Raw genomic sequence first — 53495 nt, 5'->3', positions numbered from 1 at the left:
CACAGAGATCGGCTTCCTCGGGGTCATGTCCGGCCCGCTGGTCCGTTCCTCCTACCGCGCCGGCCGGCTCTGGGCCACCGCCATGCGGAAGAAGGGCTGGGACATCCCCGCCGAACTCGCCCACATCGAGTCCTCCGGCACCACCCGCCAGGAAGCCAGCTCACTGCTCGCCGCCACGGCTTAATCGGCCCGGCGCAGAGCCAGAGCTGATGACCCAATACCTGATGAATAGACAGGACCAATGATGTTCCCCATCAGAATCGAAATCATCCCTGCGGAGGGAATCGTTGAGCAGGTCCAGGCCCTGGTGCCCACGACCACCACGCTCAGCGTGACCTGCCTGCCGCACCACGGCATCGAACGGACCATGCGCACCGCGGTGGAGCTGAGCGACCTCGGCTACACGGTGGTCCCGCACCTCGCCGCCAGGAGCATCCGCAGCCGCGCTGAGCTGACCGGGATTGTCCGGGGCTGCGATGCCGCCGGTATCCGCGAAGTCTTCGTTGTTGGGGGAGACCGGAAACAGCCCGCCGGCGTCTATGACTCGGCCCTTCCGGTCCTTGAGGACATCGCGCAGTACAGCGGCGGAATGATGCGGGCAGGCGTCGCCGGGTATCCGGAGGGCCACCCGCTCGTCAGCCCCGTGGACCTGCTCGACGGCCTCCTGGCCAAGCAGCACGTGGCCTCCCATGTGGTCACGCAGATGTGCTTCGCCGCCGGCAAAATCCATGACTTCGCCGCGCTGCTGCGCCGTGAAGGCGTGCACCTGCCCGTCTGGGCGGGCGTGGCGGGCTCGGTCCCGCGGACCAAGCTTGTGGCACTGTCCACGCAGATCGGCGTCGGAAGTTCCCTGAAATTCCTCAGCCGCAAGGGGCCGCTGGCCCGCAAGCTCCTGAGCGGGGACCGCTACTCGCCGGACAGCCTGATCGCCGGGCTGGAAAGCCAGCCGGGCAACATCGCCGGCATCCATCTTTACAGCTTTAACAGCCTTGAGTCCGTCCCCGCGGCGCCGGACCAGGCAACCGCTTCAGCACTCCAGGCAGCATTGATTCGAGGAGCAGCACGTGACAACTAAACCTGTAATTTCCCACCAGGAGCCGCACCTTGAGCGGCAGCTCACCAACAGGCACATCCAGCTGATCGCCATTGGCGGCGCCATCGGCACGGGCCTGTTCATGGGCTCGGGCAAAACGATCTCCGCGGCTGGACCGTCCGTCATTTTCGTCTACATGATCATCGGCTTCATGCTGTTCTTCGTGATGCGGGCCATGGGCGAACTGCTGCTGAGCAACCTGAACTACAAATCCTTCAGTGACTTCGCGGCCGACCTCCTGGGCCCCTGGGCGGGCTTTTTCACCGGCTGGACCTACTGGTTCTGCTGGGTGATTACCGGAATCGCCGACGTCATCGCGATCGCCGGCTACTCCAAAGAACTCTGGCCGGGACTGCCGCTGTGGATCCCGGGCCTGGCCACCGTGGCCATCCTGCTGTTCCTGAACCTCGTGACCGTCAAGGCGTTTGGCGAGACCGAGTTCTGGTTCGCGCTGATCAAGATTGTTGCCATCGCTGCGCTGATCATCGTGGGCATGTTCATGATCTTCACGGGCTTCCAGTCCGACGCCGGCCCTGCCACCTTCACGAACTTGTGGAGCCACGGCGGGTTCTTCCCCAACGAATTCATGGGTTTTGTGGCCGGCTTCCAGATTGCGGTGTTCGCGTTTGTGGGCATTGAGCTGGTGGGCACCACGGCTGCCGAGGCGAAGGATCCGGAAAAGAACCTGCCCAAGGCCATCAACTCCATCCCCATCCGCGTGCTCCTGTTCTACGTGGGCGCCCTGATCATCCTGATGTCCGTCACCCCGTGGACCCAGTTCCAGGCCGGCCACAGCCCGTTCATCGCCATGTTCTCCCTGGCCGGCCTCGGCGCCGCCGCCACTGTGGTGAACCTGGTGGTCCTCAGCTCGGCCATGTCCTCGGCCAACTCCGGCATCTACTCCACGTCCCGCATGGTGTACGGGCTGGCGCAGGAGGGGGACGCGCCGTCGGTCTTCAGCAACCTGTCCACCCGGAAGGTGCCGCAGAACGCGCTGTTCCTCTCCTGCGTCCTGCTGCTCTCCGGCGTGGTGCTGATGTACGCGGGCCAGGACATCGGCAAGGCCTTCGACATGGTGACCACAGTGTCCGCCGTCTGCTTCGTGTTCGTGTGGTCCATCATCCTGGCCAGCTACCTTGCCTTCCGGCGTCGGCGCCCGCACCTGCACGAGGCGTCCAAGTACCGGATGCCCGGCGGGATCCCGATGGTGTGGGCTGTGTTCGCGTTCTTCGCCTTCGTCCTGTGGGCCCTGACCACGCAGCCTGACACGCTGGTTGCTCTTCTGGTCACCCCTGTGTGGTTCATCCTGCTCGGCGCCGCGTGGTTGGTGCTGCGCCGCCGGCCTGCCCACGTGGCCCGCTACGAGACGTTCAAGTCGGAGCTGGCGCAGGACCTGGACACCGAGGCGTCCACCATCGGGCGTGACCTGGACGGTGCATTGAAAGACGGGGGGAAGAAATGAGCACGGTACTGGAGACGCCCGTCCCGGCCCCTCGGCCAGGTGACTCGACGGCGGAGCCCGCTGCCGCCGTCGAACATGTCCTGACCGTTGACTGTGCGGAGTCCCCGGGCATTGTCCACGCAGTCTCGGCGTTCCTGCTGAAGCACGGCTGCGACATCATCGACATCAAGCAGTACGGCGACAAGGCGCAGCGGCACTTCTTCATGCGGGTGCACTTCGCATCAGCGCAGGAGCTGCAGAGCACCGAAGACCTGCGCCGCGACTTCAGGCCTGTGGGGGAGAAATGGCAGATGAACTGGCAGCTGGAGCCGCACGGCCGGAAGCGCCGGGTGCTGGTGATGGTGTCCCAAATGGGGCACTGCCTCAACGACCTGCTGTTCCGGGCACGCACCGGCGATATCCCGGTGGAGATCGTCGCGGTGGTCTCCAACCATCGCGACCAGGAAGGCCTGGTCCAGTGGCACGGCATCCCGTTTTTCCATGTGCCGGTCACTGCGGCCACGAAGACTGAGGCCGAAGCGCGGCTGCTGGAACTCGTGGATGCGTTCGATGTGGAACTCGTGGTCCTGGCCCGGTACATGCAGGTGCTGAGCGACGAGCTCTCAACCAGGCTGGCGGGCCGGACCATCAACATCCACCACTCGTTCCTGCCCAGCTTCAAGGGCGCCAAGCCCTACCACCAGGCCTACGAACGCGGCGTGAAGACGGTGGGCGCCACGGCGCACTACGTCAACGCCGAACTCGACGAGGGCCCCATCATCTCCCAGCAGGTCATCGAGGTGGACCATACGTATACGGCCGATGACCTGGTGGCGGTGGGCCGGGACGCCGAGTGCGTTGCCCTCCGGAACGCTGTCCGGTGGCACTGCGAGGGGCGCATCCTGCTGCTGGGCAACCGCACGGTCATCCTGCGGTAGCGCGATGAAACCGAGCGAAACGCACAGCTGGCGGAGAGTGTCCTGGAACGCCTTGCCGCTGGGCCAGCCCGTGCGTCTTTCACAGGACGGGCAGGCTATCGGCTGCGGTGTGGTGGACGGCACCACGCCCGACGGCTCCATCATCTGGGTGGTCCTGGACGGCTGGCCTGAGCGCCGGATGTTCCACCGGGAGGATTTTGCGTTAAGCCGTTCCCGTCATTGACCGCCCGCCGCCGACCGGCAACCATGAAGTATGACTGACTCAGCTGATACCGGTGCCCCTTTTGACGACGACAGCGCGGAGGAGGTTGACGGCGTGGAAACTGCGGAAAGCATTGCAGAAGACGTCAAGGATGAAATCCGCCTGGGCCACGTGCAGGATGACGTAACCCATGTGCTGGAGGAACGCTTCGATGAGGCGGGCATCAGCCTGCGGCCCGAAGCCGTGGACGACCTTGCCGAGGAAATTGAGCGGGACGTTTCCACCTAGGGTGGCGTGCCGGGCCCGGCGGTGGCCTAAGCTTCGCCTATGGGACTAATCATCACACTGCTTATTATTTGGCTTGTTCTGTCCATCCTGGGCTTCGTGATCAAAGGCCTGCTGTGGCTGGCGTTCATCGGCCTGATCCTGTTTGTGGCCACCGCTGTTTGGGGCTGGCTGAAGCGGAGAACCAGCGTTTGACGCTCCCGGCCAGGAGACGGTACGGGCCGGAAACGGCAGGCAACAACCTGGATTAGTGCGCTGGCCGTGTTGGGCGCATGGCTTTTCGAAGTCATACCGGTGGTCCAGGTGGCCCGCACTTCTACCTGCACCCACCCCTACTTAAAGCAAGCGGACGACGGCGGGAGGTGCCCGCGGCCGTCCGCTTGCTTTGGCCTGCCTAACTCGAGGGGCGGGGGAGTCAGTGCCAGAGGCCCAGGGCGAATTCCGCGATCACCGTGGAGAGCAGGAAAGACGCCGTGATGGCCACCAGCCCCACGGGAATGATCTTCCAGCCGATGTTTTTCAGCAGCGGGATGTCCTTGCCCAGGGACAGGCCCGCCAGGGTCAGCATCACGGTGGCGATGGACAGGAAGTCCACGGTCTTGACCGCCGCGTTCAACGCTTCCGCCCCGAAGAACCAGGGGCTGGAGATGTAGGCGCCAATGGTGGTGACAAAAACAATCGCCGAGATCTTCCGGGTGGCCTTCGCCAGCGCGATGCTGACCAGGACCAGGGCCAGCATGGTCGCGTAGCCGGCCACGATGGTGAGGCTGAAGCCCTTCGCCGCCACGGATGCCGTGCCGATGCCCAGGACCGTGAGGACCGAAAGGGACAGCCAGAGCGGCAGTTTGATGGCTGCCGCGGACTCGGCAACCCGCTCGCGGAACCGCCGGTTTTCCTCCGCCTGGGCGGCCTCGCGGTCGATGTCCGCGGCGGTGCGTGCGGCCGGGGCACCGGCGGAAGCACCGGCGGGTGCACCGGCCGTCACGGCTGCTTCTTCGCGGGCTGTCTGCTTGCGGGTGAGGAATTTATAGAACCGGTCGGCCAGCGGCAGCGCAATGTAGATGCCCACGTAAACGCCCAGGATCGTGGTGATCAGGTTGGACACGGCGGCCATGCCCAGGATGGCTTCCTGCTCCGCCGGGTAGCCGGCAACGATGCTCGCCGCGGATGCCGCCATCATGGAGCCGGACCCCACACCGGCACCCATGGCTAGGGCCAGCGGATCAAAGATCTTCCAGTTGGCCACGAGCGAGGTGAGGAGTGTGATGTATACGGCGCCGAACAGCGTGCCGAACACGTACATGGCCAGCACGCCGCGGTACTGGTCCGAATCCGCGCCGTACTTCTCGGACACCATGGCGAAGGAGGGCTCACGGTCCAGCGAGAACGTGGCGCCCACCGTTGCCTTGCCCATCCTCAGCAGCACAGCCAGCGGGAGCGCCAGCGCGATGGTGCCGAGCAGGTGGCCCACTTCCTGGAGCAGCAGCGCGGGTCCTGCCTTGAGCAGGGTGGGCAGGCTCGGACCGATGTTGAAGGCCAGCCGGGCCACCAGCAGCAACACGGCCACGCCCACCAGGGCCGCCGCCACCCGCTGCAGGTCGATCCCCAGGGGCTTGAACTTCTGGACCGAGACCAGCAGGCCAACGATGAGGCCCCACACCATGGGGAAGATGATGATGGCGCCTATTCCCACATCGATCTTCAGCTGCCCGATGAACTGGACCGCCACGGCGATCACCAGGGCCAGGGCGGCAATCGGGATGGTCAGCTTGGTCCCGGCCTTATCAACCCGGGCTGTTCTGGTGGTGCTCATGATGTGCCTTCCTGCGTGAAAGTACGACGGCGGTACGCAGCTTTGATGAAGCGGTCCCGTTCGGAGGGGGTTGAGGCTGCGCCGGCGACGGTCCAGGCCAGCGCCACGGCTGCCTCGAACATCACGCCGTACGCCTCGGGGGAGTCTGCAAGCGCGGCAAACGCGTGCGAGTGGATGGGCACGTCCGCACCCGGGATGCTCAGCCAGGGGTGCAGGGACGGGATGACCTGGGAGATGTTGCCCATGTCGGTGGAACCGCCGCTGAGCCCCGATGACCGCGACGTGTCCTTGCCGAAGGCTTCCATCGCATCGGTCCAGTGCGCTGCGAGGGCGTCATCCTGGAGCAGCGGTTCGTACAGGGGTTCCGCTTCCTCGATGACCAGGGTTGTTCCGGTGGCCAGCGCGGCGCCTTCGAAACAGTTCCGGACCCGCTGGTGCAGCGCCTCGTATTCCGGCAGGGTGAAGGCCCGGCATTCGAACTGGACCACCGCCTTTTCCGGAATGATGTTGGTGACGTGTCCGGCCTCGGCCACGAAGCAGGCGATCCGGTGGTCGCTGGGGATCTGCTGGCGCAGCAGGCCGATGGCCACCTGGCTCAGCACCGCGGCGTCGGCCGCGTTCACGCCCTGGTGCGGGGCTGCCGCCGCATGCGCCGCCTTGCCGCTGAACGTTGCCTTGTACCGGCCCACCGCCTGCGCGCTGGTGCCGGCGGGGTTGTAGGTGAGCCCGTCCTGGACCGGGTGGACCATCAGGGCCAGCCCGACGCCGTCGAACGCACCCCGCTCCAGCATCAGCGCCTTGCCGCCGCCATGCTCCTCGGCGGGGGTGCCGATGGCCTTCAGCGTGATGCCGAGTTCGTCCACCAACGGGCGCAGGGCGAGGGTGGCTGCCACGGAGGCACCGGCGATCAGGTTGTGACCGCAGGCGTGGCCGATGTCCGGAAGCGCGTCGTACTCCACGCACAGCGCCACCGTCAGCTCGCCGCTTCCCGCGCTCGCTGAGAAGGCGGTGGGAAGGCCCGACGTGCCGCGCTCCACCTCGAAGCCGGCCTCCTCCAGCAGGGCGGCAATGGCCCCGGCGGAACGGACCTCCTCGAAGGAGATCTCCTTGAACGCGTGGATTTCCTGCGCCAATGCCTGGACGCGGGGTTTCCAGCGGTCGACGCCGTCTGCCAGTACGCCGCGAAGGGCTGCCGGGGCGGGGTTTGGGTTGGTCAGTTCCATGGGCATCTGCCTTCTCTGGGTGAAGCGTTAATAGGACAGGGACGGGAAGGGAGACGCGGCCGCGCGGGTGGGCACCCAAATGGCCTTCGTCTGCGTGTATTCGTCCAGCACGCCCGGCCCGGAGGAACGGCCGTGGCCGGAATCACCGAAGCCGCCGAAGGGAACGGCCACATGGATGGTCTTGTATGAGTTGATCCAGAACGTGCCGGCTTTCACCTCGCGGGCCACATGGTGGGCGCGGGACACATCGGAAGTCCAGACGGCACCGGCCAGGCCAAAGTTGGTGTTGTTGGCCCGCGCGATGGCTTCGGCTTCCGAGTCGAACGCGTCGGCGCCCACCACGGGACCAAAGACCTCGGTAGTCTCCAGCCGGTTGGCGGGTGTGACGCCGTCGAGCAGGGTGGGCATCACCCAGTGCCCGCCGGCCAGGGCGGACCCGGCCAGGGACTCCGGCAACGCGGCCCCGGTAACCCGGCGGCCGCCGTCGTTCATTCCTGCCTCGATGAGCGTGGTGACGGTGGCGAACTGCTGGGCCGTGATGATGGGGCCCACCTCCGTGTCCGCGCTGAGCGGGTCGCCCACCCGGAGGCGGGCGGCCTTGGCGGCCACCAGCTCCACGAACTGTGCGTGCACGCTGCGCTCCACCAGCAGGCGCGATCCGGCCACGCAGGACTGGCCCGCGCCGGAGAAGATGGCCGAGATGGCGCCGTCCGCGGCACGGTCCAGGTCCGCGTCCGCGAAGACGATGTTGGCACTCTTGCCGCCGAGCTCCAGAAGGGCGGGAATCCCGGCCTGGGCGGCGGCAACCGCAACACGGCGCCCGGTGGGGACGGAGCCGATGAAGCTGACCTTGCCCACGCGCCGGTCTGTGGTGAGGGCTGCGCCCACAGTCTGGCCCAGCCCGGCGGCCACGTTGAAGACGCCTGCCGGCAGGCCGGCTTCGTGCGCCAGTTGGGCGAGCCGGACCGATGACGCCGGCGTGAACTCGCTGGGCTTGATGATCACGGCGTTGCCGGCCGCGAGCGGGGCTGCGGAGTTCCAGCCGGCCGTAAACAGGGGAGCGTTCCACGGCGTGATGGCGACGACGACGCCCCACGGGACGCGTTCGGTGTAGGTGTGCCAGTTGCCGGGAACAGGGATGGTCTGGCCGGTCAGCTTGTCGGCCCAGCCGGCGTAGTAGCCGAACATTTCCGCCACCTTGGCGGCCTCGACGCGCGTGTCACGGATGGGCTTGCCCGTGGTGGCGGATTCGAGGATGGCGAGTTCCTCCCCGTGCTGTTCCACAGCCCGGCTGACGTTACGGAGGATGGCGGCCCGTTCGAAGCCGTTCATCGCACCCCAAACTTTGGCGCCCGCCGTCGAGCTTTCCAGGACGGCGTTGGCGCCCTCGGCGCCCGGGTCTGCGTAGGTGACGAAGGCTTCGCCGGTGGCAGCCGCGGTGAGGGTGATGGCCTCGCCGCTGCCGGTAACTACCGTGCCGTCGACGAAAGTGCCGAGGCCCGCCGGGAAAGCCGCTTCCAGGACGGTTTTAGCGGTTGCTGCCGAGGAGGAGGTTGGTGATGTCGTGACGCTCAATGTGGTGTTCCTTTGGGGCTGCGGGTGGGGTATCAGGCGACGGCGGTGGTGCCGGCCGCGCTGCCTGATGTGGTGCTTGGTGCCGCGCCTGGTGCACCGCCTGGTGCACCGGCGGGAGTGATGGCCGGGGCGACGGTCCGGGCGATTTCGGTGAAGTCCGCCTTCGGGCCGAGCGCGGCCAGGGCGTCCTGCCACTGGCTGGCCACGGCGGCCAGGAGTGCGGGCTTTTCGCCGATCCGGGTGGCGACATTCACGGCGAGGGCGGCATCGCGGGCCATCAGGCCCAGGGAGAAACCGGAATCGTGCGTGCCGCTCAGCACCCAGTTCGGGTACATGTTGGCGGAGACCTTGCTGCCCCCGGACGCGTTGCTGATACTGGCCGCCGCTGTGGCGGGATCGATGCCGTAGGCCTTGGCGACGCCGAGTGCTTCACCCACCGAGACGAGGTTGGCCGCCGCCAGCACGTTGTTGAGGAGTTTGACCACGTTGCCGCTGCCGGGGCCGCCGATGTGGCTGTACTTCCCGCCGGTCAGCGCCAGGAGAACGGGCTCGGCGGCGGCGAGGGACTCGTCCGTGGCACCGACGAAGGCGCTCAGCGAACCGGTTGCTGCGCCGTCGCGGCCACCGGAGACCGGTGCGTCCACGAATGCCGCTCCCTGTGCGTGGGCAAGATCGGCCATGTTTTTGCTGGTGCCCGGTTCGGAGGTGGTGGTGTCGATGATCGCCACGGTGCCCGGCTCTTTGAGGAGCTGGGGCACGGTGGTTTCCACGATGCTGGCGGCGGGGAGGGAGAGCACGGCGTAGGGGGTTCCTGCAACGGCTTCGAGGTCCGCTGCAGTTTTGATGCCGGCTTCTTCCGCGGCAGCCCTGGCGGCGTCAGAAGGGTCGAAGCCGGTGACGTCCCAGCCGGCTTTGTGAAGGGTGGCGGCCATTGCTCCGCCCATGGCGCCGAGTCCGATGACGGCAATCCGGCGGGTGTTTTGGTCATTCATGAAGTTGCTCCTGGGATGTTATTGCGGGTCAGTCGAGGTAGATGTCGAGGTCTTTCCACAGCTGCTGGGTCCGGCGGATGGCGGCGCGGCTGCGCTCGGGGTGGGCTGCCTCCATTCCAGCCAGCAACCCGTAGACCAGCGAGTTCGCGGCGGTGACCGACTGGAAGAAGGAGATGCCCTCCGAGGCCACCACCAACAGGTGGTCGGCCGCGGCTGCGAGGCGGCCGCGGCGCATATCGCTGATGGCGACGACCGTGGCACCGGCGGCTTTGGCGGCTTCGGCGGCCACGATGACCTGCCGGACGGAGCGCCACATGTTGATGACCACCAGCACGTCGCCGGCGCCAAGGGTGTTGGTGCTTGACGCCAGGTGGACGCCGCCGCGGTTTTCCAGTGAGATGGGGTATCCCATCGTGGAGCCGAGGTGGGCCATCACGCTCGCGGGTCCGGCGAAGGAGCCAATCCCGACGACGGTGATGGACTTTGCAGCGGCCATTGCCGCAATGGCGGCCTCGGCTTCGTCTGCCGTATTCGATTCGAGGGTCAGCCGGAGGTTTTCAATGTCGTGGTTCAGTGCGTCGTGCAGGGGACTGCGGTGTTCGCCGTGCTCGGTGAGGGTGTCCTCGGTGGAAATCATCACGAGGTAGCGCGAGCGGAGTTCTCGCTGGAAATCCGGCCAGCCGCGGTAGCCCAAATGCTGGGCTGCGCGGACCACGGTGGAATTGTTGACGTCTGCGCGCTGGGCAATCTCTGCGATGTCCGCGTAGGAGGAGAGCTGCGGATTGCGGGTGATGACCTCCACGACCCGGCTTTGCGATTTGGTAAGTGGAACATCCGGGATCGCGTCGCCGAGCCATGCCTGGGAGCTGTTCCCGGCACCGCTGCTGCCGTTGGCTCCAAGCTGGGAGGCCTGCACTTCTGCGGCATTCGTGTTCAAGGGGAACCTGTTCTGTAACGCAGATCACTCTGCAAGGGCGATTGCATCAAATGTACTCTGCAATTGCGCTTGCTTCCAGTGGTTTGCGTTATCTGCAGGTAAATCCTCATTGTGGCGGCACCTTTCCCGCGGGACCATAGTGGTATGGATGCTGAATCTCCCAAGGCCTGGGAGCTGAGCCTTCCCCAGGCATTCCTCCTTCTGGCAACAAACGACGCCGACGGCGGGGCCGAAATTTCCCAGCCCGTTCTTCAGGCCGGTGTAGCCGGGGCAATCTTGGCGGAGCTGGATCTGCTCGGTGCCATCGAACTGCAGGGCAAGCACGTCAGAGTCTCTGGCGCCCCTGTACCCGCCGCGGTTCAGCACCACCTGGAGCTCGTCCGGCATAAATCCAGGCCGCACTCTCCCCATCGCTGGGTTTCAATCCTGGAAAGCCGTGCCGAGGTGCATCGCATTTACGAGGAGCTGGCGGCGCAGGGCGTCGTGAAGCACGTAGGCGAAAAGCGCCTGGGCCTGTTCAGGATCACGCGGTATCCGGAGCAGGACCACGCCCCGAAGGCGGCACTCCTCAAGGAAGTTGAGGCCGGGCTGGGAGGGGGAACAGCCGATGCGCGGACCACTGCCTTGATCGGACTGCTGCACGTGACGGGGCTGCTGGAGAAGCTGTTTGCCGATGCTGATCGTCACCGGGCCAGGGAAATAGCCAACAGCCAATGGCCCTCCCACGCAGTTGCCGAGGAAATCCGCATGATCACGCTCGCGGAGGCGGAGGCCGCAACATAGCAGTCGGTGCGGCAGCGCTTCCTGGAGGTGGCCTTAAACGCAAGCGGGCGACGGCGGGAGGTCCCGCCGTCGCCCGCTTCCTTCCCCCGGGTTACTGGAGTTTCTGCCCAGGGGAGTCGAAGCGTTAGTCGTCGTACGTGTTGGCGATGTAGACGTCGCAGGGGGCGTTGTGCGCCACGCTGTTGGCGACGCTGCCCAGGAGCCGGCCGATGCCGCGCATCCTGCGGTTTCCTACCACGATGACCTTCGCGTCCAGGCGGATGGCTTCCTTGATCAGCGCATCAGCCGGTTTGCCGCGGGCGGCCGAGTGGGTGATCTCCACACGCTGTCCCGATTTGCCCAAATCGTTGGCAACGATTTCGGCGCTGTCCGCGTTGGAAATCCTCACCTTGTCCGACCCGACGCCGAAGGTCTCGGCGCTCTCGGTCTCGAAGGCGGTCACTACGTGCAGTGAAGCTCCCAGCGAGGCCGCCAGGTTCCGTGCAGCCTCCGCGGCTTTCCTTGCCGACTCACTGCCATCCACGCCTACAACAACTACTCCACTCATGCCTTGCTCCTTTACTGGTATCTGTCACTTGGCGTTCAGAAGCCAGTCTAGAGAACTTGGGCCTGTTGCCCCCACGTCATTTTTGCGGATGGCGTTAGCGCCGTGAACCAGCGGCCAGCGGGATGACCTCCAGCCGCGCACCCGGGCCAAGAACCACCAGGACGTGGACAGCAGTGACTTCCTCCAGCGCAACCGCCACCTGCTGGACTGCCTCCTCCGCCGCTGCGGAAGCAGTCCCGCCGGAACCGGTGCCCGGCGCCGGTAGGGCAGAGCCGCCGTCGTCAGCACGCAGCCAGATGGTGACCCTGGCACCGCCGGTGACTTCAGCGATGCGCTTGGCCAAGGCATCCGCGTCCTGTTGTTGCCCGGTGACGAGGGTTACCTGTTCCAGCGTTCTTTTCTTCACGTGCTCCACCGCGGCGAGGAGCGCACGGTCCCGCCGCCACAGGGCGAAGTGGTAGCCGGCAACAAGCGCCGCGGCCACCAGGAGGCCGAACGGTGCGCGGACGCGGTCAAGCAGGCTTCCGCCGGACACGTCCCCGAGCAGGAATTCGAAGAGCCGGTAGCCGATCACGAGGAGGGCGATCAGTGCCACCACCGCACTGACACCAAAGAATGCGACGAGGTAGACCCGGCGGCCGGGCGGAATATCATCGGCGGACTGCGGTTGCCTGGTGGGCTTCCAGGCCAGCCACCACACGGGGGCTCCAACCAGGAGCGAACTGATGCCGCCCAGGAGCAATGTGCGGGTGGCTCCGCCCGCCAGCGGTGATACAGCCGCTGCGAGTGTCGCGTTGATGATGACGCCGACACCGGATGCGGCCGCCGCCAAGGCGACAGCCGAGGTGACCAGGAGGCCGGCGCGCTTTGCGCCGGGGGAACGTCCGGCCGCAGCAGTGCGGTGATAGCGCCAGATGAGTGCGCCGATGAGGGCTGCTGCCAGCGCCGGAGCGAGAGGTTCGAGCAGTTCGCTGGCCGGGTCCGTCGGGTCAAACCCGAGCCTCAGGACCACGAACAGGATCACGCCGCCTCCGCCGAGTGCCGTGATGCCCGCGGCAAAGATGCCGAGGGCGATGATGGTAACGTCCACGAGGCCTGTCGTGAAGCGCCGGCCGCCCTCCCTGAACCAGTGCCACCACCAGACGGTGATTCCGCCTGTTGCCCACACCAGCGATCGGAGCACCGGGAACCACCAGGGCTCAACAGTCGCCGTCAGCGGGAGGCCGCGGATAGCGACGTCAAACAGGCCGCTGAGGGCCGTAATAGCGGCCCCGGCTCCCAGCACCAGTCCAAAAATGGATCCCACGATGGCCCGGACGTCCTCCAAATGCGCGGAGGGCCTGTCCGGGCGCTTCCACATCCACCGGTGCCACACGCAAACGGCAGCCCAGACAAGGGCATTTGCCAGCGGCGGCGCCCACTGGCTCCCCGTCCTGCCGATCAGGGACGACGCCAGGCCCAGGAGCGAAGTAGTAGAGATGATGAGCGAAACAGCATACATTCCGGTGAGGTAGAGGCCCCATTCTGCAGCCCTGCGTTCTGATTCATCCTCGAGCCTCTTCCAGATGAACCACCACAGAAGCAGGGCAATAGGCCCGCCAATAAGAGTAAAGGTGAGTGACCGGGCCAGGCCGGCCACATCGGCGGACGCCAGGACCGGCCCCGAAGTGAAAAGGCGCTCCAGCAATCCGCTGATACCGGAGGCAGCGATCACCACCAGGGCAAAGAGCAGGATGTACTGGATCAGCCGGCGCAGGGTGATAACCGTACTGCCCGCCGTGGACGCCGTCGTCGTTGCGGGGGACGTCATGGTTTCCCCGGAATTCCGCTGCAGGACATCAGCGGGTAGGGCGCCTGGTCCACCAGCCATTTCCCGTCGACCTTTACCAGGTGGAAGATATCCTCCATCTGGTAGTCGGACGGACCAAAGGGGCCGCCCTGGGCGGAATGCACAATCGACACCTTGACGGTTGCCGATTCTGCCCGTTCGGTGGTGGAGACCAGGACAACCCGCGCCGGCGGCGGTTCACCTTGGAACGAGCCGCGGCACTTCGCCCGGCCGTCCCCTGTGAGGTAGGAATCGGCGGTGGCGGTGTCGCCCTCGATCACGGCGTTGGTGTACCTCTGGACCACTCCTGCCGGACTGGCCTCGTCCAGCGGCTTGGGCTCGCCCCGGAAAAACACCACCGCCAGTGCCACCACCACCAGCAATCCGATGACACCGACCAACACGAGAAGGACCCGGTCCGGTTTTCGCGCTGCATCACCCATGGCGCAAGTATGGACCCTCCGGCGTGCCTCCGCCCGCGTCCTGTGGTCCGTATGTGGAAATGCCCATGTGAAAAGGCGTCCCCTACAGCACGCCTTGGTGCCCGGTACCTGCAGGGATGGGCGCAAGCCGGGTGACCTCCACGGGAACTTCGAGCAGCCCGTCCAGGGAAGCGTTGAGGCGCTTGACCGCGCCCCCCGCACCGTGCGCATCGAGCAGTTCGGCGCTTTCCCATTTTTCGATCATGACGATCTGGCCATTCGGTGCTTCGTGGATGGCGTAGAGCAGGCAGCCTTCCTCTTCGTGGACTTCGGCGATTGCCGGGGTGAGGGCCTTGACCACCTGGTCAAAGGCGCCTTCCTTGGGGGTGAATATGGCGGTGACAACAACGGGCATCTGCTTTTCTGCTTTCCTGTTCGGGGTTCGGGGTTCGGGGACTGCCGGTGTCAGCCTGGCGACGGCAGCACCTGGGCTACGGCACCTGCTGGTGCGCCGCGGGCAGCCGGGTAAAAGGAAGCGGACGACGGCGGGAGGCCCCGCCGTCGTCCGCTTCTGTTCCCGGATGGGTTCTATTTGGATGCGTCTACTACAACCGGGGCGGATCGGTCATCAGGTGATGCCGCTTCCGCGGCGGCCGGAGGCGCCGGCTTCTTTTGGAAGCGGCTGGTGATGCTGGTGCCGCCGCCTGTGCGGTTCTTGTTGAAGATGTCGAAGCCTACGGCGAGGAGCAGGACCAGTCCCTTGATGAGCTGCTGGTAATCGGTACCGAGGCCCAGGATGGACATTCCGTTGTTCAGGACGCCCATAATCAGGCCGCCGATCATGGCGCCTGCCACTGTTCCGATGCCGCCTTGGACCGCGGCGCCGCCGATGAACGCCGCGGCAATGGAGTCCAGCTCGAAGCCTGTACCACCGGCCGGCTGGGCCGAGTTGAGCCGTGCAGTGAAGACCAGGCCGGCGAGGGCTGCCAGGACACCCATGTTGACGAAGAGACGGAAGGTGACGGCTTTGGTCTTAACGCCGGACAGTTCGGCGGCGTGGAGGTTTCCACCGATGGCATATGTGTGGCGGCCAAAGACGCTGTTGTTCATCAGCGCCGTGTACGCGATCACCAGGACGGCCAGCACGATCAGGACGATCGGGGTACCGCGGTAGCTCGCAAGGAGGAACGTGATGACCAGCATGAGAAGCGCGATAAAGGTTGTCTTGGTGACGAACCAGGCCATTGGCTCGTTTTCAAGGTCGAACTTCCGCCGGATGCGGCGTTCCTTGAGCGCCTGGATGAGCAGTGCCACAGTGGCTCCGACGCCCAGGATGACGGTTAACCATTCCAGCACCGACGTGCCGCCGGAGATGTCAGGCAGGAATCCGCCGCCCAGGGCGCGGAGTTCGGCGGGGAAGGGGGTGATCTGCTGGTTCTTGAGCGTTATCAGGGTCAGGCCGCGGAAGATCAGCATGCCTGCCAGCGTGACGATGAACGCCGGAATGCCGACGTAGGCGATCCAGTAACCCTGCCAAGCCCCGACGAGCGCTCCGACCAGAAGGCAGGCCGGGATGGCGAGCCACCAGGCCCATCCCCAGTGGACGATCATCACGCCGGCAACGGCGCCGATAAATCCGGCGATCGAACCCACCGAGAGATCGATATGGCCGGCAATGATGACCATGACCATGCCGATGGCGAGGATGAGGATGTAGCTGTTCTGGACCACCAGATTGGTGACGTTCTGGGGTTGCAGGAGGATGCCGTTGGTCAAAACCTGGAACAGCAGGACAATCAGGATCAGGGCAACGAAGATGCCAACCTGCCGGAGGCGGCTTGTCAGGAAGCCGAGGGATTCTCGTAGGGCGGACATGGTCCTATTCCTTCTCTTTGGTCATGTAGTGCATGAGTGTTTCCTGGGTTGCTTCGGCAATGGGCACCTCGCCAGTGATGTGGCCGGCCGAGAGAGTGTAGATCCGGTCGCAGATGCCCAGGAGTTCAGGCAGTTCGGAAGAAATGACGATGACAGCTTTTCCCTCCGCGGCCAGCTTGGCGATGATGGTGTAGATCTCGAATTTGGCGCCGACGTCGATACCCCGGGTAGGTTCATCGAGGATCAGCACGTCCGGGTCCGAGAACATCCACTTGCTCAGCACCACTTTCTGCTGGTTCCCGCCGGAGAGTTTGCCGGTGATGGCGGCCACCGACGGTGCCTTGATGTTCATGCTTTCGCGGTAGCCGTTGGCCACCATGGTTTCCTGGTTCTTGTCCACCCAGCCGCCCTTGACCAGCTTCCGCAGCGCAGCCATGGAAATGTTCCGCTTGATGTCCTCAATGAGGTTCAGGCCGTACTGCTTACGGTCCTCCGTGGCATAGGCGATGCCGTTCCCGATCGCCTTGGAAACTGTGGACGTGTTGATTTCCTCACCGTACTTGTAGACCTTCCCGGACATCGCGGTGCCGTAGGTGCGCCCGAAAACGCTCATTGCCAGCTCTGTCCTGCCCGCACCCATCAGGCCGGCAAGCCCCACCACTTCGCCCTTGCGGACGAACAGGCTCGCGTTGTGCACCACCATGCGGGAATGGTCCTGGGGATGCCGGACAGACCAGTCCTCAATCCGAAGGACTTCCTCGCCGATAGTGGGGTTCCTGTCAGGGTAGAGGCTGTCCAGGTCCCGGCCCACCATGCCGCGAATAATCCGTTCCTGAGTGATCTGGCCTTCATCCAGGCGGAGGGTCTCGATGGTCTTGCCGTCACGGATGATGGTGACGGCGTCTGCTACCCTGCGGATCTCGTTGAGCTTGTGGCTAATGATGATGCTGGTGATTCCCTGGCCCTTCAAGTGAAGTATCAGGTCCAGGAGATGGCCCGAGTCTTCATCATTGAGCGCAGCTGTGGGCTCGTCCAGGATGAGGAGCTTAACTTCCTTGGACAGCGCCTTGGCGATCTCCACCAACTGCTGCTTGCCTACGCTGATGTGCTGGACCGGGGTGACAGGGTTTTCGTCCAGGCCCACCCGGGCCAGGAGTTTTGCAGCCTCGAGGTTGGTCTTCCGCCAATCCACCCAGCCGTTTTTGGCTTGTTCGTTCCCGAGGTAAATGTTTTCGGCGATCGACAGGTAGGGGCTGAGGGCGAGTTCCTGGTGAATGATGACAATGCCGCGCTTCTCGCTGTCGCTGATGCTGTAGAAGTTGCAGGGCTCATTTTCGAAAAGGATTTCCCCGTCGAAGGAGTTGTGCGGGTAGACGCCGGACAGGACTTTCATGAGGGTGGACTTTCCCGCCCCGTTCTCGCCGCAAATGGCGTGGACCTCGCCCCGGTTGACGTCCAAGGTGACGTCCTGGAGGGCCTTTACGCCCGGGAAGGTCTTAGTGATTCCTCGCATTTGAAGAATGGGTGTATTCATCGTCAATTCCCACTGACTGGTTGGAAAACTGGGCCGCCTGCGGCTGCAGGAGCCGACGGGAAAGGGTTGCGGCCAGGCCGTGAGGCCGGCCGCAACCCCGCACAATGGTTACTTGACGTCGGCGTCTTTGTAGTAGCCCGAGTCGATCAGTTCCTTCTTGTAGTTGTCCTTGGTGATGATCACGGACTTGAGCAGGTAGGCCGGAACAACCTTGACCTTGTTGTTGTAGGTCTTGGTGTCGTTGACCTCGGGCTCCTGGCCCTTCAGCAGGGCATCAACCATCTTGACTGCCTGGGAACCCAGCTGCCGGGTGTCCTTGAAGATGGTGGAGTACTGTTCTCCGGCGATGATGGACTTCACGGAGCCCTTTTCAGCGTCCTGGCCGGTGACGACGGGCAGGTCGCCCTTGGTGTAGCCACCGGTGCTGGTCAGCGCGGAGATGATGCCGATGGAGAGGCCGTCGTAGGGGGAGAGCACGCCGTCGAGCTTGGTGCCGGAGCTGTAGGCAGCGGTGAGGACGTCCTCCATGCGCTTCTGTGCAACAGGGGCCTGCCAGCGCAGGATGGCGGCCTGCTCGAACTTGGTCTGGCCGCTGGGCACCTTGAGGGTACCGGCGTCCATGTACGGCTTCAGGGTGTCCATGGCGCCGGTCCAGAAGAAGTTGGCGTTGTTGTCGTCCGGGCTGCCGGCGAAAAGCTCAATGTTGAACGGGCCCTTGCCGTCCACCTTCTTGCCGCTGGCATCGACCAGGCCAAGCCCGGTCAGCAGGGACGTTGCCTGCTGCACGCCTACGGTGTAGTTGTCGAACGTGGTGTAGTAGTCCACGTTGGGGGTGCCGTTAATGAGGCGGTCGTAGGCGATGACCTTGACGTTCTGTTCCTTCGCCTTGGCGAGGACATCGGTGAGCGTGGTGCCGTCGATGGCAGCGATGATGAGCGCCTTGGCACCCTTGGTGAGCATGTTCTCGATCTGCGATACCTGCGTGGGGATGTCATCGTTGGCGAACTGCAGGTCGGTTTTGTAGCCCAGGTCCTTCAGGGACTTTTCCACATTTCCGCCATCGGCGATCCAGCGTTCTGAAGTTTGCGTGGGCATCGAGATTCCAACGAGGGATTCGCTGGGGTTTGCCGAGGCGCCCGGTTCAGTGGTGCCGCCCCGGGAGCCGCAGCCTGTGGCACCCACTGTGACTGCGAGGGCCACTGCAACGGCGCCCAGGAGTTTCCTAATTCTCACGATCTTCTCCTTCTGCGGAAGTTGCTCCGCGAAGTGGTGCTGGGCCGGAAAGCATCTGCGCTTGCCGGCAGGTAAGGCGATCGGGGGTCCCGCTGTGCGGCCGGACCCAGGTGTTCTGCAGGGCGAAGAGGCCGGGCGGGCCAGCCACGATGCCGTGGCTGACACGCCCCTCTTCAATAGTTGTTAGCGCTAACAGCAAATGCTAGTTCCTGGTACCCTGTGAGTCAACTCACTCGCGCGTACTGTCACTGATTCTTAATCAGGCGGGACGGGGTGCCGCGTATCGGATGAAGCAGACGACGGCGGGAGGTCCCGCCGTCGTCGACTGTCAGTGACTCCGGTACCCTGTTGAAATGGTGCGAGGAATGGCCGAGTTCGGCGCAGAAGGCATCCTGCTTGCCGGAGCAGGACGCGCTCTCCTCCTGCAGCTTGCCGATCCGGCGGTTGGCCGGGGCGTTGACGAGCACAGCACGTTCGTGGGCCGCCCGGTCAACAGGCTCAAGGGCACCCTCACTTACGTCTACGCGATTGTGTATGGCACCGATGAGCAGGTGAATGAGGTCCGCCGCAGGGTGAACCGCGCCCACGTTCCGGTCCGCAGGGACGATAACGAAACTTCCCCGGGCTACAGTGCCTATGATCCCGAACTGCAGCTCTGGGTGGTGGCCACGCTTTACGACACAGCGATCACCATCATCGAAAAGATCTACGGCCCGCTCGACGACGAATCGGCCGATGCCATGTACCAGGACTACGCGAGGATCGGCACAGCCCTGCAGCTTCCGCCCGGGATGTGGCCGGAGGACCGGGCGGCATTCAGCCGCTACTGGAGCGGGCGCATCTCCACGCTCCGTGCAGAGGGCGGCGGGGTGCGCGTCGGCCGCGGGCTGCTGTACCCGAAACGCACAGCGCTCTGGTACCGCGCCATCATGCCCTCCGCCAGGTTCCTCACCGCCGGCCTCCTTCCCGACCAGCTGCGCAAGGACTTTGGCCTCCCTTGGAGCGACCGCCACGAGTGCCGCTTCGACCGCACTGTAAAGACCCTGGCCGTGATCTACCCGAAGCTGCCCCAAGGCCTCAGGCACTGGTTCAAGAACTACTGCCTGAGCAGCCTGGACGCCGACATCCGCGCAAACAGCCAGCCCGGCAAGCGTCGGGGAGTTCGTGCGTAGCTCCACCTCTGTAGAGCAGCGGATCGACGAACGGGCCCGCCGCTTCCTGGTCAAGGGGCCGGCCGGCGGTGCCAAGGCAAGGCTCACCGAGTTTGTCGTCTTCGGCCTGAAGCAGGGCTGGGCCTGCATCTTCGGCGGCGCCCTCCTGGCAGTGCTGATGGCGGCCCGTCTCTGGTACCCGGACAGCGCCGCGCTGGCCCGGAACGACTTTCTGACCCTGGCCGCCGTCGCCATCCAGATCCTTATGGTGGTGTTCAAGCTGGAGACCCTCCGGGAACTGCGGGTCATTATCCTGTTCCACCTGGTGGGCACGGTGATGGAACTGTTCAAGACCGACGTCGGCTCCTGGTCCTACGAGGCGGAGGGCATCCTGCGGATCGGGGCGGTCCCGCTCTTCAGCGGGTTTATGTACGCCGCCGTGGGCTCCTATATGGTCCGCGTCTACCGGCTTTTCGACCTTCGCTTCGCCAGCTACCCGCGCCGCTGGATTACGGCAATCATTGCAGTGGCCATCTACGTCAACTTCTTCAGCCACCACTACATCTGGGACATGCGCTGGGCGCTACTTGCCGCCGTCGTGATCATCTTTGGCCGGTGCGTGATGCACTTCCGCGTGTTCCGGAAGCACCACCGGATGCCGCTGGTCATCGCATTCCTGCTGGTGGCGCTGTTCATCTGGGTCGCCGAGAACATCGCTACCTGGTCCGGTGCCTGGCTCTACCCCAGCCAAGTGGACGGCTGGCACCCGGTTTCGTTGGACAAGCTGGTCTCCTGGTTCCTGCTGATGATCATCTCGGTGGTGCTGGTGGCCTGGGTTTACAAACCCCAGCTTCCGGACTTTGGGGAAGTGCGGGAGGAGTCCGCCGAGCGGCAAGGTAAGCTTGCTTACTAATTCCTGATCTGCAGGGAGGCCCGGACATGGTTGCAGGCAAGAATCCGGCCGCGACCGGCGTCACCGGTGAAGTCAATGGTTCCCGGCATCGGGTCCTCCTGTTCGTTCTGCTTGTTCTATGTGCTGTTTGGTGTGGCCCGGTTGAGGCCGTGAAAAAACTTAAGCACGGCGATCAAGGCCTTGGCCAGCACCTCGCAAAAGACGCGAAACGGAAGGAAACGGCGCTACCTCTGGCGCCATTTGAGGGACAAACCGGGCAATGCGGCGCCACGATCCGCAACGGTGGTTAATGTGACTGGCGATCGCAGAGGCAGCTGCGGGTGAGGCACAAAGCGGACGACGGCGGGAGGTCCCGCCGTCGTCCGTTTTCTGCCCGTTCGCTTTTTCGGCCGCGCTATGGAGCGCGCGGTTTAGGGAATCAGGCGGTCCGTACGGAACCGGTCGAACAGCCGCAGGAAACAGTCCTCAGTCCGGCGGTAGCCGGTGAAGCCCGCGAGGCGGCTCTTGCTCATATCCGCAACCACCTCGATATTCCGTCCCAGGTCACTATCGGTGTGCCACCAGGACGACACCCGGGAGAGATCAGCTTCGGCCAGGCCGCGGCGTCCGGCGATGTCCGACCATACCGGTTCCATGCCGCGCATCTGTTCTTCCAGCGGCCGGGGCGCGCCCTCAAATCCGACGGCCTCGACTCCGAAGTAGGCGGCCAGGCGCGGCCACATCCAGCGCCAGCGGAACACATCGCCATTGACGATGTTGTACGCCTCATCGCCGGCATTCCCTGCTGTGGCAGCCCAGATCATGTGTTCGGCCAGGAGGCCGCTGTCCGTCATGTCCGTGAGGCTGTTCCACTGCGTCTCCGAGCCGGGGAAAATGAAGGGCTGGTTCAGTTCCTTGCAGATTGAGGCCTGGACGGCGAGGGTGAGGCCCATGTTCATCGCGTTGCCCACCGCGTGCCCGATAACGGTATGGGCCCGGTGAACGGACCAGCGGAAGCCCTGGCGTTCCGCTGCCGCCCACAGTTCGTCTTCCTGGGCGTAGTAGAAATTGGGCACGGGCAGCCGGGGCTCGTCCTCGTGGAACGGAGTATCCGGCATTTCGCCGGCCGCATAGGCTTCAAACGGCCCGAGGTAATGCTTCAGGCCGGTCATCAGGGCCACGTGCTGCACCGGGCTTCCAGCGAGGGCATTGAGCAGGTTCCTCAGCAGGGCTGCATTGACCTCAATGTTCTCCCGCTCCGTGTCCTGCCGCGACCAGGCCGTGAAGAAAACGTGGGTGGGCCCTTCTCCGCCCAGTGCCCGTGCCAGGCTCTCCGGCGAGGTGAGGTCCGCGCTGATGTTGCGGGCAGCCGCCTGCCCAGTGCCGCTGCGGGTCAGAGCCAGCACATCCCACCCGTCGCCTGCAAGCTGTGTGACCAGTGCCGATCCTGCGATTCCGCTGGCTCCCACCACCAGCGCGGTGCGTCGGTCGTCCTGTCCCGTTCCTGGGCTGCCCTGCATGTGATCCTCCTGGTTCTCGGGGGGGCTGGTTCCTTCCATTCACCCTACGGGCTGAAGGCACGGGACGTTGGGCAGGAACCCCTCGAGAACTGGCAGAAAAACTCCTACACCCTTCCGGCGTGGGCCTGGGCGGTTTCCGCAATTTTCTCGGTTGCCGCCCACGAGGCGAGGAGCTTGAGGGCTTCCTCGGAAGGGCTTCCAGGTATGGCGGGGTAAACGGTCAGGGTGTGTCCGGGGTCCTCCTCGAGGTCCAGGACCTGGTAGTCCAGCTCCAGGAGTCCGACTACGGGGTGCTGGAAGAACTTTGTTCCCGAGTAGTGGCGGCGGACGTTGTGCGCCGCCCAGCGGGCGCGGAAATCGTCGCTGCGCATCGAAAGTTCGCCAACGAGCTCGGCGATGCCTTTGTCATGGGGGTTGCGTCCGGCCTCCCGGCGGAGGATGGCAACGTTGACGTTGGCTGCGCGGTCCCAGTGGGTGTAAAAGTTGTGGGCCCGGGGGTCCAGGAAAATGAACCGGGAGTGGTTCGCCGGCCGGGCGGGGCCGCGGTACATGTCCGAGTAGAGGGCGTAGCCCAGGGTGTTGGCTGCCACGATGTCCATCCGGTTGTTGCCGATGAACGCCGGGGCGCCCGTGATGGTGTCCAGAAGATGCTGGAGCACGGGGCGGACGCCTGCGGGCACCGCGCTCGCGGCACGCTTGCGCCCAGAGGTGTTGGCTGCACGCGCCAAGTCGTAAAGGTGGTCGTGTTCGGCCCGGTCCAGTTCCAGGGCCCGGGCGATCGCGTCGAGGACGCTGTCCGAGACGCCGGTGAGGTTGCCGCGTTCCAGCCGGGTGTAATAGTCAACGCTGACGCCGGCGAGGCGGGCTACCTCTTCCCGCCGGAGTCCGGGCACGCGGCGCCGCCCGCCATACGGTTCGATGCCTGCCTGCTCCGGGGTGATGCGTCCACGGCGGGTCGAGAGGAACTGCCGTACCTCGGCTCGGTTATCCATAGGGACACGTTACGACGAATGGCCAACCCGTAAGGAGGTTCTGCCGTAACCCGTTTCAGCAGGGCCCTCGCTGGCACTTCCGGGAGGCGCTTTGATGGAAACATCCCCTTTAGTCATCAACCAGATGGAGCACTTATCCATGCTGCCAACCGCAACGCGGGCGCCCGCGGCCGGCGCCGTCTCCGCGACGCTGGTTGCCACGGTCATCTTCCTGACGGCTGTGGCACCCCTGGCCACCGACATGTACGTCCCGGCCTTTCCACACGTGTCCGCGGAGTTCGGCAGCACAGCCTCCGCGGTGCAGCTGACCCTGACCACGTTCTTCGCCGGGATGGGGCTCGGGCAACTGGTGGGCGGCCCGTTCAGCGACCAGCGCGGCCGGCGGCTGCCGCTGGTGGCCGGCACCGTCCTGATGGCGGTTGCCTCGGTAGCCTGCGCCCTTGCCCCGAACATCGGGATCCTGATGATCGCCCGCTTCCTGCAGGGCTTTGGGGGTGGCTGGGCCATGGTCATCGGCCGCGCCGTCATCGTCGACCTGGCCCATGGGCCACAGCTGGTCCGGGTACTCAATATTGTGATGGGCATCGGCGGCGTGGCACCCATCATCAGCCCATTGCTCGGAGCGGTGATCCTGCAGCTGACCGGGTGGCGGATGACCTTTTGGACACTCGCCGCCCTGGGCGTGCTCATGACCCTCTGTGCCCTGTTCGTCGTCCCGGAATCCCTCCCGCCCGAAAAACGGCACTCCGGCGGCCTGGCTGAATTCGGCCGCGCGGCAAAGGACGTGCTCTCAAACCCAGGTTCGTCGGCTACGTGGTGGTGGCGTCGTCGGCCTTTATCGCCCTGTTCGCGTACGTGGCAACGTCCGCGTTCATCCTGCAGAACATGAACGGCCTGTCGCCGGTGATGTATTCCATGGTGTTTGCCGCGAACGCCGGCGGCATGGCCATCGCCGCCCTGGTCTCAGCCAGGCTGGCCGGCCGAGTACCAACCCGGAAGGTCATCCTGGTGGGCCAGCTCATCGCCCTTGCCGCCGGGGTGGCCATGCTGGCCGGAGCGCTGTGGTGGGCCACGCCCTTGCTGGTGGCCATGGGCAGCTTCTTCGCCCTCATGGTGGCGCAGGGCCTGATCAACACCAACGGCGGCGCACTCGCCTCCTCGGAGGTACCCGGGCACCCCGGCACCAGTTCGGCAGTCCTGGGACTCGTGCAATGGACCACCGCAGGGGTCGTGGCCCCCATCGCGGGCCTCGGCGGCAGCGGCACGGCTGTCCCCATGGCCCTGCTCATGATCGGCGGAGCGCTGCTGTCCCTGTTCGGACTCCTGGTACTTGCCCGCCCGCTACCAAACCCAATCCCCTTCAGGAGGTAAAAGAAGATGTCTGAAAACGTTGAACAGACTCCGATGCAGAAAATGATGGGCGATTTCGCGCCCACGTTTGTGTCACTGACCGATGAGGTGCTGTTCGGACAGGTGTGGTCACGGCCGGAACTGTCGCCGCGGGACCGCAGCCTGATAACCATCAGCAGCCTCGTCTCCGCGGGCAACATCGAGCAGCTCGAAGCGCACATCCCCATGGGCATTGCCAACGGCCTCACGGAGGACGAGGTCAAGGAAACGATCACCCACGTCGCGTTCTATGCCGGCTGGCCCAAGGCCGTGTCCGCGCTCATGCTGGTCAAGCGCGTCCTGGCCAAGCAGTAAACGTCCGAAAGGAAAGAACATGTTCATCGAACCCGCCCGCGAGACCGTTAAGAACCCGCCCGAGCAGTTCGCCGGAGATGTGTGGCTGGACGTGATCGCCGTCCCGCACGGCCCCGAACAGCGCGCGGTTGTTGCCAAGGTGCACTTCGCCCCGGGTGCCCGCACTGCCTGGCACTCCCACGCCCGCGGCCAGTACCTGCACATCACCGCCGGCGTCGCCCGCTTTGGCAGCCGTGATGGCACTATCATCGAAGTGCACCCCGGCCAGACGCTCTACACCCCGCCGGGCGAGGAGCACTGGCACGCCTCGGCCAACGGAACCTTTATGGAGCACGTCGCCATCCTCGAGAACGGTGACGACCCGGCCGCAACCACGGTCTGGGCAGAGCACATCACCGATGACCAGTACGAAGGCCGGCAAGGGTAGGACTGCCAGTCCCAGTATCAACAGGGCCACCCCTGCCGGCCCGAAATGCCGGTTTGACGGCCCTTGATCCCGTTAGCATTTTAAAAACCCCCCAAACCCACAGGAGAGCCATGACTACCGTCAAAGCCTACGCATCCCCGTCCGCCACAGAGGACCTCATCGCAACCACCATCGAACGCCGCGAAGTTGGCCCCCACGACGTCCTGATCGAGATCAAGTTCGCAGGCATCTGCCACTCGGACATCCACACCGTCCGCGGCGACTGGGGCCCGCAGCAGTACCCGCTGGTCCCCGGCCACGAGATCGCCGGCATCGTCACTGAAGTGGGTTCGGCCGTGACCAAGCACGCCGTGGGCGACCGCGTGGGCGTCGGCTGCATGGTCAACTCCTGCCGCGAATGCGCCAACTGCCTGAAGGGCGAGGAGCAGTACTGCCTCAACTCTATGGTGGGCACTTACGGGGCAGTTGACCGCGACGGCACTATCACCCAGGGCGGTTACTCCAGCCACGTCATCGTCACCGAAGACTTCGTTGTCCGCATCCCTGAGGGCATCGACCTCGACGTCGCCGCACCGCTGCTGTGCGCCGGCATCACCACGTACTCCCCGCTGCGGCACTGGGGTGCCGGCCCCGGCAAGAAGGTCGCCGTCGTCGGCCTCGGCGGACTTGGCCACATGGCCGTCAAACTCGCCCATGCCATGGGTGCTGACGTGACCGTCCTGTCCCAGTCGCTGAAAAAGCAGGAGGACGGGCTCCGCCTGGGTGCGGATCACTACTTCGCCACCAGCGATGAGAACACCTTCAAGGAGCTCGCCGGCACCTTTGACCTGATCATCAACACCGTCAGCGCCTCGATTGACATCAGCTCCTACCTGCAGCTGCTGGCCCTCGAAGGCGCCCTTGTGAACGTCGGCGCCCCCGCCGAGCCGCTCCCGGTCAACGCCTTCGCGCTGATCGGCGGCCGCCGGTCCTTCGCCGGCTCGATGATCGGCGGCATCCGCGAAACCCAGGAGATGCTGGACTTCTGCGCGGAGCACGGCCTTGGCGCCGAAATTGAGGTCATCCCGGCCGAAAAGATCAACGACGCCTACGAGCGGGTCCTTGCCTCGGACGTCCGCTACCGCTTCGTGATCGACACCGCCACCCTCTAGTACCAAAAAGCGTTCGACGGCGGCCGGCTCCCCAGGGGCGGGCCGCCGTCGGGCTTTAAAATCCAGGCACAAAAGCTTTTCTGTTATTCGCCGCAACGGTTAGGCGCCAATCAGCCTGCACAAGGTCCGAAACCTGCTGGCGGTTCCACACTTTAAGAACCAGTTTTTGTGTCCTTGGAGGTTGGAATGGGCAGGTCCGGCGGGATGCTTTCCGCGTTGATTCTGGTTGGTGTGGCGGTGGGCGGCTGCAGCCAACCGATAAGCCCCCCGATCTCTGTTACCAGCGAGTCCACCGCACCCACGATTTCCACCATCCCGCCCACTCTTCCGGGAAAGACCGTGACGCCGACGGCCGAGTCCACGACAAGCCCGACGCCCTCCGATACCTTCGATCAGGGGACGTCTTGGGTGACGTTTAGGACGGCTGACGGGCAGCTGGCGTTCGACCTGCCGGCGGCGTGGAGTGTGACAGATCCCGCAGGCGAACTGCCCGAAGGCGGGGGTGCCTTTGCCGAGGTCACCAATGAAGCAGGAAAGCCGCTGGCGACCCTCCGGACCAACATGGTCACCGGTTCCACCTGCATGGAGAAATATTCCTTCTCCGAGCTTGAGTCCCAGGAACTGCCGGCCCTGGCCCAGAACGGCGAAGTGCCGCGGTACGTGTTTGAAACCCGCGGCCATGCCACCGCCCCCGGCCCGGCCGATACTCCAGCTGCCGCGTACGGTATCACCACCGTTCCGGCTCCCGCCGGCGACTCGGCGTGCCCCATCTTCCACTTCTTCACCTGGCCAGCCACCGCAGCGATGTTCGGCGCGTTCTACCATCCCGCGAACAACGAGACACCCGGTGCCGAGTCCCTGCCGTACCTGGAGCAGGCCCGCAAATACATGGACACCCCGGAGTACCGGAACATCAGGCAGATGATCACGTCGCTCAGGCCAGCCGGTTAGGCCATTCAGTTTTCCGCCATCCGAACCGCCTGACACAACGAACTACAGGCATGAACTACTACAGCCCGGCGGCGCAGGAACGGGCCCGGGACGCCGCATATGACGCAGTTGAAAAAGTCCTCGACGGCATGTTCTCCCCGTTGAACCGGCACGCGTTGAATGTCCGCTGGAAACAGGCCTGCGAAGCCATGGCGAAATACCTGGAAGCCGAAGACAACGGCGAGGAATAGCTGCCAACCACAGTTCCTGTGTCAACCCCCCCGACGAACCGGGTCCGCACGAGTAGCAACTTTTGGCGCTGCTGCCTGACATATGACAAGTTCGCGAATACCTGTGACAAGGTCGGGAACACCGGCACTATATGCTGGGTGGGCTCCCGCAGATCGCTCTGGGGGGCTTACTGATGGGGGCAGTGATGAGAGTTTTTCGACGTGTCATTTTGCCGGCGGCGTGGCTGGCGATATTTGCGGTCATAGCGGTGGCTTTGGTTAAGATCGCTTTCGTTGGCGGGATGGAACCCGAACGGACCGTGGCAGGTCCCGGAGCCCAGGTGGCAACTCCCGTGATTCAGGCGTCACGCGCCACCCTGACCAATAAGGTGGAGATCAAGGCAACTGTTCAAAGCGATGCCGCGATCGGTGTCCGGAACTCCGCTGCCGGTGAGGTGACCTACATCTTCCTGGAGCCCGGAGCGAAGGTGGCCTTGGGCGATCGCCTCTACCAGGTCCGGTCCGAAGTCAAACCCGAACCGCACGTGGCAGTCGATTCGGCAGCGGAAAACGGGCCATACGACGCCAGTTCGGCCAGGCAGGCGCCTCCCGCGGCGGTCCAGCCTGCCTACACCTACACAGATGTTGTTGCTCCGGCTTCAGGCGAGCTGAAAAGCCTGGACGTGTTGATCAATCAGCAAGTCAGCGTGGGCGAGACGGCAGGATCAGTGGACCCGGGGACCTTTACGGTCGGTGGTACGGTGGACGCCGCGCAGCAGTACCGGCTTCTGGCCAAGCCGGGGTCGGCCCAAGTGGCCCTGGTTGGCGGACCTGCTCCCTTCACTTGTCCTTCCGTCGTTTTGGAAAGCACCACGGACCCGGCTGCCGGGGGCAGCTCCGGAGCTGGGGTCACCAGCGGCATGTCCGGTGGCGCGGGGAGGACCGTCCCTTATGCCCAGGCCGGCCCTGGGACTGCCGGCGGAGCGCCCGAGCAGGGCGGCACACCTACGGGGACCCTTAGCTGCGCTGTCCCCTCAAGCGTTGAGGTCTTCGCCGGGCTGGGTGCCACCATGACCGTCACCGCAGGCGAGGCCGTCAACGTGGTTTCCGTCCCCCTCACAGCCGTGGAAGGCAGCGTCAAGGAGGGCATTGTCTGGCTGGCAGGCACAAGTCCAGCGTCAGGCCCTGACGGCGCAGCCAGCGGCGCGCCCGGCCCCGCTGCTCCGGGTGTCCCGGCTGGAGTTCCTGCCGGTGAGCCCGAACAGCGCAAGGTCCAGCTGGGCCTGAACGATGGTTCCCGGGTGGAGGTGGTCTCCGGACTGGCGGAAGGGGAGGCGATCCTCGAATTCATTCCGGGCGCGCCGGCACAGATGCCCCCGGGACCGCAGTTTGCCGGACCCGGCATTCCGGTCGGCGGCTAAGGGTGGAGGAACTCGTAGCCCTGGCTGGAGTGACCAGGACCGTCCTGCTGCCTGATGACCAGGAGCTCCACATTCTTCGCGGGGTTGACCTCTCGGTTCACAGTGGCGACCACACGGCAGTCGTGGGAAGGTCCGGTTGCGGCAAGTCAACGTTGCTGAACCTGCTCGGGCTGCTGGACCTGCCCAGCAGCGGGGACCTCAGGTTCCTGGGTAATCCGGTGCAGGAAATCAGCGACGGCGCCCGGGCGGGGCTGCGCGGTGAATCGGTGGGATTCGTATTCCAACAGTTCAACCTCCTGCCCGGCCGCACAGCCGTGGACAATGTCATGACGCCGTTGCTGTACGCCAAGGGTCCCCAATTCTGGCGCCGCCGGGAAACTGCCATGGACATTCTGGACCGCGTCGGCCTCGCCCATCGCGCCCAGACATTGCCGAACATGCTCTCCGGCGGCGAGCAGCAAAGAGTTGCCATCGCCCGGGCATTGGTCCGCCGGCCCCGGCTGATCCTGGCCGACGAACCTACAGGCGCCCTTGACGTGGACACAGGACAGGAAGTCATGGCGCTGCTGGACACCGTGGCCACTGAATCCGGCGCCGCCCTGGTCACCATCACCCACGACGTGAATGTCGCAGCCCTCGCCCGGGCCTGCTACCGGCTCGAGTCCGGCGTCCTCACCGCCGCGGATGTCCCGGCGGGAGCCAGCGCGTGACCGGGATAGTTTCTGCCCTTGTAGAGGCTTGGCAGGAGTTGAGGATCAACAAGACGCGGATTCTGCTGGCGCTGGTTGGAGTGGCACTTTCCGTGGCCGCCTTGACGTCTGTGGTGGGGCTGGGGAACCTGGCCCGTGAGGGTTTCAAGGCATCTTCGGAACAAAACGGGGGCCGGGCAGCCACCCTGGGCATAGCCGTTTTCGGTCCCACGCAACCGGATCAACAGAAACTTGACGACGCGTACCAGGGCGTTGTGGACCGTTACGGCATCGCCTACTACAGCCATTCCGGCCAGGCGCAGCACTCCTTCCAGTCCCCCCTGGGCGTGCAGCAGGTGAACCTCCAACTCGTGGACCCGGGCTACGGCGTGATCCACCGCCTGGATGTCAGCCAAGGCGGGTGGTTTGCGGACGACGACGAGAACCGGTTCGCCCCGGCGCTGGTGGTCTCCGAGGCCTTCTACAGTGCGGCCGGCAGGCCGAACCTCATTACCGACCCCAAGGTGAAGTTGCTCGGCTCACAGGAGACGACGGCGGTGATCATCGGCGTGGTTCCTGACCAGCACCCGCAGGCACCGCCGTCGGCCTTTATGCTGACTGGGGCCGCGGAGCGTGCCGGTATTTCTCCTGGCGGCTTCGGCCAGTTCAAATTCTGGGTTGGCGAAAGCAAGGTTGAACCGCTGAAAGCGGCCATCACCTCGGACCTGCAGCGGCAGTTTCCGGGACTGCAGGTCCAGGTGGACCGGATGGACTACGCCAGCTACGGTGACCCGTTCGAAACGGTGCAGCTGGCGGTGGGCGGCATCGCCGCGCTTGTCCTCCTGCTCGGAGCGGTGGGGATGCTGAACATCTCAATGGTCACGGTGCGGTATCGCGTCCGGGAAATCGGCATCCGCCGCAGCTTTGGCGCAACCTCCCAGCGGATATTCCTCGGCGTCATGATGGAGTCAGTGGTGGCAACGGCAGTGGCCGGAATCGTTGGCGTTATGCTCTCCGTGGCCGTGGTCAAGAACCCCTGGATCCAGTCCAATATCGCGCCCGGACTCAAGGAGTATCCTGCCTTTCCGCTTGAAGCTGCGCTCCTCGGTCTGGGTTCCGCAATCCTCGTCGGCGCACTGGCCGGCGCCATTCCGGCCCTGGTGGCGGTCCGGATCAAGGTGATTGACGCGATCCGTTTCTAGCCGCTGCTTTATGGGCGTGCAGCGTGAAGTGCGCAGCCGCGGTCCCGGGCTAAGCGCCCAGTGTCACTCGTTCAGGGAATCCAAGAGCCGTCGTCGTCCTCTTCGAATTCGGCGAGCACTTCGGCGGCGTCCTGGTTTCCTGTGGCCGCCAACCGTCTGAGCTCATCAAGGTCGCCCTTCTCCCCGGCACTCTCCACCAACTGGTCCGCCGCGTCCCTGCTGCCGGAATCAGCAAGCCGCCGCAGTTCGTCCAGGTCCGCGCGCTCGGCGGCGCGTTCAACCAGTTCATCGACGGCGTCGGAATCACCCTGCGCCGCACGCTGCCGCAGGGCATCAAGTTCAGGGTCAGGTGTTTTCACGCTCCAACTATGGGCGCTGCATCAGTCCACGTCCAGGGCAAAAGAAGTCAGTACAGGAAGATGTCGATCCATTCGCGGTTGTGGGCGTGGATCAGGACCAGGAACAGGACGAAGTCGAACAACAGGTGGACGCTGACGATGTAGGACAGCGACCTGGTGATGGTGAACAGCCGGGCCTGCAACAGCGCAAACGGGAAGATAAAGAACGGCGCCCAGGCGTGGAATCCCAGCTCCCAGAGGAAGGACGTGAAGAGAACAGCCTGGAGCAGGTTGGCCTGCCAGTCCGGGAGATGCCGGCGCAGGAGCGTGAACGCCGTGCAGATGAAGAAGAGCTCATCCCAGATGCCCAGCACGTTGGTTCCGAGGAAAAGCCTTGCGATGCCGTCCGGGTCATTAACCGCCGGCCAGTTGTTGTAGACGCCGGTCCGGATCATATAGACGGGCATCAGCGCGTACCCGATCACCAGGACCGCGGGCAGGTACCACTTCTCGGCGCGGGTCCATGGCTGGCCTGAACGGATCGGAAACCGGATCGCGTGGTCCTCGGTGATGAACCGCGAAACGGCATACGGGACACCGACAGCCAGAATCATGGCCGTCCCCATTACCGCCATGTGGCCGGTGCTGATGTCCGTGGTGATCGGGACCAGGCTCATTGCGGTCAACCCGACGCCAATCAGAGCCAGGTCGGTTAACAACCGCCGGTTGATGATCCCGGCCAGCACCAGGGCGGCGGCGAGCAGAAGGAAGCCGGACAGGCGGTCCTCGCGGACAAACAGCAGAAAGCCCGACGCCGAAACAAGCGCCGCCGGTACCACGTTCAGTGACGCGCGCTGCAGCTCAGCGGGCGGCGCGTAGCGCAGTTGGGCTTCCGTTCCAGGTTGCTGCTTCACAGCGTATCCAGGAGTCCGGCCACCTCGTTGAGTGCGCCAGGAACCAGGGAGTAGTAGGCCCACGTGCCCCGCTTCTCACGGTGGAGCAGCCCGGCGTCCACGAGGACTTTCAGGTGGTGCGACACCGTGGGCTGCCCGAGGTCCAGGGGCTCGGTCAGGTCGCACACACAGGCCTCTCCGGCCTCTCCTGCCTTAACGATGGACAGCAGGCGCAGCCGGTTGGGGTCGGCCAGGGCCTTGAAGACTTGCGCCCTCTGCCGGGCTTCCTTGGCGCTCAACACGGGCTTCCCTGAAGGACTGCAGCAAGAGGCGTCAGCCACGGGTTCGAGGGTCTGCAGGGTGGTCATGAGTCCCATTATGCAGCAGATTGACATGCGTCGATATGGCTGGTCATGCTGCATTCACCGATAGTCATCGCTCTGTTGAGCTTCCGGCCCCTTGATTGAAATGCCCGCACTTGTTGCACTTGTATACGCGGCGCTGTGCTGTCTGGGTGCTACTTCGCGAATTGGTGCCCTCGCAGCACCCCGACGCCCAGTAGCCTGTTCCCAAACGCCCAACGCAAAGGAAGCCCGCCGTGACCATTGACGCGAACAATCAGCATCCTGCCACCGAACAGCTGATCATCATCGGTTCCGGCCCCGCCGGGTACACCGCCGCCATTTACGCGGCGCGTGCAGGCCTTGAGCCGCTGGTGCTGGCCGGATCCGTGACAGCCGGCGGTGCGTTGATGAACACCACCGAAGTGGAAAACTTCCCGGGCTTCCCGGGCGGCATCCAGGGCCCGGAGCTCATGGACGGGCTGCAGGAGCAGGCTGAGAAGTTCGGCGCCAAGGTGGTGTTTGACGACGTCACGGAGGTTTCGCTGAAGGGCCACCTTAAGGCGGTGGTCACCGGCGGCGGTGAGACCCACCGCGCCCCGGCCGTGATCCTGGCTACCGGTTCGGCGTACAAGGAACTCGGCCTGCCGGAGGAGAAGAAGTTCAGCGGCCATGGTGTTTCCTGGTGCGCCACCTGCGACGGGTTCTTCTTCCGGGAACAGGACATCATCGTGGTGGGCGGCGGTGACTCGGCCATGGAGGAAGCGATGTTCCTGACCCGGTTCGGAAAGTCCGTCACCGTCGTCGTCCGGAAAAATGAACTGCGCGCCTCCCGCATCATGGCGCAGCGGGCCAAGGACAACCCCAAGATCACGTTCGCCTGGAACTCCGCCGTCACCGCCATCCACGGTGACGGGAAAGTCACCGGGGTTACCCTGACGGACACCCGATCGGGGGAGGCCCGGAAACACTCGGCCACCGGCATTTTCGTGGCCATCGGGCATGTGCCGCGCACCGAACTGCTGACCGGGCAGGTGGACCTGGACGAGGACGGCTACATCAAGGTGGATTCACCCACTACCGTCACCAACCTCTCCGGAGTTTTCGCCTGCGGGGACGCGGTGGACCACCGCTACCGCCAGGCGATTACCGCCGCCGGAACCGGCTGCGCGGCCGCCCTGGACGCCGAACGCTACCTCGCCGCGCTGGAGGATGCGGACAGCATCGCCACCGCGTTAGTTGAAGAACCCACCCACAGCTAACCGCCGCGCCTCTCGTTGGGGCGGGGATCGTTGGGCCGGGGATGTGGCACTAACGGCAGTGGACGACGGCGGCTACCGCCGTCGTCCACTGCTGTTTTGCTTTTTGAAAGTCAGGCGGAGACCAGGGCGCGGTCCTCGCCGCGGACGCTCAACGTGAACGTGTTGGGTCCGCTGCAAGTGACGGCAATGCGGCACGAGGTGGTGTTGTGGCGGGCCGAGAGGTCACTCACCGCGGCGTCAAGCGTGTGGTGGAGGGCTGACCGGTCCCAGATCTTGAGGGTCACGGAATCATTGGCATCGAACGTCATTATTCAACTTCCATTTCATGCGGTTGGCGGTCCGGAGTCTTCATTGCCCGGGCCGTGTCCTCGTCGGTGAGGACGGACTGCAGCTGGGAAAGCGCATTCCCGTACTCCCATGGTGCAGGTTGCTTTTGTGATTCGCAACCGGCGCGCGGGTGATGTGACCAAGCACACCAAGCCGCCTGCAGCCTGAGCCCAGTGGCGGCAACCCTGCTTTTCCATCATGCCCAGAGCGGGCGAAGGGCCACAACCGAAAAAGGCATTGTTGCAGGTGAGTCTCATCACGCCTGCAAGCGCGGCCGCGCCCGCCGCGGGTCTATTCGTCGAAGTAGGTGTCGATCTGCTTCTCACCCGAAATGGACATGATCACTGCAGCTGCCACTTCCCGCAGCTTGATATTGCGGGAGCTCGAGGCCTTGGTGAGGATCTTGAAGGCCGTATCCCGTGTGCACCTGTTCTCGGCCATGACGGCTCCGATGGCCATGTCGATCACGGTGCGGGACTGCATGGCTATTGCGAGGTCGTTTCTGGCCTCACTCAACTGGGCGATGCGAAGGACCAGCCGCAGCGAACTTGCGGCTTGGCTGGCGAACGCTTCCGCGATGGAGATGTCCTCGGGCATGAATCCGTTGCTGCAGCCGGAGTACAGGTTCATGACGGCTTCAGCCTCGCCGGCCAGGCCCATCGGGACAGCAAGGATAGATGAGACACCATTCTCTCGGGCGGCCTGCACGTAGGGAGCCCAGCGTCGCTCGTAGGCCAGGTCAGGAACCAGGAGAGTGGTTCCGTTCCGAAGAGCTGTCAGGCACGGGCCGTCACCGAACCCGTTCTGCATCTCGTCCAAGGCTCTGGCCGTTGCGCTGCTGCTGGCCAGGGCTTCGGGCCTCTTGCGCCGTATGACGGTGATGCCGGTATGGATCCTGTTGCCCGGGGAAGACAATTTGGCGGAGGCCAGCACTGCCAGATCGGTAAGGAAGCTGTGTACATCCTTGCTGTCCAGGACCAGTTCCTGCAGCTGCTTCTCCATGTCCGCGGGCGCCTGCGGCAGGGCGCTAAAGCTCCCGGCGCCGGGCTCCAGGTTCGTCATAGTGATTCGCCTTCCATTAGTTCCGTCATGGCCATGGCGATCAACGCGACTTGCCCGGCCGGGATGTCAAGTGCCTCATTGAGATAGGCATCCAGGGACAGCTCGTCAATTCCGCCGCCGAGCCCGTAGTAGTACGTCCATAATTGGCCCAGCGGAAGGTCTGCCTTGCGGAAGCGCTCCGCGGTGCCCCGCCGTTCTTCGGCGGCCGGGTCCGGCGGTTCCGGACCTTCGGTCCCATAGGGATACATTCCTACCCTCCGTTTCCTTGGGTTCCGGGGACTCCGGCTCCGCGGACAATGTCAGTGGCGATGTCCTGCATCCGGCGGTTAGCGGACTTGGCGCCCAGTTGAAGAATCTCCAGGGCGCCTTCCCGTCCGCCGCGCTGCTGGAGCATGATCAGGGACACGGCCGCGTCCACCACCGACCGTGACTTCAGCGCGGCGTGGAGGTGCTCGGGATGAAACTCTGACCCGTGCAGCCGCAGGGCAATCCGGAGTACCCGGGACATGGCTGCCGCGTGCTGTTCGAGAAGCCCCACGGTCTCCTTCGTGAAGGCGCCCACGGTGCTTGCATAGCAGTTCAGTCCGGCATGCGACAAGGGGTCTGTGGGGATGGGAACAGCCAATACTGAGCGCACGCCTTCCCGGAGTGCCATTTCCAGATAGTCGCTCCAGCGTTCGTCGCTTTTCAGGTCCGCAATCAACACCAGGCGCTGCTGCCGTGCAGCAGTCAGGCATGGGCCATCGTCGAAAGCGTACTGCGTTTCATCCAGCCGCCGCCCCGCCTCGCTGCTGCTGGCAACCGTTGCAAGGCCTCCCTCACGCTCCACGGTGATGGTGCAGGTGATCGGGCCGTCGGAGCCCAGCAATGAGGCGGAGATAGTGGCCAAACCCAGGAGGAACTCAGGGAAGCCGGGACTTTCGAGGAGCAAATCCTGCATCCGGTCCGAAGTGGTAAGTCTGCTGTCCTGGGCCATTGGCCCTCGATCCCTGGGTATGCCGTGGGCAATGCCCCTGGCTGGCGGCCTCCGCTCTCTACGCGGTGAACCCGATCATTCAACCTCTGGATCTGTTGGTATCCCGAAATCTCCTACTACCGACACTACGCCGGTGCCGGACCTATTGATATGCCCGGCCCTTCGATCTACTCGTCCGGCTCCGGTTGCCGCCCCGTGCCATCTTCCAGGATCTCCGACGGGGTGGGGCCGGAACCGGGACCTGGGCCGCCGTCGAAATCGTCAGAGTAGGGTGCGCGGGGCCGGGGGAGGTCGTCTATCAGCTCATTGGCCGCCAACGCGAGCAGGTCACGCTGTACCGGTGGCAGCGACAGCAGCCCCTGCAGGTATGCCTCCACCTCGTATTCGCCGGCGTCTCCGGACATGCCGAAATATTTCAGCCACAGCTCGGATACGGATATGCCGGCGGCCCTCATTGCTGAACGCAGCCTGCGCCGTTGTTCCGGTTCGTTAGGATCAAAACCCATGGGCGCTTCCTACGACCCGGATGCCGGCGTCCCGGCCAGGACGCTCTCGCTGATATCCTGCAACGCTGTGTTCCCGTCCCGGGCCTGCCTGATCAACAGGCGCAGGGCCGCTTCGTGGCTAAGCCCGAGGCGCTCCATCAGCACACCGCACGCACGGTTCACAAGGTCACGGCTGTGCAAGGACGTCTGCAGGCCCTCGGTCATTTTGTGCGGTGCCTCGCTGGCCTGGATGTGCGAGAGCAGCGTGGCGGCGGGCGCCGCAAAAAGTTGAAGCAGGGTGGTGCTGGATTCGTCAAAAGTATTTGGGGCCGCGGCATACAGCTTCAGTGCGCCGATTGACTCCTTGCCGGCGATGAGGGGAGCACTCACAACCGAGCGCACTGGCAGCCCCTGCACGGCCCTGCGCCAATCCGGCCACCGGGACTCCTCCCGGATGTCCGCAAGGAGAACCGGCTTTTCCGTGGCCCAGGCGGTCAGGCAAGGGCCCTCGCCACATTCGTACTGCCTCGCGTCGGTCTGCGCCACAATCCTGTCCGTGTAACCGCTGCTGATGCGGCGTCCACGGGCATCCAGGAGGGAAATCCCCGCTCCAATAGTGCCCGGAACCGACTCCTTCGCCGCCCGCGCTAAGAGCCGGACGGCCGTGTTCACCTTTTCTTCCGTGAGCAGCAACCCCTGGATTCGAGCGATCACAGTGCTGAGCTCATCAAGGGGAAGTTGCTGCGCCATAGTTCCAGCATAGAGCCATGGCCTTCCCGCCGTCCCTCCGGCACCCAGGGAGTCTGCCTGAATGGAGGGATTACGACGGCGGGCAGCATCCCCGGGCGCGCACGTTCAGGCACCCGGCTCCGGGCTGGGATGCGGCTGGCTCCCGGAGACTGTGAAGCGCAGGGAGAAGTTGTTGGGCGCACCGGGTAGACGTCTTCCGGGGCCAGTGCCTGCGGGGAGGACAGTGTGAAAGAGCTCTCTTCTATGACGGAGGCGAGCATGGCGCTGCTGAGCCTCAGCGCGAGTGCAAGACACGGGCTCCTTCTTACTTGGTGAGGTCTTCCAGGTACGGTGCGCGGGGCAGTGGTGGAAGTTCGTCGATGAGTTCATTTGCTGCGTGGGCCAGCAGGTCACGTTGACTTGGGGGCAGGGACAGCAGTGACTGAATGTAGGCATCCACTTCGTACTCACCCACGTTGCCTCCGATGCTGAAGTAGCGCAACCAGAGATCCCCATGCTTCAGGCGGGAGCGCAGCAGGGCTTTGCGCAGGAGCCGGCTTTGTTCCTGCTCGAGTCCAGCCGAGGGATCGGTGCCGCTCGTGTCATGTTCCGTCATCGGAGATGTTCTTCGTCCCGGTGAGTATGTCTGTGCTGACGCTGAGAAGCGACTGCCTGCTGGTCCTGGACAGCTCCACCAGTTTCTTGAGGGCCTCGCCCTGGTCCAAACCATGCAACCGCATCAGGAAGCCCTGGGCTCGGTTGATGGTATCCCGGCTGTGCAGGGCAGAGGCCAGGACCTGGGTAAAGCGCAGCGGGGAATCAGAACTTTGGATGTTGTCCAGAAGGGTAGCCGCGGGAACCACAAGTTTTTCCAGCGGCCGCGCGGTGGCAGCGTCAAAAGCCCCGGGCCGGGCCGAGTAAATTTTCAACGCCCCCAGGCAGCGCCTGCCGGCCATTAGCGGTGCGCTGATGACTGACCGGATGGCAAGGTCCCTCACGGCCAGCGACCACGACGGCCAGCGGTCATCGGTGAAGACGTCCTGGATCACTACCGTGCGTTCGGTAGCCCACGCCGTAAGGCAGGGTCCTTGGCCGAGTTCGTACTGGGCAGAGTCGGCTTCCAGGACAACGGGATCGGTGGCTCCGGTGCTGGTTCTGGTGCCCTTTTCGTCCAGGAGCGATACTCCGGCGCCGGAGCTTGCGGGGAAGGCATCCCGAATGCCTTCGGCAAGCAATTGGACGGCCCGGTCCACCTTCTCCTCGGTCAGGAGCATGTTATTGATGCGGGCCATTGCGAGAGTGAGTTCATCCAGGGGGAGCTGCTGCGGCATGGTAGCCAACCTTCTGCGGCGGACATTGCTGTGGGGCGCCCGCTGCTGGGCCGGACCTGAGAATTTCTGTTGATCCATTACCAGCATAGCCCCTGCCGGTGCCGTCGCGCTGGGTTCCGGCGCTGCGGTTTGTCCTAAGAATGTCGACTCGATGTAGGGTGGGGGAAGCGTTTGGAAGTGGGCGTCTAAAGGCCGCGTGGGAAACCGCTGCGGTTGACGCCCAAGTTCAGGGACATCCAGTGGACGCTCAAGCCAATACAGCCTCTTTGCCCGCTAAAGCAGACGCTTTGCCCGTTGCCGCCGCAATTCAGGACGGGGTCGTATCCCGTTTGCAGGACCTTGTCCTGCAAACTGCAGATGCCCAGGACTTCTTCCAGGAACTCGCGGTTTTCTCAGCCTCCCTCCTGGCACCACCCGGGGGAGAGGTTCACTGCAACGTAACGGTGGTGCGCCGGAAGCGCCCCACCACTGTCGCCTCCAGCAGCACCAGGGCGCGGGTCATGGATGAACTCCAGTACGCCTATGGCGATGGGCCCTGCCTCGCGGCCATCCGGACCGGAAAAACTATCTACGTGGCAGATGTCGCCAATGAACAGCGCTGGCCGGAGTACGCGCAGGCAGTCGCAGCCTACGGTGTGGGCTCTATCTTGGGTGTGCCCCTGGAACTTGACGCAGGTTCCTCGGCTGCCTTGAATATCTATTCGTCCGCAGCTCACGGATTTTCGCCGACTGACATCGCCCGTGCTGAATTGTTCGGCGAGCAGTCGGCCAAGACCCTCAAGCTGGAACTGCGCCTGGTCCAGTTGATGGAGGCGAAGGAGGACCTGGAGGCTGCGATGAAGTCGCGGACGGCCATCGACATCGCCGTCGGCGTGATTATGGCTCAAAACCGGTGCAGCCAGGCCGCAGCTATGGACATTTTGCGGAAGGCCTCCAACAGCCGCAACGTCAAGCTGCGGGATGTGGCGGCGGGCGTGATCGAATCAGTGTCGCCGGACCCCGCCCTGCGCACGCACTTTGACGAGTAATGCCATGGGCTTCGGTGCGCGTCTCGCTAATCAGATTGGACAGAAGCACCACCAGTGCGTAAATTCTTAGTGGTAGGCGTCACGTAATTGGCGGCCTACCCCTCCGGGCCATGTGCAGGGCCTTTCAGGAGTGACCGCTGTAGCAACACGGCGGAAAGATGCACACCAGCGAAAGAGAGCCAAAATGGCTGCCTCGCACTTCTCACAGTTCCTTGCTGAAGCTACCGTCCCGGAATTCGATACTGACTGCCCCATGTCTGCCGATTGCCTTTATGGGCTTTACGTCAGTTGGTGCCTGCTCGGAGGTATGGAAGCCAAGCCGGACGTCGCGTTCCGCGCCGCAATGCATAGGGCCGGCGTGGACCTCAGCGACACCAGGCTCCGGATGGTGGGCCCGGCAGCGGCTGACTACATCCTGTCCAGCTACCCTGCCGCGGCCTGACAATGTCCATCCATCCGGAGGGGCCCAGGAATCGCATCGAAAGTGTCCTGGCCTTTGGCGGCCAGTTCATGCATTGCGGGCAGCCCATGCGGAAGACCGGCTCCGAACTGCGCAGGCTCAGCATGCCGGCCTTCACTGACCGGCCACTGGAAGACGCCTTGGATGTTTACCTGACGACGCAGGTACTGCATTGTCCGTGTGGTTTCCAGATGGAGCTTCCCGAATAGGCGCTTGGCTCGCCAAGCAACCCGTTGCTGTCCGGGCCCGTGAATAAGGCCCGGACGGTCGGGTAAGCGAACATTGATCCTCACTGTTTGTAGTTGTTCGAAGTGGCCAGGCAGGCGGCCGTAATTCGTGGATGGGGACGGACGGATCCGGAGGTGTGCGCGGGTGAGTAACAGGGACAAACCTGCGGTGCGGAAAGCAGCGCTCCGTGATCCTCTCCGCAGCTCGGGCGGCATGCATGAGGCGAGCCGGCTTCAGCGCGGAGTTGCCGAGTTTCTGCGGCTGCCACTGATGATTACAATCTCTTTTTGCGTTGCCGGCGTGACGGTGTCCGTGCTGGATGCTTCCTCCACCGGCCGCTCGGGACTGCGTGCTGCCGCTGAAAGCCTGGTGCCGGGCGGCGGGGCGGTTGACTTCGTGTCGGCTGTGGCCACAAGCCTGCTGACCGTCACGTCCATTACGTTCTCGGTACTGTTGCTCGCCGTGCAGCAAACAGCCAGTTCCCTCACTCCGGTGGTCCTGGACCAGTTTCTTCGCCGGAAGCCGAACCAGGCCTACTTCGGTTTTTTTGTCGGCGCCTCCGCCTTCACTTTCCTGGTCCTAGGCCTTGCCCGGGAGGAGGGGCCGGCCCCTGTTTACGGCGCGTGTGTGACCTTGCTTCTGACTATCGTTGCCTTGGTTGTCCTGCTGATGCTGATCCACGCCACCATTGACCAGATGCGGCCTGAGTCGGTGATGCGCTCTATTCATGAGCTGGCCCTTGAGGCAAGGGAAAGCGAACTGGGCCTGTTGGGCAGTACCAGGACTAATCGGCGGACGTTCCCGAATGCAGCCGAAAGATCGGTCAAGGTGTTGGACAGCGGATACGTGGTGACCATTGACCTTTCCAAACTGGCCGAGGTGGCGCGCCGGGTCGGCGGGAACGCTGAGATCCTCATCGAGGGCAGGCTTGGTGAGTACCTCCTCTTCGCCGATGTGGTGGCGCGGGTTGTGGGGGTGGACGCGGAGGACGATTCGTATGACGCAGACGTCCTCTCCGCTTTTGGGATTGACGACGTTCGGGACGTTGACGCGGAATCGGGTTATGCGTTGGACCAGCTGGAGAACATTGCCTGGGCCACGGCCACCAGCGCAGGCCAGAGCCCCAGCACTGCCATAGTGGCTGTGCGGTCACTCTCAGATCTCCTGGGGCGCTGGCTGATCAGTGGCGAACGGGACCGGTCGGACCGTTCCAAGGATCGGGAGGAGCTTCCCATTGTCTATACGGACGGAGCCGTGGCCCGCGGACTTTCAGCGCTCTCCAACCTCATTATTGCCAGTGCGGAGTCGCGCCAGGTCCAAACCTGTGCCGAACTGCTCCACTCGTTCGCCCGGCTTGCACCAAGGCTGCATGCAAGCGACATGGAAAGCTACCAGACCGCCATTGATGCCTGCATGCCGGCTGTTGTCCAGCACCCGGATGCGCCGGCACTGCATAATGCCATTGCCGAACTGGAAGCTGCGCTGCAGGGGGCAGGACTCGACAGTCGAAGACTGGCACATGCCCGGGAAGCGATCCGGCGCGCATCGGAGAGGATGATGCCTAAGCCCTCCGACGAACCCGAGGCGGCAGCACTGGAACGCAACCGTCCCTAGCTCTAATACTCCAACGCCCCCGCTTTTATGGGTGGCACATAAGATAGGCTCATGTCGAATCCATCGGACAACGAATCGGTCGCGCAGCTTCAAGACATCCTGGTGGGGGCAGAGGATGGGGTGCAGTTCCTGTCGGCGCTCTCCGGCTTGGCTGCTGCAGCGGTTTCGGAAGCGGCGGGCGATGCCATCGAATGCGCAGTCACCGTGAAGCTGAGGCGCAGGCCTTCTACAGTTGCCGGCAGCAGCGCTCGGGCCATGGAGCTGGACCGCATTGAGCAGGCCGTCGGTGATGGACCTTGCGTGAGGGCACTGAAGGAAATGTCACCGGTGATTATCGACGACGTTACCGCAGACTCCCGATGGCCCGAGCTAACCAAAAGGTTCGCCGAGTCAGGCATCTACAGCTCGCTCGGCGTGCCCCTGGAAATCAACAGCGAGGCAAGCGCCGCACTGAACTTCTTCGCCTCCAAGCCGGGCGTCTTCACCCCGAACGTCTACGACAAGGCCGTGGGTTTTGGCGCCGCCGCGCACAGCACACTACATCTGTCGGTCCGGATTAAAACTGCGGAAAACCGGGCGGAAGACCTGGAAGCAGCCATGCAAAGCCGGACCGCCATCAACCTGGCCTGCGGCGTCATCATGGCGCAGAACAGGTGCTCGCAATCCGAAGCAATGGAGATCCTGACCAAGGTCTCCAGCAACCGCAACCGTAAGCTGCGTGAGGTGGCCACGGAACTGATTGAGCAGCTGCAGGGCACCAGCATCCAGACACATTTCGACGCTTAGGGCACCTTGCCGCTTGCCGTCCGGACAGACACCCCGCAGCCTGCTGCGGTCCTTCGGATATCCCAGCAGCTGCCTGCCGTTGCCAATCACCTCGTAATCAGCGGCGCCGCCGTCGGGGAGCAAAATGGCCCGGCCCTCATTCATTGCCACCGCCCTGTCCTTCAAGATACCCGCCGCCGGAGGCAACCGCGGCCACCGGGAGCTGGCAGGAAACCCATTGACACCCCCGGTGACTGGGACTATCGTACAACCAAATGGTTGTAGATCAGCTCCGCGAAACCGAACTTGACCGCCTCTTCCAGGCGTTCGCCGATTCCACCCGCCGGGACATCGTCCGGCGCGTGACGGTCGGCGAATACACCGTCTCCGGCCTCGCGGGCCTCTACGCCATGAGCTTCGCAGCCGTCCAGAAACACGTGGCGGTGTTGGAGCGCGCCTCCCTGGTGACCAAGGAGAAGCGCGGAAGGGAGCAGATCGTGCGGGGAAACCATGAAGGGCTGCAGAAGGCCCGCCGGCTGCTCGATGAGTACGAAGCGATCTGGCGGCAGCGCGTAGGCCGGATCGCTGACATTCTGGCTGAAGGCTAAGGAAAGGGTTCTGCAATGTCGGTTATCAGTTCCACCAAAAATCTTGAGGCGCTCAGCTTCATTCTCGTCGCCGAGTTCGACGCCGGAGTCGAACGCGTCTGGCAGCTTTGGGAAGACCCGCGCCAGCTTGAGCGCTGGTGGGGCCCGCCCACCTGGCCGGCTACCTTTCAACAGTTCGATTTCCAGTCCGGCGGCAAAGCCGCGTACTACATGTCCGGCCCGAAGGGTGAAAAAGCGGGCGGCTGGTGGCGCTTCACTGCCATCGAGGCTCCCAGCAAACTGGAGTTCGACGACGGTTTCGCGGACGAAAACGGGGCTCCGGTCGAGTCCATGGGCACCACCCACGCCACGGTTACTCTTGAGGGAACCGGCGGACGGACCAGGATGACCATCGTTTCCACCTTCGAATCGGAAGAGCAGATGGAGCAGATGGTCCAGATGGGCATGGAGGAAGGCATGCGGGAGGCCGTCGGCCAGATCGACGCCATCCTCGCCGAACACGTGAACGCCTGACTCTGAGGCTCCCAGCAGCCAAACAAGCGTACGACGGCGGGACGTCCCGCCGTCGTACGCTTTCCTGCATCCGCCGCTGGCTTTGCTATGTACGCTGCGAGCATTGAACGGGACGAAAAGCTTCTGAATACTGGAAGGAACATCATTTAGAGGTGAGGCGGTGGCAGCCATGAGCGGCGGTGTGGAGGATTTCCGGAAGCGCTTGGAACGCGCTGCTGAAGTCCGGTCCTACCGCGGAGCCGGCATCAGCGCCGAGGAGGAAGCGGCGCTCGACGCCCTCGATGCGCAGGAGCGTGAAAAGCGCCGGAAGGTCAGTGACGCCGCACGGGCCGAGTACCTCGTCCGGGACGCGATGGCGCAGGGCAAGTTCGACAACCTCAAGTATGCGGGCAAGCCGATCCCGGGCCTGGGGGAGCGGTACGACCCCGACTGGTGGGTCAAAGGCCTCCTCCAGCGGGAAAACATCAGCGGCCTTGGACCAGCCGCCATCCTGCTCCGGACCGAGGACGCCGAACTGGATGCCAAGCTCGACGCGCAGTACACCGAGCAGCAGGTGCAGGACATCCTGCAGGACTTCAACCGCCGCGTCATCGACGCCCGGCGTCAGCTCCAGGGCGGCCCGCCGGTAATCACCAAGACCCGGGACGTGGAGGATGAGGTGGAGCGGTGGCGTCACCGCCGTGCCGCGCGGGCCGAGCAGGCTCCGCCGCCGGAACCAGAATCTCCCCGCTCGTGGTGGCAACGGCTCTGGAAGGGCGCCGGCTAGGGCGGCGTGGCTTCGAAGAGCTCGCAGATTGCGTTGTAGTACCTGTTCGTCTGTCCCCGGTGGGTCATCCCGATGCGCAGGCAGACCCTCTGCGACGCAGTATTGGCCCGGGCCGTGACCGCTACGACCTCCTGCAGCCCGCTGTCGAACGCGTAGGCGAGGACCGCGGCGGCCGCTTCCGACGCGTAACCGTTTCCCCAGTGGCCGGGGTGGAAGTGCCAGCCGATCTCGGTCTCACCCGAGGGCTGCAGCGGAAGCGTCTCGCCCGACGCCGGGATGGACTTAAGGAGCAGGGTGCCCGCCAGGGGCGCCGCGTTCTTGGGCTGGTCCGGCTTTCTCAGCTGGGCTGGCTCTTTCAGCTGAACAGCCCAGACACCATGGAAGGGGTGGTCCATGGTGCGCCATATGAGGATCCGTTCCTCGGCCTCAGCACGTTCCCTCATTACCCGTGGATGGTTTCCGATGAAACGCTGCACCTCCCAGCGGGAGTAGAGGTCCAGCACGAAGTCGGCGTCTTCCGGCTGCCAAGGGCGGAGAATCAGCCGCTTGGTTTCGAGGCTTTTCACCCCGCCAATCCTGCCACTTGTTGTGCCGCCGGTGGAGGATCTTAGGTTATCCACATAGGGAATTCGATGGCCGGGTTTTGCGGGAACTGGAGGATGTGAAGTCTGCGGCCGCAGCGAACCAGGCACACATCGCCGTCGCCTACTCCCTTGCAGCCCGGCAGGAACAGGCCGCGGCCGGTGTTCCTGCCGATGGGCTGGGCGGCGGGGTGGACGAGGAGATCGCCGCCGACACCGGCACCCTCGCCGGGCTGGAGGCCGCGCCATCATCGCGTGCGTCCGGGCGGCTGCCTATGGGAGGGCCCCACAGACTGTGACGCGCCTATCCGCCACCTGGACCACGTCATCCCATGGCATAACGAGGGACCGACTACCAGCGCCAACGGCCGAGGCCTCTGCAGGTCAACCGCGCCGCCGCTTCCCGGCAGCGCCTTAGCAACGGCAGTAAAACCCACTATTCAGGTGAAGCCCCCTGCTCAGGTGAGGCCATCCGTTCCGGTGAGGCCACCGCTCTTTCCCCCTGGCCTGCGGGCGTGATTACCGGGTGGGGGTGGGCGAAGGATTCGAGCCCATCATGGCAGGAGGAGGCGGCGGGAATGCTGCGGCCGGGTAGAGCGGAGCCACGTTCACCATGTAGTTGGCCCACTGCGGACCGGCAATCATGAAGCCGTCAAGACGGGGGTAGAAGGTTCCGTTGATGGTGACGTTCTGGCCGGCCCGCTTCTGGCCCTCCAGTGCGTCCCCGAAGAAGGAAGCGGTTGCGAGCCCGGAGGTGTAACCAACCACCCAGGTGGCCCCGTTATTGTTCGACGTTCCGGTTTTGGCTGCCGTAGGAAGCTTGTCGTGCACCTTCGGGTTGATCCAGACGCCCGAGCCCTTCTTCAGCACATCCTGCAGCACGGAGTTGACTCCGCGAGCAACATCCCGCTTTACCGCGTCCCGGCACTCAGTCGACTGCGCCGGCAGCTTGCCGCCGTTGGCGTCGGTAATTTCAAGCAGGGCGATGGGGTTGCAATAGCGGCCATCGTTGGCGAAAGTGGCAAAGCCGTTAGCCATATGCAGGGGAGCAACTCCGGTGGCGCCCAGGAGGTTGCCGAGTTGGTGCATGTTGATGGGGGAGCCGTCCAAGCCGCTATGGAGTCCCACCGCATCCACCATCTTCTGGATCCCGCAGAAGTCCAATTGGGTAGCTGAGGCAAAGGTGGCTGTATTGATGGAGTTGTACAGGCCGTAATTGACGGCCATTTTGCGGTAGAAGCCCTCTTCGGCGTTTTGCAGGTCATCGGCTGCGCCCAGTTCAGGGTTGTTCTGCGCGGTACTGTAGGCGCCCAGCACCTTGCCACAGCTGGAACGCCACGGGAATCCCAAGGGATAGACCCGGCGGGAGGCGTCCACCTCGGCAGTAATGGTCTTGCCCTCGTTCAGCCACTCCGCGAACGTGAACGGCTTCATAGTGGACCCGGTCTGGAACCCGCCGGCGCCATTCAGGTCGTTGCCCTGGGCGTCCTTTGCGTCCACGTTGAAATTCAATTGGGTATCGAACTTCCCCGGCTCGGGCAGGAAGACTGTGTTCTGGGCCATCGCCAGGATCTTGCCCGTCCCGGGCTGGATGGTTACCAAGGCCGCGCCCCAGCGGTCAGGGTTGGGCCCTGCCGTTCCATCCACCTGCGCCTGGGCCGCCGCCTGAAGCCTGCTGTCCAGTGTGGTGGTGATGGTGAGGCCGCCCCGGTAGAGCTTCCGCTCGCGTTCAGCCCGGTCGGGACCGAACGCCGGGTTGTTCAGTATGAGATGTGAGATGTAGTCGCAGAAATACGGGGCCATGGAGGCGTTCGCGCAGCCTTGCCGCTGCGGGCTGACCTTCAGCTCGACCGGCGCGGCAACGGCCTCATCATGCTCTTCCTGGTTGATCTTCCTCAGCCGGAGCATTTCGTCGAGCACCTGATTGCGGCGGGCCAACGAGTTCTCGGGATTGATTGCCGGGTTGTAGAACGTGGGGCTGTTCACGAGCCCGGCCAGAAGGGCAGACTGTGGAAGGTTCAGGTCCTTTGCGGTGGTGCTGAAGAAGTATCGGGCTGCAGCTTCCACGCCGTAAGCGTCACTGTTGAAGAACACGATGTTCAGGTAGCCCTCAAGGATCTGGTCCTTGGTGTACTTCTTCTCCAGCGCGACGGCGAGTTTCATCTCCCGCAGTTTGTCGCCGATGTCCTTTTGGCCGCTCAGGACCACCTCATCCGGCCTGTCCTGGGACAGCCGGGCCTCATTCGTCACGTTGGTGACGTATTGCTGGGTGATCGTGGAGGCGCCCTGTTGGTCGCCCTTGGTCAGATTGGCCACCACCGCCCGTAGAATGCCTTGCGGATCGAGCCCTGCGTGTTCGTAGAAGCGGCTGTCCTCGATAGCAATTACGGCGTCCTTGACGTAGGGCGACATCTGATCCAGCGGGATCCGGACGCGGTTCTCCGCATAGAAGGCCGCGATGGTCTGGCCGTCGGAGGTAAGGACTTTGGTGGATTGAGACGGCGGTTGGACTGTGAGTTCCTCCGGCAGGCTGTCGAAAAACCCGATAGAGGTAGTGACTCCGAAGCTGGCCGCTGCTACTGCCGGGACCACCAGGCTGGCCGCCAGCACACCGCACATAACACTTGCCGCGAGGAATCCCAGGATCCTTCCCGCGGCAGAACCGTCAGGACGCCTGCGCTTCTTTTTCTTCGCCATTTTCCAGCCCTCGAGCTTGAAGAGTGCCACAAGACTACGTCGCCCAGGACGGACGATCCAGAGGAGGAAGGTCATGATTTGATCAATTCTCTTATTGACCCGGCGATAGTTAACGACATATCGTTAACTATCGCCGAAGGAACGGCGATAACTATGAACCGAAAGGAAGATGCCACCATGAAAGGCATTTCAGAAGAAAATCTTCCCGGCCAGCACGGCAGGGGCAGGTTTGAACGTGGCCGGGGAAGGCGCGGACCGCACGGGCATAGGGGAGGCGGCTTCGGCCCGGGCTTCGGTCCTGGATTCGGACCCGGTTTTGGCGGCGGTCCCGGACTGGGCTTTGGTCCCGGCTTCGGCCCCGGTTTTGGCCGCGGGCCGCGCAGGGCCAGCAGGGGCGACGTCCGCTCGGCCATCCTCTCGCTCCTGGCCGAAGCGCCCTCAAATGGTTACGGGCTGATCAAGGCCATTGCCGAAAAGACCAACGGGGCCTGGCGGCCAAGTCCCGGATCCATCTATCCCACACTTCAGCAGTTGGTCGATGAGGAACTCATAACGCCCCTCAGCGAAGGCCGCGGGACTGAGTTCTCGCTCACGGATGCTGGAAGGGCGTGGGTGGAGGAGCATGCTGAGGCGCTGGAGAACGCGTGGAACGCCGGACCGGAGAGCCCGGACCGGGACTTCCACCAGAGCATCGGGAAGCTGATGGCCGCTATCCACCAGTTCCGGAGCGGTGTCACCGAGGAACAGCGGACTGCTGCCATCGAGAAGTTGGATGAGACCCGCCGTGCGCTCTACAAAATCCTGGCGGACTAGCAGACCGAGCAGACTGGCGGGAACCTTCTCGCCCAAACCGGCTGGCGCGAACTGTCTGATCCCGAACAGGCTGGCCGGAACCGGCCAGCCAGGACTCAGGCGAAGGAGTCTTCCTTGGCCTGCCGCTGCACCGGGTTTCCGCCGGCCGGAGAACTGGATCCGGCCGGAGCATGCGACGCGGCACCGGTCTGCGGAACGCTATGGCTAAGCCGGCGGAAGCCCCCGCCGGTTTCGCCGAAGGCGTACGCGCTCTCGGCGTGCTCGGACAGGTCCACGCCTGCGGTCTCCGCCTCGCGGCTGACGCGGAACCCGATGGTCTTGTTGATGGCGCGGCCAATAATCAAGGTGCCGATGCCGGAAACCAGCAGCGTGATGACCACGGCCGCGGACTGGGCAATGAGCTGCTGGACGCCACCGCCGTAGAAGAGCCCGCCGTTCTGGCCGTCCCCCGGCAGAGCAATGAAGCCAAGTGCCAGGGTGCCGATGAGGCCGGCGCCCAGGTGGACTCCCACCACGTCCAGGGAATCGTCCAGGCCAAAGCGGTACTTGAGGTCCACGAAGACGGCGCAGGCAGCTCCGGCCACCATGCCCAGGCCGATAGCGGCCACCGGGCTGATGTTGGCGCAGGAAGGGGTGATGGCAACCAGGCCGGCTACCACACCGGAGGCTGCGCCGAGGGAGGTGGGGTGTCCGTGCCGGATCTTTTCGGTGACCAGCCAGCTGAGCATGGCGGCAGCGGGGGTCACTAAGGTGTTGATCCAGATCAGGCCTGCTTGTTCGGCGGAGGTTGCCGCGCCGCCGTTGAAGCCGAACCAGCCGAACCAGAGGATGGCAGCTCCCAGCATGATGAAGGGGATGTTGTGCGGGCGGTGGTTGGGGTCCTTGGCGAAACCGTGGCGTTGGCCAACGATGATGGCAAGGACCAGGGCCGCCGTGCCGGAACTGATCTCCACCACTGCGCCACCGGCGAAGTCGATGACCTGGCCAAAAACGGCGCTGACGGCTCCGCCGGCGCTCATCAGGCCGCCGCCCCAGATCATGTAGGCGAGCGGGCAGTACACCACGGTGATCCAGATGGGCACGAACAGTGCCCAGGCGCCGAACTTGGCACGGTCAGCAATGGCGCCGCTGATCAGGGCAACGGTGATGATTGCGAAGGTGGCGCTGTAGCCGGCCTTGATCAGGTCCGGGGAGCCCATGAGGCTCTGCAGTCCGAAGTTGGCGAAGGGATTGCCAAAGATACCAAGCACGCCGTCGCCGGTGGTCATGGAGTAGCCCCACAGAACCCAGACGACGCCGACGATCCCGGCGGAGATGAAGCTCATCATGATCATGTTCAGGGCTGCCTTGGCCCGCGTCATGCCGCCATAGAAGAGGCCAAGTCCGGGGGTCATCAGCAGTACCATTGCCGCTGAAATCATCAGCCAGACTTGTTGGGCAGAAATCTCCACCTGAAGGTCCCTTCACGTTGCGCCTCGAAGCGGGGCGCTTTTCCAGGGCCCTCGCATTTCCCCCGCAGTCCATTTTTCGCGGTCCGTGTTTCGGGAAACGCCCTTGAAAGTTGCGCTCACGTTACAGAAACGGTTGCTGTGTGAAGTCCCCGTGTCGGTAATGTTTCGGGCGTGTAAACAAGCGCTGTCCACGAAGGAGGGAGCTGCGCGCTCAGACCCAGGAAATCCTGCTGCACGGTGGCGGACCAAGGGGCCGAAGGTGAGATACGCCGTCGTAGGTAAAGTCCTGCAGATTACGGCGCCATGAACGGAAGTTCACCGCCCCGGCGCGAAGAAAATGTCCCCCGGACGGATCAGAACTGGCGGGCGTTGGCCAGCACTGGAAGCCTGGTGCGTACCTCGTCCACCACTGAGGGGTCGATGTCGACGACGGCAACTTCGGGCTTCCCGCCCAGAGTAACCACCGCGGAGCCCAAGGGAGTGATGACGGCACTGTGCCCGACGCCGGTCGGCGCTGTGCCCGCCGGACCTGCTCCGATGGTTGCGGGGTCACCTTGGCCGCAGGCCACCACGAAGGAAGTGCTGTCCAGCGCGCGTGCCCGTGCCAGCAGGTCCCACTGTTCGGCTTTGCCTTCGCCGGCGCCCCAGGAGGCGCAGACGATGTTCACCTGTGCCCCCGCGCGGGCATTGGCCGTGAACAGGGCAGGGAAGCGGATGTCGTAACAGGTGGCCAGGCCAAACACCGTGCCGTTCACTTCAAAGGTCACCGGGTCCGTTCCCGCGTCCACCGTCTTGGACTCCTGGAAGCCGAAGGCGTCGAAGAGGTGCACCTTGTCGTAGGACGTGTCCACGCCGGGGCCGGTGACCAGCAGGGTGTTGCGGACGCGGCCGTCCTTCCCGGGGGTGAACATGCCCGCTACGATCACGATGCCCAGTTCGCTGGCGAGGGCGCGGACCTTTTCAGCCCACGGACCGTCCAGCGGTTCCGCGATGTCCCTCAGGGAGTGGCCGAACGCCCGCATGGCAGCTTCAGGAAACACCACCAGTTCCGCGCCCGCGGCCTTGGCCTGGGTGGTGTACTCCCGGATCAGCTCCAGGTTGGCCTCAAGATCTGCACTGCTGATGATCTGGGCGACTGCCAGACGCATGGGTAGCTCCATTCTGTTCGCACTGCGGCAAGGCTCCGGCGCAACGATACCGCCAGAGGTGCAGGGAACAGTCAACGGCTACTGCTTGTAGCCCTCGACTTCGCTGACGGGCCGGGCTTCGGCGTCGTTGGGGTTTTCTCCGGAGTCCGCTTTGGCCCGGCGCTGGCGGAGCAGGTCCCAGCACTGGTCCAGCCGTTCTTCAACCTGCCTGAGCCGGCCCTGGTCAGGCGCCTGGCCTTCACCGGAGCCCTCGCGGAGGGTGTGTTCCTCCTCCACCAGGGCCTGGATGCGGGCCAAAAGATCCTCGTCGTTCATGTCTACCCCTTCCGCCGGAACGTTTCCCTCAGCGTACGCCTGTACCATCAAATTCATGCCCACTGTGCTTGATATGGCAGGTCCGATCCTGGAAATGCTCACCTGGTTGTGCCTGCCCGTCGGGCTGGGCCTTCTCTTCTACACAGGCTTCCTGCGCCGCTTTGTGCACCCCTGGGATGTAGCCGAAGCCGTGGTGTACTCGGACAACACAGGCGTCGGCTTCCGCTGGTTCGACCGCAAATACCGGGTGCACCACGCACCGATGTCGCCGCACGACATCAAGGACATGGCCGTGGGGGATACCCTCCCCATCTATTACCACCCCAAGCGGCCCACACAGTGGCAAACGGCGGTGCCGGAGGAGCCGGGTAGGACAGCTGCTGTGCTGGGCCGTTGCCTGACCGCGATCGGTGCCGTAGCGCTGCTCGCCGGTTTCGTCCTGCCGATGTTTTAGGGCTTTTACTGCGGGTGCTAGCCCGCGAGGACCACGGCGATGCCCAGGCCGCCCAATGCAACTCCCGCGAAAGCGGTCCAAAGCACGGCGGTGATGTCGGCGTCGACCTTTTCCCTCGAAAGGCCGCGGGACCTGGCGCTGTACCGGTGGCGCTGGGTCACGTAGATGGCCAGCGCCGCGGCCGCAGCGACGGCGAACAGCAGAAGAATCGGGAGGCCGTGCCGGGGGAGCCAGCGCAGGAAGATGGCGCTGACGGTCACCAGCGCCAGTACGGTCCTGCCCCAGGCGAGGGTGGTCCGCTCGGGTTGCAGGCCGGGGTCGCCGTGCGTGCCGGCAGGGCGGGAAACGGTCACAGGTTCAGCGCCAGAGGACAACGGTGAGTAAGACGGCGGCCGCCAGCGCACCTGCCCCGGCCAGCAGCGGAACAATGAGCGGCAGCGGCAGCGGCGCTTTGTTGCGCATACTGCGTTCCACGCGCAGCCACCGCACGGCAGAGCCTGCACTCAGCAGCATTCCCAGCAGGAGCAGCACCACCGCCAGGCCCTTCCGGACAGGCTCGAGGAAAAGGTCGGACGTGAACGCCTCAATGGCAATGCCGCCGGCCAGGAGCGCAAGGGAGGTCCGAATCCACGCCAGGAACGTTCGCTCGTTGGCGAGGGTGAACCGCGGGTCCGGCTCCTCGCCGCCGGGCAGGAGCCGCTCAGCGATCTTCCCGCGGGACGGCGTGGTGGCGCCATGGGCGTGCTGCTCGCTGTTGGTCACCGTGCCAGTCTAGCCACCGACTGGCCGGCTACGCCGTGCGCAGCCGCCCTGCCTTCGAAGCCAGATGGTCGCCGATGGGCAGCGCCGCTGTGGCTGCGGGTGAGGGCGCGTTCAGGACGTGGATCATCCTGGCTGTCTCGGCCAGGAGGAAATCGTGGATGAGCGTGCCGTCGCGGCCGACCGCCTGGGCCCGGATCCCAGCCTCGTACGGCAACAGATCTTCTTTCGTGAGACCGGGCGCATACTTCCGGCATTCCTGCAGATAGGTGCCCTTAAGCAGGGAATTCCGGACCTCGCGGACTGCTGTTGCCGCATTGGCGCGGGCCACGTGCCAGAGGCCTGGGAACTTCAGGTACCGTCCAACATCACGGAGGTCCACGGAGAACTTCGGGTACCCCTCCCGCGACAGTCCCAGCACGGCGTTGGGTCCCACGGTGATGGTGCCGGCCACGGTGGGGGTGAGGTGGACGCCAAGGAAGGGCAGGGCGGGATCCGGGACCGGGTAGATCAGGTGCCGG

At 64.3% G+C, this 53495-nt stretch carries 66 protein-coding genes (2 of these 66 cut by a window edge); 32 read left to right on the top strand and 34 right to left on the bottom strand.

What is annotated here, in order from left to right:
• The 7 genes in view from lipA to FBY31_RS23020 are tightly spaced (at most 60 nt apart) and all read left to right on the top strand, a layout consistent with a single transcriptional unit that may run on beyond the window.
• Nucleotides 1–184, top strand: partial view of a lipoyl synthase gene (lipA, locus tag FBY31_RS10745; protein WP_142040428.1) — the final stretch only. 824 nt of this gene lie to the left of the window's left edge; 184 of the gene's 1008 nt are visible here — the last part of the coding sequence; its start codon lies beyond the left edge, outside the window; it ends in the stop codon at nucleotides 182–184.
• Between the two features lie 60 nt (nucleotides 185–244).
• Nucleotides 245–1075 carry a methylenetetrahydrofolate reductase gene (locus FBY31_RS10740; protein WP_235013015.1) on the top strand — a complete coding sequence of 277 codons (831 nt, stop codon included), beginning with the start codon at nucleotides 245–247 and terminating at the stop codon, nucleotides 1073–1075.
• Nucleotides 1065–2555, top strand: a complete 1491-nt coding sequence (gene cycA / locus FBY31_RS10735) for a D-serine/D-alanine/glycine transporter (protein WP_142040423.1) — start codon at nucleotides 1065–1067, stop codon at nucleotides 2553–2555. Before FBY31_RS10740 ends, cycA begins: the two co-directional genes overlap by 11 nt.
• On the top strand, nucleotides 2552–3472 hold the full coding sequence (purU, locus tag FBY31_RS10730) for a formyltetrahydrofolate deformylase (RefSeq protein ID WP_142040420.1): 921 nt from the start codon (nucleotides 2552–2554) through the stop codon (nucleotides 3470–3472). Before cycA ends, purU begins: the two co-directional genes overlap by 4 nt.
• 4 nt (nucleotides 3473–3476) lie before the next feature.
• Nucleotides 3477–3695: a hypothetical protein gene (locus FBY31_RS10725; RefSeq protein WP_142040417.1), complete on the top strand. Its 219-nt coding sequence runs from the start codon at nucleotides 3477–3479 to the stop codon at nucleotides 3693–3695.
• A 30-nt stretch (nucleotides 3696–3725) separates the two neighbouring features.
• A complete protein-coding gene (locus FBY31_RS10720) occupies nucleotides 3726–3962 on the top strand; it encodes a hypothetical protein (protein WP_142040415.1) in 237 nt (78 codons plus the stop codon).
• Between the two features lie 39 nt (nucleotides 3963–4001).
• Nucleotides 4002–4154 carry a hypothetical protein gene (locus tag FBY31_RS23020; protein ID WP_167344656.1) on the top strand — a complete coding sequence of 51 codons (153 nt, stop codon included), beginning with the start codon at nucleotides 4002–4004 and terminating at the stop codon, nucleotides 4152–4154.
• A gap of 220 nt (nucleotides 4155–4374) precedes the next feature.
• On the opposite strand, the gene FBY31_RS10715 is transcribed toward FBY31_RS23020, so the two are convergent.
• Genes FBY31_RS10715 through FBY31_RS10695 form a run of 5 tightly spaced genes read right to left on the bottom strand, consistent with a single transcriptional unit; the run spans nucleotide 4375 to nucleotide 10499 of the window.
• Complete coding sequence (locus tag FBY31_RS10715; protein ID WP_142040412.1) at nucleotides 4375–5772, bottom strand: DUF3100 domain-containing protein; 1398 nt, start codon at nucleotides 5770–5772, stop codon at nucleotides 4375–4377.
• A complete protein-coding gene (locus tag FBY31_RS10710) occupies nucleotides 5769–6995 on the bottom strand; it encodes an amidohydrolase (protein ID WP_142040409.1) in 1227 nt (408 codons plus the stop codon). The genes FBY31_RS10715 and FBY31_RS10710 overlap by 4 nt, the downstream gene beginning before the upstream one ends.
• 27 nt (nucleotides 6996–7022) lie before the next feature.
• On the bottom strand, nucleotides 7023–8570 hold the full coding sequence (locus FBY31_RS10705) for an aldehyde dehydrogenase family protein (protein ID WP_142040406.1): 1548 nt from the start codon (nucleotides 8568–8570) through the stop codon (nucleotides 7023–7025).
• Nucleotides 8571–8602: 32 nt separating this feature from the next.
• Nucleotides 8603–9562, bottom strand: coding sequence for an NAD(P)-dependent oxidoreductase (locus FBY31_RS10700; protein ID WP_142040403.1), 960 nt, complete (start codon nucleotides 9560–9562; stop codon nucleotides 8603–8605).
• 28 nt (nucleotides 9563–9590) lie between these two features.
• Entirely contained in the window at nucleotides 9591–10499 is a 909-nt protein-coding gene (locus tag FBY31_RS10695) for a MurR/RpiR family transcriptional regulator (RefSeq protein WP_142040400.1), read from the bottom strand.
• Nucleotides 10500–10643: 144 nt separating this feature from the next.
• Between FBY31_RS10695 and FBY31_RS10690 the strand changes: the two genes are divergently transcribed.
• Nucleotides 10644–11282, top strand: a complete 639-nt coding sequence (locus FBY31_RS10690; RefSeq protein ID WP_142040397.1) for a GOLPH3/VPS74 family protein — start codon at nucleotides 10644–10646, stop codon at nucleotides 11280–11282.
• 124 nt (nucleotides 11283–11406) lie between these two features.
• Here FBY31_RS10690 and FBY31_RS10685 read toward each other — a convergent pair whose 3' ends face one another.
• The 7 genes from FBY31_RS10685 to chvE form a co-directional block, all read right to left on the bottom strand.
• The gene (locus FBY31_RS10685; RefSeq protein ID WP_142040394.1) at nucleotides 11407–11829 is read right to left on the bottom strand and encodes a universal stress protein; all 423 of its coding nucleotides are present in this window, start codon (nucleotides 11827–11829) and stop codon (nucleotides 11407–11409) included.
• Nucleotides 11830–11923: 94 nt separating this feature from the next.
• Entirely contained in the window at nucleotides 11924–13639 is a 1716-nt protein-coding gene (locus FBY31_RS10680) for a DUF5671 domain-containing protein (protein WP_142040391.1), read from the bottom strand.
• Nucleotides 13636–14100 carry a hypothetical protein gene (locus FBY31_RS10675; protein ID WP_142040388.1) on the bottom strand — a complete coding sequence of 155 codons (465 nt, stop codon included), beginning with the start codon at nucleotides 14098–14100 and terminating at the stop codon, nucleotides 13636–13638. The genes FBY31_RS10680 and FBY31_RS10675 overlap by 4 nt, the downstream gene beginning before the upstream one ends.
• An 82-nt stretch (nucleotides 14101–14182) precedes the next feature.
• Nucleotides 14183–14494, bottom strand: a complete 312-nt coding sequence (locus FBY31_RS10670; protein WP_142040386.1) for a putative quinol monooxygenase — start codon at nucleotides 14492–14494, stop codon at nucleotides 14183–14185.
• Between the two features lie 173 nt (nucleotides 14495–14667).
• Nucleotides 14668–15954, bottom strand: coding sequence for a multiple monosaccharide ABC transporter permease (gene mmsB, locus FBY31_RS10665; protein WP_142040383.1), 1287 nt, complete (start codon nucleotides 15952–15954; stop codon nucleotides 14668–14670).
• A gap of 4 nt (nucleotides 15955–15958) precedes the next feature.
• Nucleotides 15959–17488 (bottom strand): multiple monosaccharide ABC transporter ATP-binding protein, encoded by a 1530-nt coding sequence (mmsA, locus tag FBY31_RS10660; protein WP_142040381.1) that lies wholly within the window; start codon nucleotides 17486–17488, stop codon nucleotides 15959–15961.
• Between the two features lie 108 nt (nucleotides 17489–17596).
• Nucleotides 17597–18721 (bottom strand): multiple monosaccharide ABC transporter substrate-binding protein, encoded by a 1125-nt coding sequence (gene chvE / locus FBY31_RS10655; RefSeq protein ID WP_142040378.1) that lies wholly within the window; start codon nucleotides 18719–18721, stop codon nucleotides 17597–17599.
• A gap of 353 nt (nucleotides 18722–19074) precedes the next feature.
• Between chvE and FBY31_RS10650 the strand changes: the two genes are divergently transcribed.
• The 3 genes from FBY31_RS10650 to FBY31_RS10640 are packed head-to-tail and all read left to right on the top strand — an operon-like array spanning nucleotide 19075 to nucleotide 21075.
• Complete coding sequence (locus FBY31_RS10650; protein ID WP_142040376.1) at nucleotides 19075–19893, top strand: oxygenase MpaB family protein; 819 nt, start codon at nucleotides 19075–19077, stop codon at nucleotides 19891–19893.
• Nucleotides 19886–20785, top strand: a complete 900-nt coding sequence (locus tag FBY31_RS10645) for a DUF817 domain-containing protein (protein ID WP_142040373.1) — start codon at nucleotides 19886–19888, stop codon at nucleotides 20783–20785. The genes FBY31_RS10650 and FBY31_RS10645 overlap by 8 nt, the downstream gene beginning before the upstream one ends.
• 26 nt (nucleotides 20786–20811) lie before the next feature.
• The gene (locus FBY31_RS10640) at nucleotides 20812–21075 is read left to right on the top strand and encodes a hypothetical protein (protein ID WP_142040370.1); all 264 of its coding nucleotides are present in this window, start codon (nucleotides 20812–20814) and stop codon (nucleotides 21073–21075) included.
• Nucleotides 21076–21195: 120 nt separating this feature from the next.
• Here FBY31_RS10640 and FBY31_RS10635 read toward each other — a convergent pair whose 3' ends face one another.
• Together FBY31_RS10635 and FBY31_RS10630 are read right to left on the bottom strand one after the other, a co-directional pair.
• On the bottom strand, nucleotides 21196–22284 hold the full coding sequence (locus tag FBY31_RS10635) for an SDR family oxidoreductase (protein WP_142040367.1): 1089 nt from the start codon (nucleotides 22282–22284) through the stop codon (nucleotides 21196–21198).
• Between the two features lie 104 nt (nucleotides 22285–22388).
• A complete protein-coding gene (locus FBY31_RS10630; RefSeq protein WP_142040364.1) occupies nucleotides 22389–23276 on the bottom strand; it encodes a helix-turn-helix transcriptional regulator in 888 nt (295 codons plus the stop codon).
• A gap of 139 nt (nucleotides 23277–23415) precedes the next feature.
• Between FBY31_RS10630 and FBY31_RS23015 the strand changes: the two genes are divergently transcribed.
• The 5 genes from FBY31_RS23015 to FBY31_RS10610 all read left to right on the top strand — a co-directional run bounded on the left by FBY31_RS23015 (nucleotide 23416) and on the right by FBY31_RS10610 (nucleotide 26558).
• The gene (locus FBY31_RS23015; RefSeq protein ID WP_200833350.1) at nucleotides 23416–24165 is read left to right on the top strand and encodes an MFS transporter; all 750 of its coding nucleotides are present in this window, start codon (nucleotides 23416–23418) and stop codon (nucleotides 24163–24165) included.
• Nucleotides 24162–24647, top strand: a complete 486-nt coding sequence (locus FBY31_RS23010) for a hypothetical protein (protein ID WP_200833349.1) — start codon at nucleotides 24162–24164, stop codon at nucleotides 24645–24647. The genes FBY31_RS23015 and FBY31_RS23010 overlap by 4 nt, the downstream gene beginning before the upstream one ends.
• A 6-nt stretch (nucleotides 24648–24653) precedes the next feature.
• Entirely contained in the window at nucleotides 24654–24980 is a 327-nt protein-coding gene (locus FBY31_RS10620; protein ID WP_142040362.1) for a carboxymuconolactone decarboxylase family protein, read from the top strand.
• A 19-nt stretch (nucleotides 24981–24999) separates the two neighbouring features.
• Nucleotides 25000–25407, top strand: a complete 408-nt coding sequence (locus FBY31_RS10615) for a cupin domain-containing protein (protein WP_142040359.1) — start codon at nucleotides 25000–25002, stop codon at nucleotides 25405–25407.
• A gap of 110 nt (nucleotides 25408–25517) precedes the next feature.
• Nucleotides 25518–26558 (top strand): NAD(P)-dependent alcohol dehydrogenase, encoded by a 1041-nt coding sequence (locus tag FBY31_RS10610; RefSeq protein WP_142040356.1) that lies wholly within the window; start codon nucleotides 25518–25520, stop codon nucleotides 26556–26558.
• A 152-nt stretch (nucleotides 26559–26710) separates the two neighbouring features.
• On the opposite strand, the gene FBY31_RS23335 is transcribed toward FBY31_RS10610, so the two are convergent.
• A complete protein-coding gene (locus FBY31_RS23335) occupies nucleotides 26711–26920 on the bottom strand; it encodes a hypothetical protein (RefSeq protein ID WP_235013014.1) in 210 nt (69 codons plus the stop codon).
• Between the two features lie 46 nt (nucleotides 26921–26966).
• Here FBY31_RS23335 and FBY31_RS10605 point away from each other — a divergent pair, with 46 nt between their 5' ends.
• From FBY31_RS10605 to FBY31_RS10585, 5 genes are all read left to right on the top strand, one after another.
• Entirely contained in the window at nucleotides 26967–27509 is a 543-nt protein-coding gene (locus FBY31_RS10605) for a hypothetical protein (protein WP_235013013.1), read from the top strand.
• Between the two features lie 50 nt (nucleotides 27510–27559).
• Entirely contained in the window at nucleotides 27560–27739 is a 180-nt protein-coding gene (locus FBY31_RS10600; protein WP_142040350.1) for a hypothetical protein, read from the top strand.
• A 254-nt stretch (nucleotides 27740–27993) separates the two neighbouring features.
• Nucleotides 27994–29139, top strand: a complete 1146-nt coding sequence (locus tag FBY31_RS10595; protein WP_142040347.1) for a hypothetical protein — start codon at nucleotides 27994–27996, stop codon at nucleotides 29137–29139.
• A 2-nt stretch (nucleotides 29140–29141) separates the two neighbouring features.
• A complete protein-coding gene (locus tag FBY31_RS10590; RefSeq protein ID WP_142040344.1) occupies nucleotides 29142–29849 on the top strand; it encodes an ABC transporter ATP-binding protein in 708 nt (235 codons plus the stop codon).
• On the top strand, nucleotides 29846–31030 hold the full coding sequence (locus FBY31_RS10585; RefSeq protein ID WP_142040342.1) for an ABC transporter permease: 1185 nt from the start codon (nucleotides 29846–29848) through the stop codon (nucleotides 31028–31030). The genes FBY31_RS10590 and FBY31_RS10585 overlap by 4 nt, the downstream gene beginning before the upstream one ends.
• A gap of 71 nt (nucleotides 31031–31101) precedes the next feature.
• Here the strand turns inward: FBY31_RS10585 and FBY31_RS10580 are convergent, their stop codons facing one another.
• The 3 genes from FBY31_RS10580 to FBY31_RS10570 form a co-directional block, all read right to left on the bottom strand.
• Nucleotides 31102–31389, bottom strand: a complete 288-nt coding sequence (locus FBY31_RS10580) for a hypothetical protein (protein WP_142040340.1) — start codon at nucleotides 31387–31389, stop codon at nucleotides 31102–31104.
• A 47-nt stretch (nucleotides 31390–31436) separates the two neighbouring features.
• Entirely contained in the window at nucleotides 31437–32207 is a 771-nt protein-coding gene (locus FBY31_RS10575) for a CPBP family glutamic-type intramembrane protease (protein ID WP_142045254.1), read from the bottom strand.
• 71 nt (nucleotides 32208–32278) lie between these two features.
• Entirely contained in the window at nucleotides 32279–32629 is a 351-nt protein-coding gene (locus FBY31_RS10570) for an ArsR/SmtB family transcription factor (protein WP_142040337.1), read from the bottom strand.
• Nucleotides 32630–32859: 230 nt separating this feature from the next.
• Between FBY31_RS10570 and trxB the strand changes: the two genes are divergently transcribed.
• Complete coding sequence (trxB, locus tag FBY31_RS10565; RefSeq protein ID WP_142040334.1) at nucleotides 32860–33864, top strand: thioredoxin-disulfide reductase; 1005 nt, start codon at nucleotides 32860–32862, stop codon at nucleotides 33862–33864.
• A gap of 110 nt (nucleotides 33865–33974) precedes the next feature.
• On the opposite strand, the gene FBY31_RS10560 is transcribed toward trxB, so the two are convergent.
• From FBY31_RS10560 to FBY31_RS10525, 8 genes are all read right to left on the bottom strand, one after another.
• Nucleotides 33975–34172 carry a hypothetical protein gene (locus FBY31_RS10560; RefSeq protein ID WP_142040331.1) on the bottom strand — a complete coding sequence of 66 codons (198 nt, stop codon included), beginning with the start codon at nucleotides 34170–34172 and terminating at the stop codon, nucleotides 33975–33977.
• A 310-nt stretch (nucleotides 34173–34482) separates the two neighbouring features.
• Entirely contained in the window at nucleotides 34483–35253 is a 771-nt protein-coding gene (locus FBY31_RS10555) for a GAF and ANTAR domain-containing protein (RefSeq protein ID WP_142040329.1), read from the bottom strand.
• Nucleotides 35250–35501, bottom strand: coding sequence for a hypothetical protein (locus FBY31_RS10550; RefSeq protein WP_142040326.1), 252 nt, complete (start codon nucleotides 35499–35501; stop codon nucleotides 35250–35252). The genes FBY31_RS10555 and FBY31_RS10550 overlap by 4 nt, the downstream gene beginning before the upstream one ends.
• Before the next feature lie 2 nt (nucleotides 35502–35503).
• On the bottom strand, nucleotides 35504–36229 hold the full coding sequence (locus FBY31_RS10545) for a GAF and ANTAR domain-containing protein (RefSeq protein WP_142040324.1): 726 nt from the start codon (nucleotides 36227–36229) through the stop codon (nucleotides 35504–35506).
• Between the two features lie 167 nt (nucleotides 36230–36396).
• Nucleotides 36397–36735 carry a hypothetical protein gene (locus tag FBY31_RS10540; protein WP_142040321.1) on the bottom strand — a complete coding sequence of 113 codons (339 nt, stop codon included), beginning with the start codon at nucleotides 36733–36735 and terminating at the stop codon, nucleotides 36397–36399.
• 9 nt (nucleotides 36736–36744) lie between these two features.
• A complete protein-coding gene (locus FBY31_RS10535) occupies nucleotides 36745–37464 on the bottom strand; it encodes a GAF and ANTAR domain-containing protein (RefSeq protein ID WP_142040318.1) in 720 nt (239 codons plus the stop codon).
• Nucleotides 37465–37768: 304 nt separating this feature from the next.
• Nucleotides 37769–38059, bottom strand: coding sequence for a hypothetical protein (locus tag FBY31_RS10530; RefSeq protein WP_235013012.1), 291 nt, complete (start codon nucleotides 38057–38059; stop codon nucleotides 37769–37771).
• A complete protein-coding gene (locus FBY31_RS10525; protein ID WP_142040316.1) occupies nucleotides 38046–38774 on the bottom strand; it encodes a GAF and ANTAR domain-containing protein in 729 nt (242 codons plus the stop codon). The genes FBY31_RS10530 and FBY31_RS10525 overlap by 14 nt, the downstream gene beginning before the upstream one ends.
• Nucleotides 38775–39040: 266 nt before the next feature.
• Here FBY31_RS10525 and FBY31_RS10520 point away from each other — a divergent pair, with 266 nt between their 5' ends.
• The 7 genes from FBY31_RS10520 to FBY31_RS10490 all read left to right on the top strand — a co-directional run bounded on the left by FBY31_RS10520 (nucleotide 39041) and on the right by FBY31_RS10490 (nucleotide 44756).
• The gene (locus FBY31_RS10520) at nucleotides 39041–39802 is read left to right on the top strand and encodes a GAF and ANTAR domain-containing protein (RefSeq protein WP_235013011.1); all 762 of its coding nucleotides are present in this window, start codon (nucleotides 39041–39043) and stop codon (nucleotides 39800–39802) included.
• A 184-nt stretch (nucleotides 39803–39986) separates the two neighbouring features.
• Complete coding sequence (locus FBY31_RS10515; RefSeq protein ID WP_142040311.1) at nucleotides 39987–40244, top strand: hypothetical protein; 258 nt, start codon at nucleotides 39987–39989, stop codon at nucleotides 40242–40244.
• 459 nt (nucleotides 40245–40703) lie between these two features.
• On the top strand, nucleotides 40704–42104 hold the full coding sequence (locus FBY31_RS10510) for a DUF2254 family protein (protein ID WP_268815655.1): 1401 nt from the start codon (nucleotides 40704–40706) through the stop codon (nucleotides 42102–42104).
• A gap of 51 nt (nucleotides 42105–42155) precedes the next feature.
• A complete protein-coding gene (locus FBY31_RS10505) occupies nucleotides 42156–42890 on the top strand; it encodes a GAF and ANTAR domain-containing protein (RefSeq protein ID WP_142040305.1) in 735 nt (244 codons plus the stop codon).
• Between the two features lie 254 nt (nucleotides 42891–43144).
• Nucleotides 43145–43477, top strand: a complete 333-nt coding sequence (locus FBY31_RS10500) for an ArsR/SmtB family transcription factor (RefSeq protein ID WP_142040303.1) — start codon at nucleotides 43145–43147, stop codon at nucleotides 43475–43477.
• A gap of 15 nt (nucleotides 43478–43492) precedes the next feature.
• Nucleotides 43493–43990 carry an SRPBCC family protein gene (locus FBY31_RS10495; RefSeq protein ID WP_142040300.1) on the top strand — a complete coding sequence of 166 codons (498 nt, stop codon included), beginning with the start codon at nucleotides 43493–43495 and terminating at the stop codon, nucleotides 43988–43990.
• Between the two features lie 169 nt (nucleotides 43991–44159).
• Nucleotides 44160–44756, top strand: coding sequence for a J-domain-containing protein (locus tag FBY31_RS10490; RefSeq protein WP_142045250.1), 597 nt, complete (start codon nucleotides 44160–44162; stop codon nucleotides 44754–44756).
• Here the strand turns inward: FBY31_RS10490 and FBY31_RS10485 are convergent.
• Nucleotides 44753–45322, bottom strand: a complete 570-nt coding sequence (locus FBY31_RS10485) for a GNAT family N-acetyltransferase (RefSeq protein ID WP_142040297.1) — start codon at nucleotides 45320–45322, stop codon at nucleotides 44753–44755. The two genes, FBY31_RS10490 and FBY31_RS10485, sit on opposite strands and share 4 nt — an antisense overlap.
• A 95-nt stretch (nucleotides 45323–45417) precedes the next feature.
• Between FBY31_RS10485 and FBY31_RS10480 the strand changes: the two genes are divergently transcribed.
• Nucleotides 45418–45636 carry a hypothetical protein gene (locus FBY31_RS10480; protein WP_142040294.1) on the top strand — a complete coding sequence of 73 codons (219 nt, stop codon included), beginning with the start codon at nucleotides 45418–45420 and terminating at the stop codon, nucleotides 45634–45636.
• A gap of 220 nt (nucleotides 45637–45856) precedes the next feature.
• Here FBY31_RS10480 and FBY31_RS10470 read toward each other — a convergent pair whose 3' ends face one another.
• A complete protein-coding gene (locus FBY31_RS10470; protein ID WP_142045248.1) occupies nucleotides 45857–48034 on the bottom strand; it encodes a transglycosylase domain-containing protein in 2178 nt (725 codons plus the stop codon).
• A 177-nt stretch (nucleotides 48035–48211) separates the two neighbouring features.
• On the opposite strand from FBY31_RS10470, the gene FBY31_RS10465 reads away from it, so the two are divergent.
• Nucleotides 48212–48847 (top strand): PadR family transcriptional regulator, encoded by a 636-nt coding sequence (locus FBY31_RS10465; protein ID WP_142040288.1) that lies wholly within the window; start codon nucleotides 48212–48214, stop codon nucleotides 48845–48847.
• Between the two features lie 95 nt (nucleotides 48848–48942).
• On the opposite strand, the gene FBY31_RS10460 is transcribed toward FBY31_RS10465, so the two are convergent.
• The 3 genes from FBY31_RS10460 to FBY31_RS10450 form a co-directional block, all read right to left on the bottom strand.
• On the bottom strand, nucleotides 48943–50298 hold the full coding sequence (locus FBY31_RS10460; protein WP_142040286.1) for an ammonium transporter: 1356 nt from the start codon (nucleotides 50296–50298) through the stop codon (nucleotides 48943–48945).
• A 353-nt stretch (nucleotides 50299–50651) separates the two neighbouring features.
• A complete protein-coding gene (locus tag FBY31_RS10455) occupies nucleotides 50652–51446 on the bottom strand; it encodes a carbon-nitrogen hydrolase family protein (RefSeq protein ID WP_142040284.1) in 795 nt (264 codons plus the stop codon).
• Nucleotides 51447–51524: 78 nt separating this feature from the next.
• Complete coding sequence (locus FBY31_RS10450; RefSeq protein ID WP_142040282.1) at nucleotides 51525–51761, bottom strand: DUF2630 family protein; 237 nt, start codon at nucleotides 51759–51761, stop codon at nucleotides 51525–51527.
• A gap of 55 nt (nucleotides 51762–51816) precedes the next feature.
• Between FBY31_RS10450 and FBY31_RS10445 the strand changes: the two genes are divergently transcribed.
• The gene (locus tag FBY31_RS10445) at nucleotides 51817–52215 is read left to right on the top strand and encodes a hypothetical protein (protein ID WP_142040279.1); all 399 of its coding nucleotides are present in this window, start codon (nucleotides 51817–51819) and stop codon (nucleotides 52213–52215) included.
• A gap of 17 nt (nucleotides 52216–52232) precedes the next feature.
• Here the strand turns inward: FBY31_RS10445 and FBY31_RS10440 are convergent, their stop codons facing one another.
• The 3 genes in view from FBY31_RS10440 to lhgO are tightly spaced (at most 28 nt apart) and all read right to left on the bottom strand, a layout consistent with a single transcriptional unit that may run on beyond the window.
• Entirely contained in the window at nucleotides 52233–52568 is a 336-nt protein-coding gene (locus FBY31_RS10440) for a DUF202 domain-containing protein (RefSeq protein WP_142040277.1), read from the bottom strand.
• Nucleotides 52569–52572: 4 nt separating this feature from the next.
• Complete coding sequence (locus FBY31_RS10435; RefSeq protein WP_142040274.1) at nucleotides 52573–52977, bottom strand: YidH family protein; 405 nt, start codon at nucleotides 52975–52977, stop codon at nucleotides 52573–52575.
• A gap of 28 nt (nucleotides 52978–53005) precedes the next feature.
• Nucleotides 53006–53495 carry the 3' portion of an L-2-hydroxyglutarate oxidase gene (gene lhgO / locus FBY31_RS10430; protein ID WP_235013010.1) on the bottom strand. It continues 713 nt past the right edge of the window, so the window shows 490 of its 1203 coding nt (coding positions 714–1203); its start codon lies off the right edge, out of view; its stop codon occupies nucleotides 53006–53008.

Source organism: Arthrobacter sp. SLBN-100, from assembly GCF_006715305.1.
GTDB lineage: Bacteria > Actinomycetota > Actinomycetes > Actinomycetales > Micrococcaceae > Arthrobacter.
This window is presented reverse-complemented; position numbering and strand designations above follow the sequence as displayed.

What these genes read in the sequence shown, in the direction of transcription:
- FBY31_RS10740 (WP_235013015.1), top strand. Translation starts at nt 245, where the DNA reads ATGTTCCCCATCAGAATCGAAATCATCCCTGCGGAGGGAATCGTTGAG.
- purU (WP_142040420.1), top strand. Translation starts at nt 2,552, where the DNA reads ATGAGCACGGTACTGGAGACGCCCGTCCCGGCCCCTCGGCCAGGTGAC.
- FBY31_RS10725 (WP_142040417.1), top strand. Translation starts at nt 3,477, where the DNA reads ATGAAACCGAGCGAAACGCACAGCTGGCGGAGAGTGTCCTGGAACGCC.
- FBY31_RS10720 (WP_142040415.1), top strand. Translation starts at nt 3,726, where the DNA reads ATGACTGACTCAGCTGATACCGGTGCCCCTTTTGACGACGACAGCGCG.
- FBY31_RS23020 (WP_167344656.1), top strand. Translation starts at nt 4,002, where the DNA reads ATGGGACTAATCATCACACTGCTTATTATTTGGCTTGTTCTGTCCATC.
- FBY31_RS10715 (WP_142040412.1), bottom strand. Translation starts at nt 5,772, where the DNA reads ATGAGCACCACCAGAACAGCCCGGGTTGATAAGGCCGGGACCAAGCTG.
- FBY31_RS10710 (WP_142040409.1), bottom strand. Translation starts at nt 6,995, where the DNA reads ATGGAACTGACCAACCCAAACCCCGCCCCGGCAGCCCTTCGCGGCGTA.
- FBY31_RS10700 (WP_142040403.1), bottom strand. Translation starts at nt 9,562, where the DNA reads ATGAATGACCAAAACACCCGCCGGATTGCCGTCATCGGACTCGGCGCC.
- FBY31_RS10690 (WP_142040397.1), top strand. Translation starts at nt 10,644, where the DNA reads ATGGATGCTGAATCTCCCAAGGCCTGGGAGCTGAGCCTTCCCCAGGCA.
- FBY31_RS10685 (WP_142040394.1), bottom strand. Translation starts at nt 11,829, where the DNA reads ATGAGTGGAGTAGTTGTTGTAGGCGTGGATGGCAGTGAGTCGGCAAGG.
- FBY31_RS10680 (WP_142040391.1), bottom strand. Translation starts at nt 13,639, where the DNA reads ATGACGTCCCCCGCAACGACGACGGCGTCCACGGCGGGCAGTACGGTT.
- FBY31_RS10675 (WP_142040388.1), bottom strand. Translation starts at nt 14,100, where the DNA reads ATGGGTGATGCAGCGCGAAAACCGGACCGGGTCCTTCTCGTGTTGGTC.
- FBY31_RS10670 (WP_142040386.1), bottom strand. Translation starts at nt 14,494, where the DNA reads ATGCCCGTTGTTGTCACCGCCATATTCACCCCCAAGGAAGGCGCCTTT.
- mmsB (WP_142040383.1), bottom strand. Translation starts at nt 15,954, where the DNA reads ATGTCCGCCCTACGAGAATCCCTCGGCTTCCTGACAAGCCGCCTCCGG.
- mmsA (WP_142040381.1), bottom strand. Translation starts at nt 17,488, where the DNA reads ATGAATACACCCATTCTTCAAATGCGAGGAATCACTAAGACCTTCCCG.
- FBY31_RS10650 (WP_142040376.1), top strand. Translation starts at nt 19,075, where the DNA reads ATGGTGCGAGGAATGGCCGAGTTCGGCGCAGAAGGCATCCTGCTTGCC.
- FBY31_RS10640 (WP_142040370.1), top strand. Translation starts at nt 20,812, where the DNA reads ATGGTTGCAGGCAAGAATCCGGCCGCGACCGGCGTCACCGGTGAAGTC.
- FBY31_RS10635 (WP_142040367.1), bottom strand. Translation starts at nt 22,284, where the DNA reads ATGCAGGGCAGCCCAGGAACGGGACAGGACGACCGACGCACCGCGCTG.
- FBY31_RS10630 (WP_142040364.1), bottom strand. Translation starts at nt 23,276, where the DNA reads ATGGATAACCGAGCCGAGGTACGGCAGTTCCTCTCGACCCGCCGTGGA.
- FBY31_RS23015 (WP_200833350.1), top strand. Translation starts at nt 23,416, where the DNA reads ATGCTGCCAACCGCAACGCGGGCGCCCGCGGCCGGCGCCGTCTCCGCG.
- FBY31_RS23010 (WP_200833349.1), top strand. Translation starts at nt 24,162, where the DNA reads ATGAACGGCCTGTCGCCGGTGATGTATTCCATGGTGTTTGCCGCGAAC.
- FBY31_RS10620 (WP_142040362.1), top strand. Translation starts at nt 24,654, where the DNA reads ATGTCTGAAAACGTTGAACAGACTCCGATGCAGAAAATGATGGGCGAT.
- FBY31_RS10615 (WP_142040359.1), top strand. Translation starts at nt 25,000, where the DNA reads ATGTTCATCGAACCCGCCCGCGAGACCGTTAAGAACCCGCCCGAGCAG.
- FBY31_RS10610 (WP_142040356.1), top strand. Translation starts at nt 25,518, where the DNA reads ATGACTACCGTCAAAGCCTACGCATCCCCGTCCGCCACAGAGGACCTC.
- FBY31_RS10600 (WP_142040350.1), top strand. Translation starts at nt 27,560, where the DNA reads ATGAACTACTACAGCCCGGCGGCGCAGGAACGGGCCCGGGACGCCGCA.
- FBY31_RS10570 (WP_142040337.1), bottom strand. Translation starts at nt 32,629, where the DNA reads ATGACCACCCTGCAGACCCTCGAACCCGTGGCTGACGCCTCTTGCTGC.
- FBY31_RS10560 (WP_142040331.1), bottom strand. Translation starts at nt 34,172, where the DNA reads ATGACGTTCGATGCCAATGATTCCGTGACCCTCAAGATCTGGGACCGG.
- FBY31_RS10555 (WP_142040329.1), bottom strand. Translation starts at nt 35,253, where the DNA reads ATGACGAACCTGGAGCCCGGCGCCGGGAGCTTTAGCGCCCTGCCGCAG.
- FBY31_RS10550 (WP_142040326.1), bottom strand. Translation starts at nt 35,501, where the DNA reads ATGTATCCCTATGGGACCGAAGGTCCGGAACCGCCGGACCCGGCCGCC.
- FBY31_RS10545 (WP_142040324.1), bottom strand. Translation starts at nt 36,229, where the DNA reads ATGGCCCAGGACAGCAGACTTACCACTTCGGACCGGATGCAGGATTTG.
- FBY31_RS10540 (WP_142040321.1), bottom strand. Translation starts at nt 36,735, where the DNA reads ATGGGTTTTGATCCTAACGAACCGGAACAACGGCGCAGGCTGCGTTCA.
- FBY31_RS10535 (WP_142040318.1), bottom strand. Translation starts at nt 37,464, where the DNA reads ATGGCGCAGCAACTTCCCCTTGATGAGCTCAGCACTGTGATCGCTCGA.
- FBY31_RS10530 (WP_235013012.1), bottom strand. Translation starts at nt 38,059, where the DNA reads ATGACGGAACATGACACGAGCGGCACCGATCCCTCGGCTGGACTCGAG.
- FBY31_RS10525 (WP_142040316.1), bottom strand. Translation starts at nt 38,774, where the DNA reads ATGCCGCAGCAGCTCCCCCTGGATGAACTCACTCTCGCAATGGCCCGC.
- FBY31_RS10515 (WP_142040311.1), top strand. Translation starts at nt 39,987, where the DNA reads ATGGCTGCCTCGCACTTCTCACAGTTCCTTGCTGAAGCTACCGTCCCG.
- FBY31_RS10510 (WP_268815655.1), top strand. Translation starts at nt 40,704, where the DNA reads ATGCATGAGGCGAGCCGGCTTCAGCGCGGAGTTGCCGAGTTTCTGCGG.
- FBY31_RS10505 (WP_142040305.1), top strand. Translation starts at nt 42,156, where the DNA reads ATGTCGAATCCATCGGACAACGAATCGGTCGCGCAGCTTCAAGACATC.
- FBY31_RS10500 (WP_142040303.1), top strand. Translation starts at nt 43,145, where the DNA reads ATGGTTGTAGATCAGCTCCGCGAAACCGAACTTGACCGCCTCTTCCAG.
- FBY31_RS10495 (WP_142040300.1), top strand. Translation starts at nt 43,493, where the DNA reads ATGTCGGTTATCAGTTCCACCAAAAATCTTGAGGCGCTCAGCTTCATT.
- FBY31_RS10490 (WP_142045250.1), top strand. Translation starts at nt 44,160, where the DNA reads ATGAGCGGCGGTGTGGAGGATTTCCGGAAGCGCTTGGAACGCGCTGCT.
- FBY31_RS10470 (WP_142045248.1), bottom strand. Translation starts at nt 48,034, where the DNA reads ATGGCGAAGAAAAAGAAGCGCAGGCGTCCTGACGGTTCTGCCGCGGGA.
- FBY31_RS10465 (WP_142040288.1), top strand. Translation starts at nt 48,212, where the DNA reads ATGAAAGGCATTTCAGAAGAAAATCTTCCCGGCCAGCACGGCAGGGGC.
- FBY31_RS10455 (WP_142040284.1), bottom strand. Translation starts at nt 51,446, where the DNA reads ATGCGTCTGGCAGTCGCCCAGATCATCAGCAGTGCAGATCTTGAGGCC.
- FBY31_RS10450 (WP_142040282.1), bottom strand. Translation starts at nt 51,761, where the DNA reads ATGAACGACGAGGATCTTTTGGCCCGCATCCAGGCCCTGGTGGAGGAG.
- FBY31_RS10445 (WP_142040279.1), top strand. Translation starts at nt 51,817, where the DNA reads ATGCCCACTGTGCTTGATATGGCAGGTCCGATCCTGGAAATGCTCACC.